The sequence below is a fragment of the Acinetobacter sp. CE-15 genome, from assembly GCF_051059255.1.
GTDB lineage: Bacteria > Pseudomonadota > Gammaproteobacteria > Pseudomonadales > Moraxellaceae > Acinetobacter > Acinetobacter guillouiae.
On the sequence record NZ_CP192737.1, the window covers coordinates 173,014 to 230,684 of the forward strand.

The following is a 57,671-nucleotide window of genomic DNA, read 5'->3' on the forward strand; positions in this document are numbered from 1 at the left end:
TTTCCAATATAGCCGCTCGTAAGGTACCTAAAGAAATACAACAACAGATGCAAACCGCATTTAAAACATGGCGGTTGGCTCAAGATTAAATTTTTTATTCAATTATGAGAGTAATTGAAAAGCCATTATTTTCTATCATATTTACTTTAAACAGCGCATCAAAACCTTCTGAACAATTAGGGACTTCTAATTTATAAAAGGTGGCTTTAACGCCTTTTTCAGCAATATTGGCTTTACCCTCACGTTGTGCATTACGCTGTAAAGTGCTGTCTAGATCCGTTTCAAAATAATATGAAATGATCTCGAAGCCAGCAGTTTTGGCAAGTTGAATATAACGGGCTCGATCGGCTTTGCTTATGTTGGTGTTATCTATCACGATTTTGGTTTTAGAGGCTATAGCTGCTTCAAACAGTATCTTTTCACGATGGCGTGTTTTTAGCATATCGAGATTGATACGTAGATGTGTATGGTAAAAATACTGTTGATAAAAAGTAGATTTACCCGAAGCTTGTACGCCTGTGAATAAAATCAGTTGCATGAAACACTACAAAAATACGCTTAATCTGCTATTAAATCATGTTCATGAACTTTGCTACAATCCATTCATTGTTGTAGAAAACCAATAAACTTAAAATGAAAAAATTAGTTCAATGTCGGTATTTATTTTCAATACTTCTACTGAGTGCTGTTTCAGCATGTCAAAGTCAATTTGTCACTACACCAAATGCACCCACTGAAGCAAGTTTGGTGGCAAATTCAGTGGCAAATGGTTTAGAAACAGAATTAGATATCGATTATGTTGTCGCATTTAAAAATTTGAAAATGGCCTATGGGCAATGTGTTGCCTTTACTGGCGAAAAAGATTTTGTCTTTACCGACAATCGACTAGAACGAGATTTAGAAATGGGAACCTTGTTTACCCGTACAGAGGGTGGGGCGTATTTATCAAAAACCTTGGTGGAATCCATTGGAAAGAATAAAACCCGTTTAACGCTATTTTTACCCGCAAGTTATAAGTCTGCTCAAGCTCGTTTTAAGTTAGATGCTAAACGCGCGCTAGGACAAGATCGATCATGTAATGTCGCTAAGCCAAGCCAAGGCTGATCTGTTCAAATCTAATTAACGCTGTTCAGTGGCTTGCTCTGTATTTGATCCAGGAATCATCATGCCTGCGAGTTTAAGCATATCTAATTGGATGGTATTCATTTGTTGTTCGATTTTCTTAAAATCAACTTTTGAAATGTCTAAATCACCGTTTAACAGTGCTGAGTTAAGCACTTGCTTATTGGCTTGTAGCACTTGTTGGCGGATACCATCAATCTCTTGGCTTTTTAAATCTAATGAAATCAATGTTGTGTTAAAGCCTTGTAGTTCACGAGTCAATGTTTTGACAGATTGTTGCAGCTCAGCTTGATTTTGTGATTGTATGGCTTGTTGTAAATTAGCTTGGGTCTGCTGTAATTTTTCAACATAATCACCAGTTTTCAGCTGTACGTTGGCAACATCACGTGCGATATAAAACATATTGCCTTGTTTTAAATCCTCAGTGCTTTTTGCTGTTGATTGATTATTATTATTTGAGTCGGATGTATTTTCACTCATTTGCGCAGTTTCAATCGCTTGAGCGCCATCTTGTTGACGTGATTGTTCAGCGGCTTGATTACAGCCTAGCAGTAACATGCCAGAAATAAAAATAACAAAAGGCAAAACCGCACCTTGTAAAAGCTTTTTCATCGTTGTCCAAAAGTAATTTAATCGGTTATGAATTCACTATAATTTGCAAAAGTGTAGAGATTGAGGATTGTTGCAAAGGGCATACAGTCTGTAACTTTAGAGATTCATTTCTACTCAAGCAAAAGCAAAAAAGAATGCATTTTTAGCACGCTATTGAAGATGGTTGAAATTTTAAATTGTGAATAAAGCTAGAGGGATTTTGATCGAAAATATAAAATTTTCGATCAAAACTGCAAAATATAAAAATTTATTTAAAGCATAGTGCTTTTAATGCTCAATCTATTTTGCTAATTCAGCTTCAATCGCAGATGTAATTCGTGGATCATCAGCAGTGATATCTGGTGCAAAACGTGCCACGATTTCACCATTTTTACCGATTAAGAATTTTTCAAAGTTCCAAAGGACTTCAGGTTTTGGGTTTGGTGTTAGGCCATAATCGACTAAGTCTTTCCACCAAGGGCCTTCACCAATACGCTCAGGGATTGCATGAATTAAGCTGTCATAAAGTGGATGCTTATCATCACCTGCAACTGAAATTTTAGCAAAAAGTGGGAAGTCGACATTGTAAGTTAAAGAGCAAAATTGCTCGATTTCATCATTTGTTCCAGGCTCTTGCGCAAGAAAGTTATTTGCCGGAAAGCCGAGGATTTCTAAACCTTGATCTTTCTTTTCAGTATATAGTTTTTCTAAACCTTCATATTGTGGAGTAAGGCCACATTTAGATGCAACGTTAACGATTAAAAGAACTTTACCTTGATATTGATTCAAGGTTGTCGCGTCACCTTTGATGGTATTGACTGGGATGTCATAAACGGAATTGCTCATAGGGGTATCCTTAAAAATCAAAAGACAGTGATTAGAAATATGTCTAATGTTTTAGCGATATTCCAAGATTTCAGCAAGTTACATTTGTATATAAGTGTAATAAAAAAAGCAGATCATGGGATCTGCTTTTAAAAACTGCATCAAATTTAATCGATTATGGTGCAGCGTTTGCTTTGGCTTGAAGTGCTTGCATTTCAGTTAACAGGCTTTGTTGTAACTCAGTACCTTTCTTTTGTAGTTCCATGATTTTTTGTGGATCTGGTGAAGTCGCTAAACCAGCTTCAGACATTTCAACGCCTAGGTTATTTGACTCTTTCATTTTGTCACGTACAGATGCAACTTCAGTACTTTTAAGTGCTAAACCATCAAGATCTTTGTTGAAACCGTCCACATAAGTTTTCATTTTATCGACAACACCTTTCAGTGCATCTTTATCACCCTTTTGTGCAGCTTGCATCACTTCTGTTTGGAAGTTCAATGCTTCTTTAGCTTTCGCTGTAGACATTGTTTGAAGTGCAGTTAAATCGCTTTTGATATCAGCAGTATTGTTGGTACTTAAAGAAACCGCAGCTGCAGCAGGTTTGCTCTCAGTTCCTGAAGCTGAATCAGCTGGTTTTTTATCACATGCAGTTAAAGCAAACGCTGAAGCACATAGTGTAGCTAGTAGTAATTTTTTCATTTATTCGAACCCTTCATTATTTAAAATTCTTATGAATTTGACGGTAATATATACAAATTCAAAAAGTTATATGCTTAATCTAGAGCATAAGATGCAAAATGCACAATTTTAAGGCAATTTTCCATAGTATTTTTGTATATAAACTTATCAATAAAGTGGAAATAGATTGTTTGAAAAATGTCCTAATCTTAAAGATTTCGCATTTGTGCTGGGGTTTGATGGGTATAACGTTTAAAAAACTCAATGAAGCTAGAAGTGTGTTGATAGCCGAGATCTAAGCTAATTTTTTTAATTGAAATGCCTTGTTGGATCAATGAAATTGCATAAATAATCTTGGCGCGATTACGCCATTCAGACAGCGAAAGTTTAAGGTGCTCTTGGCTAAGTCTAAGTGCGTGCCGTTCAGTAATTTGGAAAGTATCGAGTATTTCTTGAAGGCTTTGGGGAAAGCGTGTTGTATCCGACAAATGCTCAAGAATAGGCTTGAGTGTGGGGTGGTTGGTTTGCGGTAAATAATGCTCATAACACACACTATTTTGGATTTGATCGACCAACAGTTCTAATAAGTGTTGATAATAGGGAGATGATGGAATCCCTTGTTTCTGCTGCTCTAAAACTTCTTCAATGGTATGACGTAAAAAGGGGCGAATACTTAAAGTCTTTGTGCTTTGGGATAAGCTTTGACAAAGCTGAGGATGAATACGGATACAGATGTAATGCGTCAGTTGATCATCCACAGCTGTACAACAATGTTCGGTTTGCGGTGGAATCCACAAACCATAACTTGGTGGAGACAGATAGGTTTGTTCTGCGACATTGAGTTCTAAAGTCCCATTTAAACTCAAATTAAAATCACCCCATAAATTTGAATGGGGTGTCACTACATCATGCTTTTGGTAGAAAAATTCTTCTACAGAAATCAGCGCTGAATACATAGTTGAAAAGACTTAACTCTCACATTGGATGGCAGTGTTTTCAGCTTTGGGATTATTTAATCCACGACTCAACGTGAAGATTGAAATAAAGGCCAAAAGAATAAAACTCAGTACACTATACAATAAAATGTTGGCATTAAAATGGTCAACAACATAGCCACCGATTAAAGCACCTGTTGCAATCATCACTTGGAAGAAACCAACAAATAAGGGCATGCCTTTTTCTACGGCTTGAGGGGCGTGTAAGAACATCCAAATATTGGCAGTGGTTGGAAATGCACCAAATGCAAAACCCCAAAGCGCTGTAAGAATGAAGGCGCCTGATGGATGAATGGCAAATAGAGGAAAGCCAAAGAATACAACCGCAAAACAGATGGCAACGAATGCAAAGGTATAACGCACATTCAAATTACCGCTATAACCAGCAAAAGCATTCCCAAAAATACCTGCGATACCAAATAATAGCAGTAGCGAACTGATGGTAGCACTGTCAAAGCCTGCTGAATTTTTAAAAAACGGGGTCAGATAGCTATATGATGAAAAATGAGCTAAACCAATCAACAAAATAATAATCAAACCTTGTCTGGCTTTACTGATTCTTAGCAATGCGGGTAAGTCTTTAAAATGAATGGCAGACTCTGGTTTTAAACTTGGGATAAATTTAATCCCCAACAGTAAAACAACGAAGCCGATGGCGGAGGTAATTCCAAATGATGTTCGCCAGCCATATGCATCACTTAGCCATGTCCCAATCGGTACACCAAGAACAGTGGCTAAAGTTACCCCAGCCATGACAGTTGCTGTTGCTTTCGCAATAGGTAAATGGGTTGGTGCTAAACGGCCACTTAAGGCAATCGCAGTCGCCCAGAATCCACCAATCGCAAATCCAAGAATAAAACGGCTCAGCAATAAAATTTCAAAAGTTGATGCAATTGCAGTGATGGCATTGGCAAACACCATCGTTGCAGACAATGCCAGAAGTAAGTAACGCCGATCTAAATTTTTGACTAGAACCGGAAGGAGTGGGGCTGCTATGGCGGCCATGATCCCTGGGAGGGTGATCATCAAACCTGCTGTACCAACAGATACATGCAAATCACTGGAAATATTGTTGAGTACACCGATTGGGAGAAACTCACTGGTGACCAAAGCAAAAGCAGTAATTGCAACGGTTAATAGCGCCAACCAGCTCCCTTGGCTACTGGGGGGAATCTCAGAGGGCTGTGGTTCTGAAACTTCTGATTGCATCATATTCATGAAGATATATTCCTGCTGTAAAGCGAAAGCATATGGAGGTATTTTTTAATTCATTAACGATCGTTATAAAAATAAAATATTTGATTAATTTTGTGTTGTCAATTAATTTAATAATGTTCGTTATAAAAATATATGTGAAAGTTATGGCTGATTCTGAAAAACATGCTTTAGTCGCTGAAAAACAAGCACCTAAGCGTGGGCGTGGTCGTCCTAAATGTTTTGATGAACAACAAGCGCTACAAAAAGCCATGTTGTTGTTCTGGGAATATGGCTATGAATCCACATCGATGAGCGATTTAACCAAAGCCTTAAATCTTACTGCACCCAGTATCTACAGTAGTTTTGGTGATAAATCACAGCTGTTTCATGCCTGTTTGGAATACTACTTAAAGCATGAGGCATGTCCTTTGGAAGTTATTTTTCAACAAGCCAAAACAGCAAAAATCGCTATTGAAATTTATTTGTATGAAAACCTCAAAAAACTGGTTCAACAGAATAAACCGACAGGTTGTATGTTGGTGACCGCAACCATGAATTGTTCACAAGAACATGCACCGATTCAGCATGATCTCTTGCTGAAAAGACAACAAGTCAAAGAAAATATCTACCAACGTTTGCAACAGGGTGTCAAAGAAGGTGACTTAAACCCACACGCCAATATTCAAGCGATGACAGATTATTATTCAACGGTGATTCAAGGTTTAACCATGCAAGCCCGTGATGGGGTTAGTGCTGAACAGTTACAAAGTGTGGTGACTTTGGCAATTAAAACTTGGGAATTATTCTAAGTTTAAAAACGCATAAAATAGCATTTGTCTGAAAAGCCCTATAGATGTCTGAAATGCCATATTTAAATTTATTCCGACTTCATCGATAATCATTTTCAGATCCTATTCGACAGTCAAAATTATGTATAGCAATTCAAAACCCATGTGGTGGGCAATCAGTTTACCGATCATTGCAGTATTGATTTGGTCAATGAATATTGCAGTTACACGTTATGTTTCGGATTATATTTCACCTGTCAGTATTAGCTTTTATCGCTGGTTAGTGGCATTTATTATTTTGACTCCATTTATGTTGCCCCAAGTGTGGAAGCAACGTCATTTGGTTAAACAACATTTTATGCAATTTGTGGTGCTGAGTGCTTTTGGTATGTTCTTGTATCAAGGCTTGGCCTATAGTGCAGCGCATTACACCACAGCAACCAATATGGGCATTATCAACGCCTTTATTCCGGTATTTACCATTTTTGTTTCGATTCTTATTTTACGTGAAATTCCCAATCGCTTCGCTGTTGTCGGCAGTATCTTGTCTTTTCTCGGTTTACTGTATGTGATTGGCCGAGGGGATTTTAGCAACTTGACTCAATTGGCAGGGCACTCTGGTGATTTGATCATGGTCTTGGCCGTGTTCTTTTATGCTTTTTATGGGGTCTTTCTAAAAAAATGGCAATTGAAAGTTCCATTACTGCTGAGCCTCTATGTGCAAATTGCGTTGACCTTGGTCTACCATTTACCATTTGTGCTTTATTATGGCATTGATGCGATTAACCAAGGCAATGTTGCCAGCGTTTTATATGCGGGTATATTACCTTCTCTTGTTGCGCCTTTATTGTGGATGATGGCTGTACAATATCTAGGTCCAAATCGAACCAGCATTTTTATGAATTTAATGCCAGTATTTACTGCAATCATTGCCTACTTCTGGTTGCATGAGGCTTGGACGATGTCGCATACGATCGGTGGTATTGTCATTTTAGTGGGAATTGCATTGGCACAAAAAAAGTCACTTAGTGTCAAAAAAAGTACATTATTGAGTTAAAATTCAAAGTATTTTGGGTGAAAAATGTTCATTTGGAAACTTATTTTTTACCCTTTTAAAGTATTAAATCTGAGCAAAATTTGTTTTTGAATTAGTGATTTACCTGTTAAAAATGCAAATAGTAAAACAAATTTAAACACTTAGTTTTATTATTGAAATTCCAGTTATTTGCAATTCAGTCAAATGAACAGATCTTGCTCAGAAGAATATATTTGTATTCAAAAAAAATTTATAGGATAATATTTTCATCGTAGCGAATTAAGAATTTCTTAATTAAATTGTTCTACACTGAATTTTTCATACCCTCTGGATGTGTTTAACGCATCCTTTTTTATACTCAGCCAACCCTATATGTGGCTGAGTTTTTTTTTGCCTTTTTATTGGCAATATTTAAGTTCATGATTGATTGAATATTTTAAAGTGCTTAAGCGCGAATCACTTGCGCTGTAGATGCGTCAATGATCTTGCTTGGTTCGCGACTTAAACCAAGATCACCATTTAAATAATTCAATTCAGAACCAAAATATTGACTGGCTTGTTGTAAAGATCTTGCCGGTTCTAAACCTGCTGAATTTGCACTGGTCGACACAATAAAACCATTAAAGGCATTACATAAGGCAATGCACAAAGGGTGATTGGTTACACGAACTGCAACCTGAGCATGCTGGCCTTTAATCCATTGTGGAATTTTATCATCAGCTGGAAGTAGCCAAGTTGTTGCCCGTTCTGTTCTAGAGCGTTGTGTCCATGATTGAATGATTTGTTCACGAATAATAGGGTCAATTTCTGTTAATAGATGCTCAACTTGTGAGAGCTGTCCTGCCAATAAAATCACGCCTTTCTCTATAGGGCGTTGTTTAAGCCTTAAAATTTCTAAAAAAGCCTGTTCATTGAACGGATCGCAGCCTAAACCCCATACTGCCTCTGTTGGATAAGCCAAGACTTTACCTTGTTGAAGAATTTGTGCAGCTTCAGCAACTGAGGTTGTAATCATCTATGTTTACCTTGCCATTTCGTGGAATAAGCTACTATTGTGAACCTTAATAACTGACTCGGCAACGTAAGTACAGCCCAGATTGTTGAATACAGTGACCCAAAAGTTCTAATTCCATAAGATCGCTTGTGAGTTGTGCAATGTCTAAATTTGCGTTTTGAGCAAGCGTATCTAAGTCTTGCCCAATCCAATCCAGCAATTGATACAGCTTAAATAAATGCTCGGGAATTTCTGGCATTGGGGAACGTGATTCAGACTGTTGTGCGCAATGCCATTGGGTGGGAAGTGCTAAATCTTCAACAATCTGTTCTGGATGATCAACCAGAATGGCCCCTTCACGAATGAGCTGATGACATCCTTGATGATGCTCTCCATAAATATGCCCCGGAATTGCAAAAATCACTTTACCTTGTTCTGCGGCAGCTTGCGCCGTAATCAGTGAACCGCTTCCAAGTTGTGCTTCTGCGACAACAACACCTAAGCTCAAACCACTCACGATCCGATTTCGATAGGGAAAATTGCGCTGAATAGGCTGAGTTTCTGGCAGGTATTCAGTCAAAATCGTTCCTGAATGCTGCAAAATTTGTTCTTGTAACTGTCTATTTTGACTAGGATAAACCAGATCTAAGCCTGTACCGATCACCGCAATGGTTCGATGGTGTTTTAGTCCACCCATATGTGCAGCGGCATCAATTCCCAGTGCTAGGCCACTAGTAATAAAAAAGCCCTTTTCACTCAAATAGTAAGCAAAATCATAAGCCACTTGTTTGCCATGAGGGCTTGGCTTTCGACTACCCACGATGGCGATTTGCGGTTGACTTAGATTCTGAAATGCACCTTTACCAAATAGAATTGGCGGATGATCAGGATAAGGTAACAGCTGTTGAGGGTAGTGAGGGTCGGTATCTAAAACAATAAAATCTGTATGTTGTTGAATTTTATCGAAGCAAACTTGAAATTTGGATTGCCCAAGCGCAGTAAGAAATTCACTGGCTCTTTCAAGATGGTTTTTATGAATTTTGGCTTCAGACCAGCGGTTTAAATTTTCAGCTTGCAGCGCTTTTGTGATAGAGCCAAAGTGTATTTCTAATTTACGAAAAGCGCTGAGCGAATGTTGAACCAAATACCAAAGTCTGATGGCATCATATTGGTCATTGGATATCTGCTTCAACATATTTAAATCACATCATGAAAAACTTAGTTATCTGCAATTGCAGGCGGTTTAATTTCAGCACCCATTTTAATTGGTAAATTACTTTCCAAAATATAGGCATAGCTGAGGTGATCAAAACTCTTAAAGATCATCAGCGTACCAATTTTTTGACTTGGTAATTTCACAGACTCTTTGGTTTTTGGGTCACGGACTGTTTCACCTTGTTGGTAAATACTAAAGACTTGCCCAGGTTTAGCACCTTGTAAGCTACCACGGTCAATGGTGACTACACTATATTGCGCTGCTGTACCAATTGAACCTTGTACACGAACCACTTTACCGCCATTGGTGACTTCATTGGTGGTGGTTGGATAGAACAAACTCGGCAATTCAGCATCATAGCTTGGTAGGACATAGTCGCCCTTACGCACTTCAGCATTATAACTTTTGGTTAACTCAAGGGTGGTGACATCATTTTCACCAGCCGCCGCAGTTGCAGAAGCAACCTCAGTTAATTCCATGCCTGCATTAAACTTTTTGCCTTCAGCATTGAGGAAAGTATAAGGTTTGCCTTCACGATAGATCCCATAACGTTGACCCACGACTAAGCCATTTCCACGCGCATAAACGGTTTGTCCTGCACCCGTAATCACACGATTATCAGCAGCGCCGATGGTATAAGGGATGTTCTGTAAAGATTCAGGATTGACCACAATACTGTGTTCTAACCATGGTTGAATATCTGATAATGGAATCACTGAAATCGCATTATTTAAGGATTCAACGCGTATTTGAGGGCGTAAAGATGTTCCACCTTGATGACGACGGATAATTCCATCACAACCATCACCTTCATCTACACCAATCAATGGGCGACCATCTAAAGTACACAACAATAATTTATCGCCTGGATAAATCCAATGTGGATTTTTAACATGCTTATTGCTTGCCCAGATTTCAGGCCAGCGCCAAGGCTTGCTTAAAAATTTCCCCGCAATATCCCATAAAGTATCACCACGTTTCACCACATAGACATTGGGTGCACTGGATTTAAGTGCAGGTGGATTGGTATTTGGACTTGCGTGTGTGATTTCCATGTAAGTGAATCCAGCACTTAAACATAGTGTCACAGCAAGTAATTGTTTCTTGAACCCCTTGGCATGAAAGTTCGTTATGCCAGTTAAAACCTTTTTCATTATCATAATTCCTAAAATTATGTCTCTATATGCGTTATAATACGCATATTACACACATTTTTTTAATGAAGCATATTCTTCATTTAGTTTTAAGATCAATGGCATAGCAACAGAGGGTACAGTATGGCCTTATTACCTATTTTAAGTTTTCCTGATCCCCGTTTACGCACCATTGCAAAACCTGTCGATGTGGTAACTGATGAAATTCGCCAGTTAGCAGCAGACATGTTTGAAACCATGTATGAAGCGCCAGGTATTGGTCTGGCTGCTACACAGGTCGATCAGCATATTCAGCTTATCGTAATGGATCTGTCTGAAGACAAAGACCAACCTATGGTGTTCATTAACCCCAAAATAACACCGCTTACAGAAGAAACCTTATCTTATGAGGAAGGCTGTCTTTCTGTTCCTCAAATATACGATAAAGTTGAGCGTCCGTCACGAGTTAAAATTGAAGCAATTAACCTTGAAGGTCAAGCTTTTGAAGTCGAAGCGGATGATCTATTGGCGGTATGTATTCAACATGAAATGGATCACTTAAACGGTAAATTATTTGTGGATTACTTATCCCCTTTAAAGCGTCAACGTGCGCGTGAAAAAGTGGAAAAAGTGGTTCGTCAGCGTGAAAAGCAAAAAGTTCCAGCAAAACGTTGATCTGAGTCAGTTGAATTTTAAAAACTTTTAAAATTTTTCTGCAATACAAAGCCCAATTTTGTTTGGGCTTTGTTATACTCTGGCTCGAAAAATGTTGAGACGAACGTTTTGTTGAGAATAGGTTTACTGCTCGGTTTTACCGCAGTTTTTTTACAGATTGCTGTATTTTTACAGCCTTTGCTACCGAAGCAATATCAAATTGCGCCGGTCTGTGAAACTATTACTCAAGCTTTAGTACAAAGTCATTTCTACGAAAAGCATCAACATAGCACCCATCATCAACATCAATCTGCATCTTCTGCACATGAAGCTGCTAGTCATGAGCATCTGTTGGCCCATGCTGAGCATGCAGTGCCAGAGCAACCAAGTTCACATCACCATGATGCGGGTCACCAGTGCCAATACTGTACAGTTTATGGCAATTTGGTTTTACCTCCTGAACTTGAAATCAAAGAAATATTAGATCGCATTCAAGTGCGATTGGTTGCATTTCAAAAAGCATTTCGACATGTCTATTTTGTATTGCAACGTTTGTTTTTACTTCCCCAAGGGCGAGCCCCGCCACTTTTTGCATAAATCAAAAACTTAATTTTTAGGGTCTTCATTGACTCCAGCCTTGTTTAATTTATGATTTAAGAGAAAGAAAATGGCTCAACCTCAATTCTTTTTACAGCCTTTAGCGGCTGCGGTTTGTGTTGCTTGTTATTCTACAGCGGCATTTGCACACGACCAGGAACATGCATCTCAACTTGCTCCAATCGTGGTTACAGCACAGTTAAATAATGATGCCAATGGTTTGATTATTCATGCTGATCCAAAACAGCCGATTCAACCTGTACCTGCCACAGATGGTGCTGATTATTTGCAAAGTATTGCAGGCTTTAATTCGATTAAAAGTGGTGGAACCAATGGAGATGTCACATTCCGCGGCATGTTTGGTTCACGGATTAAAATTTTAACAGATGGTACCGAAAATTTAGGTGCATGCCCAGCACGCATGGATGCACCTACGTCGTATATTCAACCTGAAAGTTTTGACCGTATTTCGGTGGTAAAAGGACCTCAGACAGTCCAATATGCCAATACAGGTTCAGCAGCCACGGTGATTTTTGAACGTCAGAAACCAACCTTAACAGATGATAAAAATTATCAAGGTCAAGCCAGTGTTTTAGTCGGTTCTTTTGGACGTTTGGATCACAACATTGAAGCTGCTGTCGGTGACAGTAAAAAATACATGCGTATCAATGCCAATCGTTCTGAGTCAAACAGCTATGAGGATGGTGATGGTAATAAAGTGCCTTCTTCTTGGGAACGCTGGAATACCGATTTAGCCTTAGGCTGGACACCCGATGAAGATACATGGGTTGAACTGACGGGTGGTAAAGCCGATGGTGAGGCTGAATACGCAGGCCGAACCATGGATGGTTCTCAATTTGCACGTGAAAGCCTAGGCTTACGTGTTGAAAAGAAGAATTTAAGCCCTGTGATTAAAAAGCTCGAAGGGCAAGTGAACTATAGTTATAACGACCATATTATGGATAACTTTAGTTTACGTACTCCACCATTGGCAGAAATGACACATGGTGACATGAAGATGTTGATGCCAAACCCAATGGCAATGCAGGTGACACGCCGTACTTTAAATAGTCGTTTAGCCATGACCAGTGAATGGGATAAGCTCAGTTTAATTACTGGGGTGGATTCTCAGCTGAACAAACATGGTGGCAGTATGTCATCACCGACCATGCCATCCATGAATGTTGCATTTAGAGAGGATATGCGCTTCCAATCTTATGGTGCTTTCGGAGAAATGACCTATCAATTCAATGATGCTTATAAGTTGGTGACAGGTGCACGTATCGATCAAGTTAAAATTGATGCCTTAAAACTGAATGATCAACGTAAAGAAACTTTGCCAAGTGCATTTATTCGTTTAGAAAATCAATATCCTGAGCATAATGCCAAATCTTATATTGGTTTGGGTTATGTGGAGCGTGTTCCTGATTATTGGGAGCTATTCAGTACTGCACATGGTAATACTGGTATGTCTAAACCGACGTTTAATGATCTAAACACTGAAAAAACTTTACAGTTGGATCTCGGTTATCAATACCAACATGATGCATTGAGTGTATGGACATCAGCATATGCAGGGTTGATTAATGACTTTATTTTATTGAGTTATCATAATCATCCAAAAGCTGGAATGGGTGGGCATGATCACGGTTCTTCATTCAGTGCTGGGGCAAAAAATGTCGATGCAACTATCGCGGGTGCTGAAGCGGGGATCGGTTATCAATTTACTGATGCGATTCAAGCGGATTTAAGTGCAATGTATGCATGGGGCGAAAATACCGATACACATAAACCATTGCCACAAATTGCGCCTTTAGAAGGTCGTTTGAATTTACGTTATGTTCAAGATAAATATTCTTTAGGTTTATTATGGCGTGCAGTGGCGAAACAAGATCGTATTAGCTTAAATCAAGGTAATATTGTCGGTTATGACACTGGTGAAAGTAAAAGCTTTACCACCTTGGCATTGAATGCGTCATATAACATTCAAAAAGATCTAAATCTTGCTGTTGGTGTCGACAATGTCTTAGATAAAACCTATACCGAGCATTTAAACAAATTGGGTCTAGGTGCGGATGGTCAAGTCGGTACTCAACAATTTAATAATACAGGGCGTAATTATTGGGCTCGTATTAGCATGAAATTTTAATTGATTTAAAACTGAATTTTTACAGAAATATGAGGATGTTCTATGAGTAATGACAGTAATAAGTTGTCACCTGAAAAATCGTTTTGGGGATGGAAGTTGCTGATAATCGCAATTATTTTAAGCTGTATTTTTATGGGAATCTTCTATTTGGCGATTACCAACGAGCCTGACTATATGCCAAGCCAAAAACAGAATGCAGCTCAGCAACATGATATGTCTAAGATGAGTCATGAAAGTATGCAAAACATGGATCAGCCAGCTTCTGAAGCAACGCATTCTCATTGATCAATGGGTAATGTGACGCGAAGTCATGTAATGTAAAACAAGGGGGAGGCCAATTGGCTTCCCTTTTTTTTTTGTGTTTTTTTTAATGATGAAGTACGTTTGGAGAGTAGATCTTACTGATGCATACTCGCTAATTGTTTCCCCGCATTTTGATAAAGTTCGAGTGCATATTCTTGTTCTGCACGACCATTCTGTTGTAAATATTGATCCAATTTGTCGATATGCTTAGCACTACGGTAGAGCAGGGTATTTTTTGCAATTAAATAAAGCGGATACCAAGCCAAAGTACGTGGCTTGAGTCCTAGGTTTTTCATTTTACGTTTCCCAATAAAAAACTGGGTAATATCCAAGTGATTTTGATAGGCTTTTTTCTGCAAAAAAGAATTGAAGTGTTTGTAATGTCGTTCAAAAGGCTCTTTGGATAAGCTGATGGCTAAAGCTTTGCTACTTTCATCGGCCTTAGGGTGGGCATAATTCATCCATTGCAGTAGTTTCCATGCGTCAGACTCTTTGCTGACTAGCCATTTTTCATCTACTCCCATTAACCAGCCCGTATATTTCCAAAAATGCATGATGGCTTCTGATTCGGTCTTGTTTGGAAAAATGCCAATGGCTCTGACACCGAGAAGTAACACCGCACTAAATGCAATGTTGGTCATGGCTTGATCATATTGATTGATCGGTGCTCCCCAAATATCGTTATCCCAGTCTTTGGATTTATTGAGTTGATGGCGTACCAACGAATGAATAAAACGCACATAAATGGTTGAAGTAAAACCATTGTTAAAACGAGAGAAGCTATCTTGTTGATTGACATCAAGCCACCATTTGTGGGTTTCAGCTAAGCGTTTTCCAGCATATTTATGTAAAGCACCCGTCATAATTAACGGTTGATTAAAACCAGGGTATTGATAACCCGTCATTAAAGCCACATCACGTAGAATAAAAGTGCCATTTGTCCCTAAACGATGAGTAAATTTGATCGCCGTTTCAATTTTAGCTGGATCAAGCCAAGTCGGTGCTTGTTCAACCATTTTAAAAAAATCAGTTAATTCAGGGATTTCATTGGGAAGTTTATCCAAACCTTGATACAAGGCTGTTTCAAAAAGTTTTCTATTTTGTCTCGGATTGGTCATCACCCAATCCATAACTGTGTCCATCGCGATATCACCAGTCTGTAAGGCAAGATTGAGTGAAAGATATTCGTCATAATTGGGTTGTAACTGCTGGTCTGTAAAATAATAAAAAAGCTTAGACTTCATATTTGTTCGTGCCATCGTCTCAAATGAGGCAAGGCGTTGTGGCTTAATTAATGTTTGCATTTTGAGCGCGACCTGATTATTGTTTAGTCAAACTCTAATATGAATAATTATTCGCATTCAATTCGCATTTTGGAGTGAACCGCAAGATGAGAAAACAACCACAACAACAACGTGCTCGGAATGTCGTAGATAGTATCTTGGAAGCAACTCAATTATGTGTTGCTGAATATGGCTTAATCAACGTCACCATACCCAAAATTTCAGAAAAATCAGGTGTCAGTGTTGGTTCTATCTATCAGTATTTTGGCAATAAAGAAGAAATTATTCAGGAGCTTTTAAGTCGTAAAAGTGAGCAGCTGGGGCTTGCGTTGAAACAGATTGCGATTAGCCAAGAAGAATTGAGCTTAGAAGAAATCATTCCACTTAGTCTTCAATTCGGTTTTGACATGATGAAAGCCGATGGTGGCTTTTTTATTGAAGTGCTTAAACATTGGCATGGCTATAACAATTCAGAAGCAGCAAAAGTGTTAGAAAAGCATTTCTATGAAGTGGGATTGTATGTATTTAGCCGTTTTTTTAATCATTGGAGTTTTGAAGTACTTAAAAATAAATCCTTTGTGATTATCAATAGTACGCTTTTTACCATGATGCGTTATGTCAGTCATAATAATTTTCTAATTTCAGAACAGCAGCTAAAAAAAGAATTAACTTTGATGATCTTGGCTTATCTAGAGCAAGGCGCCAGCCCTAATCCGCTTTAAGATAGTCTTTAATGGTGGTAGGGATCCATAGATTGTACTCGACTTAATATAGACATACATCCAAATGCAAATACAGCTTGGTTTTATAGAACCCGATTTTATAGAGTTGGTTTTATAGAGTGAGTTTTATCGCGTTGGTTTTAGCGAGTCTAAGTATTGTTTGAGTTGCGACAGAATATTGATCTCTTTCTCAGGAATAGTTTGATGCTTCTATTCAATGATAAAACTGATCTATCTCCTTATATAGATTTTAATCGCCGTATCTCTATTAAATTGCATTTATAACAATGCTAAGGGTATACAAGAGGCCGTTTTAGTTGTTTTAGTGAATATATGATGGGGGTATTGGTTTTTTTATTGCTGTGTTTTTATGCAAAAAAGCAGATTTTTAAAGAAAAAGTGCTGTTTTAGAAGAATAAATAAGCAAGTGATAGATAAAATGAAAAATAATTAAAAAAAGGGGTTGTGTTGGTTAGGGAATGCTGTAGAATGCACATCCATCGGCGGTGATGTTAAATAAAACTTCTGATAAATCAGGCACTTGATTAAGTTGTTAAGATTTCGAATTGAGATTTTAAGATGATGTTAGGGTTGGGTTTGTTAGAAAAAATAATTAACATTATTGATTGACTTTTTAGAGATAGAGAGTAGTATAGCCGACCTAGCTTGATGCTGACGAAGCATTGAGAAGATCATTAAGAGAATATGAAGAACAACTTGTGTGGATTTTTACTGATTGATTGATCGAAATATTATCATTGATTGATTGGTTTAAATTACTCGAAGTTTATTTGAGAGAATTTGTCAGTACATTGATGAGCCAGAATTGTGACCTTAAGTCACTAATGATTTTTAACTGAAGAGTTTGATCATGGCTCAGATTGAACGCTGGCGGCAGGCTTAACACATGCAAGTCGAGCGGGGGAGATTGCTTCGGTGATTGACCTAGCGGCGGACGGGTGAGTAATACTTAGGAATCTGCCTATTAATGGGGGACAACATCTCGAAAGGGATGCTAATACCGCATACGCCCTACGGGGGAAAGCAGGGGATCACTTGTGACCTTGCGTTAATAGATGAGCCTAAGTCGGATTAGCTAGTTGGTGGGGTAAAGGCCTACCAAGGCGACGATCTGTAGCGGGTCTGAGAGGATGATCCGCCACACTGGGACTGAGACACGGCCCAGACTCCTACGGGAGGCAGCAGTGGGGAATATTGGACAATGGGGGGAACCCTGATCCAGCCATGCCGCGTGTGTGAAGAAGGCCTTATGGTTGTAAAGCACTTTAAGCGAGGAGGAGGCTCCTGTAGTTAATACCTACAGTGAGTGGACGTTACTCGCAGAATAAGCACCGGCTAACTCTGTGCCAGCAGCCGCGGTAATACAGAGGGTGCGAGCGTTAATCGGATTTACTGGGCGTAAAGCGTGCGTAGGCGGCTTTTTAAGTCGGATGTGAAATCCCCGAGCTTAACTTGGGAATTGCATTCGATACTGGGAAGCTAGAGTATGGGAGAGGATGGTAGAATTCCAGGTGTAGCGGTGAAATGCGTAGAGATCTGGAGGAATACCGATGGCGAAGGCAGCCATCTGGCCTAATACTGACGCTGAGGTACGAAAGCATGGGGAGCAAACAGGATTAGATACCCTGGTAGTCCATGCCGTAAACGATGTCTACTAGCCGTTGGGGCCTTTGAGGCTTTAGTGGCGCAGCTAACGCGATAAGTAGACCGCCTGGGGAGTACGGTCGCAAGACTAAAACTCAAATGAATTGACGGGGGCCCGCACAAGCGGTGGAGCATGTGGTTTAATTCGATGCAACGCGAAGAACCTTACCTGGTCTTGACATAGTAAGAACTTTCCAGAGATGGATTGGTGCCTTCGGGAACTTACATACAGGTGCTGCATGGCTGTCGTCAGCTCGTGTCGTGAGATGTTGGGTTAAGTCCCGCAACGAGCGCAACCCTTTTCCTTATTTGCCAGCACTTCGGGTGGGAACTTTAAGGATACTGCCAGTGACAAACTGGAGGAAGGCGGGGACGACGTCAAGTCATCATGGCCCTTACGACCAGGGCTACACACGTGCTACAATGGTCGGTACAAAGGGTTGCTACCTAGCGATAGGATGCTAATCTCAAAAAGCCGATCGTAGTCCGGATTGGAGTCTGCAACTCGACTCCATGAAGTCGGAATCGCTAGTAATCGCGGATCAGAATGCCGCGGTGAATACGTTCCCGGGCCTTGTACACACCGCCCGTCACACCATGGGAGTTTGTTGCACCAGAAGTAGGTAGTCTAACCGTAAGGAGGACGCTTACCACGGTGTGGCCGATGACTGGGGTGAAGTCGTAACAAGGTAGCCGTAGGGGAACCTGCGGCTGGATCACCTCCTTAACGAAAGATTGACGATTGGTAAGAATCCACAACAAGTTGTTCTTCATTGATGTATCTGAGGGTCTGTAGCTCAGTTGGTTAGAGCACACGCTTGATAAGCGTGGGGTCACAAGTTCAAGTCTTGTCAGACCCACCAAGTCTACTGAACACAGAAGAGCAGATATATTAAGATCTTAAGCTGGGGACTTAGCTTAGTTGGTAGAGCGCCTGCTTTGCACGCAGGAGGTCAACGGTTCGACTCCGTTAGTCTCCACCACTAATTAAAGACTAAGTGATTACAGAACTTAGTAAGCCGATAGCTTATTAAGTTCTGTGATTTATCACAGTTAACTACTTGCTGACGAGGCGGTAGTGAATCATTAACAGAATATATTTGAGTTGAAATAATTGTTTAAACTCGTTTTAGTTGATGTTAGCAAGTAATTGTTAATGTTGAATGAAATGAGCACTAGCGATAAAACTGAATCAAGCGTTTTGGTATATGAATTAAATTGAAGCTGTATGGTGATTAAATTCACAGGCAACAAATAGAAGTGATTAAGTTCACATTGTTGATCCTCCTTGTAGGGATTAACGACTGTTTGGGGTTGTATAGTCAAGTAATTAAGTGCATGTGGTGGATGCCTTGGCAGTCAGAGGCGATGAAAGACGTAATAGCCTGCGATAAGCTTCGGGGAGGCGGCAAATATCCTGTGATCCGGAGATTTCTGAATGGGGAAACCCACTTACCATAAGGTAGGTATCGCATGATGAATACATAGTCATGCGAGGCGAACGAGGGGAAGTGAAACATCTCAGTACCCTTAGGAAAAGAAATCAATTGAGATTCCCTCAGTAGCGGCGAGCGAACGGGGATCAGCCCATTAAGTTATATGTGTTTTAGCGGAAAGCTCTGGGAAGTGCTACCGTAGAGGGTGATAGTCCCGTACACGAAAGGGCACATATAATGATGACGAGTAGGGCGAGGCACGTGAAACCTTGTCTGAATATGGGGGGACCATCCTCCAAGGCTAAATACTCCTGACTGACCGATAGTGAACCAGTACCGTGAGGGAAAGGCGAAAAGAACCCCTGTGAGGGGAGTGAAATAGATCCTGAAACCGCATGCATACAAGCAGTGGGAGCCGACTTGTTCGGTGACTGCGTACCTTTTGTATAATGGGTCAGCGACTTATATTCAGTAGCAAGGTTAACCGCATAGGGGAGCCGTAGAGAAATCGAGTCTTAATAGGGCGTTTAGTTGCTGGGTATAGACCCGAAACCGGGTGATCTATCCATGAGCAGGTTGAAGGTTGGGTAACACTAACTGGAGGACCGAACCCACTGTCGTTGAAAAGCCAGGGGATGACTTGTGGATAGGGGTGAAAGGCTAATCAAACTCGGTGATAGCTGGTTCTCCCCGAAAGCTATTTAGGTAGCGCCTCGGACGAATACCATAGGGGGTAGAGCACTGTTTCGGCTAGGGGGTCATCCCGACTTACCAAACCGATGCAAACTCCGAATACCTATGAGTACTATCCGGGAGACAGACTGCGGGTGCTAACGTCCGTAGTCAAGAGGAAAACAATCCAGACCGCCAGCTAAGGCCCCCAAATTATAGTTAAGTGGGAAACGATGTGGGAAGGCATAGACAGCTAGGAGGTTGGCTTAGAAGCAGCCACCCTTTAAAGAAAGCGTAATAGCTCACTAGTCGAGTCGGCCTGCGCGGAAGATGTAACGGGGCTAAAACTATATGCCGAAGCTGCGGATGTATACTATGTATACGTGGTAGGGGAGCGTTCTGTAAGCCGATGAAGGTGTATTGAGAAGTATGCTGGAGGTATCAGAAGTGCGAATGCTGACGTGAGTAACGACAAAACGGGTGAAAAACCCGTTCGCTGAAAGACCAAGGGTTCCAGTCCAACGTTAATCGGGGCTGGGTGAGTCGACCCCTAAGGCGAGGCCGAGAGGCGTAGTCGATGGGAAATTGGTTAATATTCCAATACTTCTGTGTAATGCGATGAGAGGACGGAGAAAGTTAAGTCAGCCTGGCGTTGGTTGTCCAGGTGAAAGGCAGTAGGCATGCATCTTAGGCAAATCCGGGGTGCTCTATGCTGAGAGCTGATAGCAAGCTAGTTTACTAGCGAAGTGGCTGATACTATGCTTCCAGGAAAAGTCTCTAAGCTTCAGTTACACAGGAATCGTACCCTAAACCGACACAGGTGGTCAGGTCGAGTAGACCAAAGCGCTTGAGAGAACTCTGCTGAAGGAACTAGGCAAAATGGTACCGTAACTTCGGGAGAAGGTACGCTGCTGACGGTGATAGGACTTGCTCCTTGAGCTATTGGCAGCCACAGAAACCAGGCCCCTGCAACTGTTTATTAAAAACATAGCACTCTGCAAACACGAAAGTGGACGTATAGGGTGTGATGCCTGCCCGGTGCTGGAAGGTTAATTGATGGGGTTAGCGTAAGCGAAGCTCTTGATCGAAGCCCCAGTAAACGGCGGCCGTAACTATAACGGTCCTAAGGTAGCGAAATTCCTTGTCGGGTAAGTTCCGACCTGCACGAATGGCATAATGATGGGGGCGCTGTCTCCAGCAGAGGCTCAGTGAAATCGAAATCGCCGTGAAGATGCGGTGTACCCGCGGCTAGACGGAAAGACCCCGTGAACCTTTACTGCAGCTTGACATTGAACTTTGATCTTACTTGTGTAGGATAGGTGGGAGGCTTTGAAGTAGTGACGCCAGTTGCTATGGAGCCATCCTTGAAATACCACCCTGGTAATATTGAGGTTCTAACTCTGTCCCGTTATCCGGGACGAGGACCATGTCTGGTGGGTAGTTTGACTGGGGCGGTCTCCTCCTAAAGAGTAACGGAGGAGTACGAAGGTGCGCTCAGCGTGGTCGGAAATCACGCGTAGAGTATAAAGGCAAAAGCGCGCTTAACTGCGAGACCCACAAGTCGAGCAGGTACGAAAGTAGGTCTTAGTGATCCGGTGGTTCTGTATGGAAGGGCCATCGCTCAACGGATAAAAGGTACTCTGGGGATAACAGGCTGATACCGCCCAAGAGTTCATATCGACGGCGGTGTTTGGCACCTCGATGTCGGCTCATCTCATCCTGGGGCTGAAGCAGGTCCCAAGGGTATGGCTGTTCGCCATTTAAAGAGGTACGCGAGCTGGGTTTAGAACGTCGTGAGACAGTTCGGTCCCTATCTACCGTGGGCGTTGGAAATTTGAGAGGATCTGCTCCTAGTACGAGAGGACCAGAGTGGACGAACCTCTGGTGTACCGGTTGTGACGCCAGTCGCATCGCCGGGTAGCTATGTTCGGAAGGGATAACCGCTGAAAGCATCTAAGCGGGAAGCCTACCTCAAGATAAGATTTCCCTAGGACTTTATGTCCTCTAAAGAGCCGTTGAAGACTACGACGTTGATAGGTTGGATGTGGAAGTGCGGTGACGCATGAAGCTGACCAATACTAATTGCTCGTGAGGCTTGACTATACAACACCCAAGCAGTTGTATACGAAGCATCATTTGATTCATAAAAGATCAAACATACTTGATTTAGTTGTAAAGCTAGTTAAACTATTCAACTCAAATGTTCTGTTAAACTCATTTGGTACGAAGTAAGGCATTTAAATAAGACCCGAACAAGTCCATAACAGTTTGCTGGCGACAATAGCAAGAGTGAACCACCTGATCCCTTCCCGAACTCAGAAGTGAAACCTCTTAGCGCTGATGGTAGTGTGGGGTTACCCATGTGAGAGTAAGTCATCGCCAGCTTTTAAATCTAAAACACCCCGATCTCTAACGAGAGCGGGGTGTTTTTTTATGCGCGGTGTTTATTAGCGAAATGAAACAGATCTCGTTATATTAAGCTAATAGAAATATGCATAAGAATTAAAGTGCGTAAACAGTTGAAAATAAATAGTTTTTTGTAGGTGTAAAAAGAAAACCCCATCATCCTGATGGGGTTTTCTTCGTATTGGTGTGTTAGATTTGACTCCTGTCGAATCTCACGTCCTGTGTGTTTTCTTATTCTCAATGAGACTTCCTGTCTCTTTATGTTTGCTATGATAAGCGCAATGCCTAAGTCAGTATATTCGCTAATCACTGCGATTGTTGTAGGTTAAAGCTTACAAGATGATCCAATTAAAAATTAAGACCCAATTCGCTCAGTTACCAATATGACATGGTGAGATGGATACTTTTGTTTAAAATAAATCGATAAGTCATAACAATATTGAGGGAATCTAAAATGAAGGCTTTTCGACAGTGCTTAATCTATTTACCCCTATTGCTCAGCTGTAGCTTGTTGAGTGCATGTAATGCTCAAAATAATCAAACCACTACGGCTAATTCTTTGATTAACCAGAGCTATCAGATCCAAAAAGTAGCGACATTTGATGAACCTTGGGCAATGGCTGAGTTGGCTGATGGTCGTTTACTGATTAGCGAAAGGAAAGGGAAGTTAAAACTGTTTGATCCTTCCGCATTAAAAAGTATAGAAATTTTAGGAGTTCCCGAAGTGGCTTATGGTGGGCAAGGGGGCTTAGGCGATATTGTTCTACATCCTGATTTTGCAAACAATCATCAAATTTATTTAAGTTATGCCGAAACAGGAAAAGGGGGATATGGTGCGGTTGTGATTCGTGGTGAATTAAATCTTCAAGAGAAAAATCCCCGAATAATCAATATCAAAAGAATCTGGGAGCAAGTTCCTAAGGTTTCAGGACAAGGGCATTATGCACATCGAATGATTTTTGCAAAGGATGGTAAGCTCTGGATTAGTTCTGGTGAACGCCAGAAATTTGATCCTGCTCAAGATATGAATTCAAACTTAGGCAAAGTTTTAAGACTGAATGATGATGGTACTGTTGTTGCAGATCATCCATTTACTCAACAAGGTGAGATTGCAAAACAAGTATGGTCGTTGGGTCATCGTAATCCATTAGGTATGGCTTTTGATGCGAAGGATCAATTGTGGGTGGTTGAAATGGGGCCTAAAGGAGGAGATGAGTTAAATCTGATTAAGAAGGGCGAAAATTATGGTTATCCGATTGTTTCCAATGGTGATCATTATTCAGGAAAATCCATTCCCGATCATGCGACGCGTCCTGAATTTAAGGCACCAGAAATCAGTTGGACACCAGTAATATCACCCTCCAGTTTGGTCTTTTATCAAGATGAATTATTCCCGAAATGGAATCATAAAGCCTTGATTGGTGGGTTATCTTCAGAAGCGATTATTGTGGTTGATACTGAATCGAAGCCTGTCCGTGAGGTACAGCGTTTAAACATGCAGCAACGCATTCGAGATATCCATCCCGCCCATAATGGTTCGATTTGGGTTTTGGAAGATGGGAAAAATGCGGGGTTATTAAGGCTGTTACCTAAGTAAAAAATTAATTTAAATCAATGGATTATTAAATTATTGAAAAGATGTGGAAGCAGCTGAATTGATATCAGCTTAATTGCTATGATTGGCTATAAATTATGCTATTCTTTCGATTTAAAATAATATAAATCGAGAACAATAATGCCAGCAACTACAATTGAAGTTCGTTATCAATATTCTGTAGCACAAGAAGTGGGCTTAATCGATGCTGTTCATCATGCATTGGTGAGCGCTTTTAAAATTCCTGAATATGATCGTGATATTCGTTTATTGGTACATGAACCACATCGCTTTCAATGTCCACCGAATAAGCTTTATCCTGAAAAATTTACCCTGATTCGTATTGATTGTTTTGCTGGGCGTACACTGGATACCAAGCGAAATTTGTATCGCAGTATTGTAGAGAATCTATCTGTATTAGGGATTCCCAAAGATCATATCAAAATTTTATTAAGAGAAATTCCCGCTGAAAATTGGGGAATCCGTGGTGGTCAAGCTGCCTGTGATGTAGATTTGGGTTTCGATGTTCAAGTCTAGCTCAACCTAATATGAATCAAAGCAGATGGAATAGATTACTCTGTTGTTAATATTATTTAAATTCAATGTGTTAATTCAGCTGGTGTGCGCTTATAAGGTGAAGTATATGATGCGTGAAGCATATCTACGTATTATTAAACTGACGCAATATTGTCATTGAAATGACCTCAAAATGTCATGCTATTGGTTTCTAATAAAGCTCATTTAAATCAATAAAAAAGACCTTTATGAAAAAAATTGCTTACTCTGTTTTAGCGTTAGGCGTATTGGCTTTAACTGCATGTAATGATGATGACAATGATTTCTCATTTGAACCATCTGTTACTGTACCGACCTTGGTTTCATTTGCCAAACTTGATGTCGAAACTTATGCAGCTGGTCCAAACTCAGGTGCCTTTGTAAAGGGCGCCAATGGCATATTCCCACCTTTTAAAGGTCAGCCAGTTCAAGGCTTTTCGGGTGCTGTAAAGAACGGTGATGGCACTTATATGGTCATGGCCGACAATGGCTTTGGTACACAAGACAATTCATCTGACTTTTTACTCCGTGTTTATCAAGTAAAACCTGATTTTCGGACGAAATCGGCAGGATCTGCAAAAGTTCAAGTGATGAGCTTTATTCAGCTTCGTGATCCCAATAAATTAATACCATTTTCAATCATCAATCAAAACAGTACTGATCGTTTACTCACTGGGGCAGATTTTGATCCTGAATCGATTCAACGTACTGCGGATGGTACCTATTGGATTGGTGATGAGTTTGGACCATATTTACTGCATTTTGATAAAGATGGAATACTACTTGATGCGCCGATTGCATTACCTCATCCATTAAAAGCTGGTGTGGAATTGCGTTCTCCGCAAAATCAATTCAATAAAGCCAACATAAATTATGTAGAGCCTTTGGTTCAGCAAAGCGGTGGCTTTGAAGGAATGGCATTGTCTAAGGATGGTCAATATTTATATCCTTTGTTAGAAAAACCGTTAAAAGGCGAGACCACACAACAGTTGCTTATCTCACAATTTGATGTGAAGAAGAAAGCGTATACTGGTCGATATTATTATTTTACCTTGAATGCCAAGGCGACCAATATTGGTGACTTCCAAATGTTTGATGATAAGTCTGGCATTATCATTGAGCGTGATGCGAGTCAAAACAAGTTAGATGGTTATAAGAAGCTGATTCAAATTGAATTAGGGGATTCTGGTAAAGCGGTAAAACGTTCTGACTTAGTTGATCTTATGAATATCGCCAACCCGAATAATTTATATGGGACAGCGCGAGATGGAGATATTGGTACAGCAACAACTTTTGCTTTTCCATTTGAAACCATTGAAGATGTGATTATTGAAAATAAAAATACCTTAACTGTTTTAAATGACAATAACTTTCCAGGTTCATCAGGACGAAATGCAAAGCGTGCGGATGATAATGAAATTATTCAGATTAAATTGCCTAAAGCATTGTATTAATACGCGATAAAATGCTTAGCCTCCACGACCCGAAGCTAAATTAATCTTAGCAAGGGAAAACGCCCTCCTTTTTAAAAGGAGGGCTGGGGAGGATTAAAACTTAAACTGATCAATATTAAGTGAAATACCTGACTTTTTATTGAGGGTAAAGCACCAGTACATACCTTAAATTAGCTGAGCAGATATTATTATTTTAAAGTGCGAAGTAATCTTTAAGCTAAATGGCAGAAAGCCAGTCAATTGACTGGCTTTCTTTATACATCATTCAAGCATGAGGATTAAGCTAAACAGTCTTGTTTCGAAACTTGATCAGGGCAGCCCAATGGATTTAACGCACATTTTAAATCTTCAATTTGTTCATGGGTGACATAGCCTTTAGATTTTAGGTAATCTGCAACTCGGTCATCACGTAGACTTAAGAATGCTGCGTCATAAACACCTAAATCTACAAATAAAGCAGCCGCTTCTAAGCTATTAAAACGGTCTAGAAACACATCATTGCCATACATCAGGAAAACATGGTCGTAATCTGCATGTGCATCGATTTTTAAACGAGCTGCTAATGTTGTTGGAGAGGTTTTGATAAAAAGCAAATCTGATAATTCATCGAATTGGGTCATATCTAAGATATTTTCGCCGGTTTTTACTTTACCTAACCATGCTTTAAAGACCAGTACCGCACCGCCACGCAGTAACATGCTCCACACTTGATGACGAACTTCATCATTTAAGCATTCGCATTCATCTTCGAGACGTTGAACCAGTTTTTCTTCTTGTTGCGCTAATTTATCAAACAGACCTAAGCCTTGAGGATGATAAGCAACAGGGGTAAATACATCAAATTTTAATTCCTCAAACACTTGAAGTGCTAAAGGCACAGCTGCTTGATAAATCGTATTGAGTGCTTGTATTTGTGTGTCGTGGAGTTTGCTATGTTTAAAAAGATCTTGCCAATCAATTTCAGGCAGGATTGCATTTGCACCATATTGACGATGAAATTGTTGAGCTTGGTGTAGCCCATGTGGAACAGTTTCTGAAATATTCATGGTTAAAAATCCTATTTAAAATTGAATTCAAACGCTGTTTTTGTTTTCCTAAACATGAGCGTAGTTTTGTCTTGAAGTAATTTTTGATTTATCTGAGATGCAATAGGAATACGACTAAAGTTGTAGACAGGGTGAAAAGTAGTTTTTTATTTTTTAAAATCATAAAAATAGAAAATTGTAACTAACTATACAAGTGTATAATTACTATTTTGATGTTATTTGCCATAGAAAAGAGGGCTTTGAAGTTTTTAGTCAATAAATGGGTTCGAGTTTTGCTTTTTTTTGAATGCTTTTGCACAAAGCTTAAAAAAAATTGCTATTCCACTTAAAAAATTGCGTTACAAAACCTCTAGAACGCAATGGTCTAGAGGTTGTAAATGTTTCAAAACATTAAAGAAGAACGTGATCAATAAACTGAAAAGGGTTGAACGTAGTGGAAGATTATTTAGAAATCTTCAAGCCAGATAACCATGCACGTAGAGAAGCAGGCTTCAATGGTTTCTTCAACAACACCACGTTGAGGTCTTTAACACGCTCTGGTAATTCAGGATCAGAATCTGCAGTAATCAGTGCTGAAGGAACATTTTCCTGACGGTTTTCGACAATAAAATCTAAGCCAATTTTGCCGTGATTTAAATGCTGATCAACCAACCAGACTTGAATATTTTCTTTTTGAATAATTTCCAAAGCTTGTTCAGGTTCAGTGGCTTTAAAGACTTGATAACCCCATTTGGTCAGTAGCGTTGCCATACCCTCCAAAATCGTATCATCATTGTCCAAACATAAGATTTTATAAGCTTTGGCTTTTAATGGTACCGCTTGTACAGGTGATGAAACCACTTTAGGCGCTGCTACCATTGGCACATCAATCATAAAACACGAGCCTTTACCTAGTTCAGAATAAACATGCACAGGATAATCAAGCAAACTGGTCATACGTTGGACGATTGCCAGACCAAGCCCTAGGCCTTGTTCGCCCCATGGCGAGGTATGTCCACAACGCTCAAACTCTTGAAACAGCTTAATGCGTTGTTCTTCTGCAATCCCTGGACCGGTATCCCAGACACCGATACGAATATGATTTGGGCGATTGGAAGCACGTAACACACCAACAATCACACGTCCGCGAGCAGTATAACGCAAGGCATTGCTGACAAAGTTTTGGATGATACGACGGATCCATTGTGGGTCGGTATCAATCCAGAATTGAGCATCATGGACACGCAATTGGATATTACGTTGTGCGGCGATTGATTTAAATTGCAGTTCTAAATCACTTAATAAATCATGCAGTGGATAAGCTTGGCGTTTCGGTTGAATTGAACCACCTTCCAGTCGTGCAATATCCAAAAGGGCAGACAACATGCTTTCGGCACCATGTAAGGCACGATCAAGTTGTTGTAAGGTTTTACGATCTTCATCCGATTGTACGCTTTGTTCTAAAGCAGTACTGAATAAGCGTGCTGCATGCATCGGTTGAAGTAAATCGTGACTGGCTGCTGCAATAAAGCGGCTTTTTGACATATTGGCTTTGTCGGCTTGCTCACGTGCCAGTTGTTGTTCAGATAAGGCATTTGCAAGCTGTTGGGTACGATCAGACACGCGTGCTTCAAGTACCGCTTCATTTTCACGGAATGCAGTAATGTCTGCAAAGGTCGTAACAAAACCACCACCTTCAATGGGATTACCACGCATTTGAATCACACGGCCATCTTTACGAATCCGTTCAAACTCATGTGCGCTACCAACTTTCATCCAATGAATTCGCTTACGTACATGTTCTTCTACCGAGCCTGGACCACATTCGCCACGCTCTGCGTTATAACGAATCAAATCGGCAATTGGGCAGCCGACATAGACTAAATCTTTTGGATAATCAAACAGCTTTAAATATTGATTGTTCCACGCGACCAAACACATGTTTTCATCAACCACACTCACGCCTTGGGTCATGTGGTCAATCATGGTCATGATAAGATTTTGATTAAAGCGTTGCCATTGTGACGCTTGGTCGAGAATATTTGCCACTTGACCCAACGCCAAGCCATTATTGACCATAGCCGTGGTGAGTAATGTCCGTGCGGAGGCTGCCCCGATTGTACCTGCGAGGTATTGTTCAGTGAACCGCCACCACATCCCATTGGCACTGCTATTCTCATTGAGCACCACATTATTCATGGTACAAAATTGCTGAAAGGCATGGGTCGCTGGGCCTTCACCAGTAATCCGTTTGGCTAGTGCAATCAGATCACCGACTTTAAGTTTAGCGACATCATGGTGTAAATAATTAATATCGGTAGAGGTGTTTTGTGCAGGTAAGGGCTTGGTTTCATAATAGAAAAAGCTTTCTGCCTGTATTTGTTCAGCAATACTAGGACGATAAATGCGAGAGACCCAAATATATAAGGTAATATTTAAGCCAAGTGCCCAGATTACACCATGAGTAAGTGGGGCAAAAGATTCAAAACCAAATAAGGCTTCTGGTCTTAACCATTCAATATTTAAAGGTCCAAACATCAAAAATTGATGTGCAAACTGGCTATATTCAACAGGTAAACTACGTAAAATCGTTGGCAATAATAAAGTATATGACCAAAGGATAAAGCCTACGACCAAGCCTGCATAAACCCCTTGGCGACTTCCGCCACGCCAGTATAAACCGCCAATTAAAGCCGGCGAAAATTGTGCAACCGCACTAAAAGCCAATAACCCAAAGGTAGATAATTGGTCAATATCATTAAAGAAGTGGAAGAATAAAAATCCGAGTAACATTACCGCTAAAATACACACACGACGGGTAAATTTAAGTACCTGTGGTAAGCGTTTGTCATGACGAGAAAGAATGCCAAACTTCCATAGAGAAGGCATAATCAAGTCATTACTGAGCATGATGGACAGTGCCACAGAAGAGACTAGTAGCATACCTGTTGATGCTGAAAAACCGCCTAAAAATGCCAGTAAAGATAACCAGTCTTGGTTATAACTAATCGGTAAAGAGAGTACTGCAACATCAGGAATGGTCAGATACTTAGGTGCTGCATGCAGTGCCCAACTGGCAATTGGAATAATGGCAATAATGGTCAGAATCAAATATGCCGCAAACCACCGTCTTGCACCACGTATATGTTTTTCATCGCGTAATTCAACCACGGCCACATGGAACTGACGTGGTAAACAGATAATTGCCAATGAAGCGAGTAATGTTTGAACCCAGAAAGTGTCTGGCACACCAAACAGTTGTACTTCATGAAAAGTTTTTTGCACATCCTGTGAGATTTGTACGATATTTTGTGGATGATCAAAAATAAAGAAAAATGCCACGCAGAGCAGGGCAAATAGTTTTACAAATGATTCAAAAGCAACGGCAAGCATTAAACCGCCATGTTGTTCGGTATTGGCAATTTGTCTTGTGCCAAACATCATGGCCAAGATCGCCAATACAGCGGTAAGACCAAGCACACCATTGGTGGTGGTGGAGACCACTTGGGTATTGTGATCGAGCATGACGGAAGCGCTAAGCGCAATGGCGCGTAATTGTAGTGCTAAGTAAGGAATAATGGCGATTACAGCCAAGATGGTCACTAAGGACGCTAATGTTCCACTTTTACCATAACGTGCTGCGACAAAGTCGGCAATCGAAGAAATCGCATGATGTTGTCGAACGCGACCTAAACGGCGCCAAATGTCATAACCCAGCCAGACAAATAATAAAGGTCCTAAATAAATCGGCAGGAAAATAATCCCCTCACGTACTGCAGCACCTGTTGCTCCATAAAACGTCCAAGAGGAGCAATATACGCCCAATGTTAGACTAAAGAGAAGCATCCTGCCGCGCGTGCTTAATCGACTCGCATGCTTCTCACCAAAGAAGGCACAAACGAATAGAATGAGGATGTAAAGGGCCAGAACCCCTATAATTAACCAACTGTTCATAAGGACTACAGTATAAAAAGCTGTGCCTATAATAACGCATACATGAACTGTCTCGTTTATTTTGCTCAAAATTTAACGACCAAAGTCTAAGTTACGAGAACCCCACAATATTGTTAATTTTGACCATGTAAAAAAAGACTAAAAAAAGCAACCAGCGTTCTGGTCGCTTATCAAGGAGCATGGTTATGGATGAGAGACAGGTAGAGGCGATTCTACAAAATCCAAAATTCAAGGAAATGGTTGCTAAAAAAAGTAAATTAAGCTGGACATTAACTGCAATTATGTTGTTCGTTTATGTTGGATTTATGCTTTTAGTTGGCTATAACAAAGAATTTTTAATGAGTTCATTTAGTGGTGGCATCACCACTTGGGGAATTCCTTTAGGTCTAGGAATTATTGTTTTATCTTTCGTATTGTGTGGTGTGTACTCATACATTGCCAACAATAAATTGGATCAATTGAATGCAGATGCAATGAAAGAAGTCGAAGCAATCGCCCACGAAAAAGGACTGCACTAAGATGAAATGGAACTCTTTAAAGACTAAAGCAGCTCTTGCATCTACTGCACTGCTTTCTACTGTTGCACAAGCAGGCCCAGATTTAGGTGAAGCTCAGCAGCAAGCGACCAACTGGCATGCAATCATTATGTTTGCGATTTTTGTTGGTTTAACCTTATTTATTACCAAATGGGCTGCAAAACAAACCACCAATACTGCAGACTTCTATACCGCTGGTGGTGGTATCTCTGGTTTCCAAAATGGTTTAGCGATTGCGGGTGACTATATGTCTGCTGCATCGTTCTTGGGTATTTCTGCATTGGTGTTTAGCTCAGGCTTTGATGGCTTGCTTTATTCACTGGGTTTCATGGTTGGCTGGCCAATCGTATTGTTCTTGGTTGCTGAGCGCCTACGTAACTTAGGTAAATATAACCTGTCTGACGTGGTTTCGTTCCGTTTAGAAGAAAAACCAGTACGTACACTTGCAGCAATCAGTTCGCTTGTCGTTGTGGCTTTCTATTTGATTGCTCAAATGGTGGGTGCTGGTCAGCTGATCAAACTGTTATTTGGTTTGAACTATAACATCGCAGTTGTGATTGTTGGTCTTCTGATGATGGCTTACGTGATCTTCGGTGGCATGTTGGCGACAACTTGGGTACAGATCATTAAAGCTGTGATGTTACTTTCAGGTGCAACATTCATGGCGTTCATGGTGATGCATTCTGTCGGTTATAGCTTCTCTGAAATGTTCAGACAGTCTATTGATGTATTTGCAAAAGTACATGATGTCAGTCTTGATGATGCAACCAAAATTATGGGACCAGGCAGTTTGGCGAAAAACCCACTCGATGCTTTGTCGCTTGGTTTAGCACTCATGTTTGGTACAGCAGGTTTACCACACATTCTTATGCGTTTCTTTACGGTTAAAGATGCTAAAGAAGCACGTAAATCTGTGGTTGTTGCAACAGGCTTCATTGGTTACTTCTACTTATTAACTTTCATTATCGGTTTCGGTGCGATCCTTTTCGTATCAAACAACCCACAATTTATTGATGTTGCTAAAATGGCTGTGACTGGCAAACTAGAATTAGTTGGCGGTAACAATATGGCAGCGGTACACCTTGCAGATGCAGTGGGTGGCGATCTGTTCATGGGCTTTATTTCAGCAGTTGCATTCGCAACGATTCTTGCGGTAGTTGCAGGTTTGACACTGTCAGGTGCTTCAGCAATTTCACATGACTTGTACGCAAACGTACTGAAAAAAGGTCAAACAACCCCTGAATCTGAATTACGTATGTCGAAGATTGCAACACTTGGTCTTGCGATCTTTGCGATGATTTTAGGTATTTTGTTCGAGAAGCAAAACGTTGCCTTCATGGTAGGTTTAGCATTCTCTGTCGCGGCGTGTGCAAACTTCCCAGTATTGGTTCTTTCAATGTTCTGGAAAGGCTTAACTACACGTGGTGCTGTTGTAGGTGGTGTTGTCGGTCTAGTGACAGCAGTGACTTTAATTATCTTGTCTAAAGCAGTTTGGGTAGACACATTAAAAATCTCTGATACTCCGATCAACTCATTCAATGGTCCTGCAATCTTTGCTATGCCATTAGCATTCATCTGCTGCTGGTTGTTCTCTGTGACAGACAAATCTGCACGTGCAGAAGCAGAGCGCAAAGCATTTGATGCACAGTTTGTACGTTCACAAACAGGTATTGGTATCTCTGGTGCTTCAGATCACTAAGTGATTTGAGATCAGCTTAAAAAACACCTTCTCGAAGGTGTTTTTTTATGGGCGATGCAAAGCCAGAACTCCATCATCCCAGTTTCAGCTTTTGAGCGATATAAAGCTTGTTTTATGCTGATTGATCAGTTGAATGATCACGAAAAATTGAAAGGATTTAAGAAACCCCATGAATATGTTAATTTGAATGTTTAAAAGAACAATCAGAATCAGAAAATATGCGTTCAATGATCGAATTTTGGAAAGGTTTTAAACAATTACCGTCAGCATGGTTATTGTTGGTCCAACTGCTTATTTTAGTTTTATCTGTCTATACCAATGCCAGCAGAAGTTATCAAATTTTAACTTGGTTACTCGGTGTCTCTGCATTACTGATTATTGCCAAAGTGATTCGACAAACACCGACATTTACACTGTTGGGCTTAACTTTTGTCACGGGGGCATTTGTACTGTCCTTTCTGATGCTGATCGGTTTTCATTCTGTTACTTTGCAAATCTTTGCACATTCATTTGAAGCAGCTGCTTATTTTTGTGCAGCATATGGCCTAATCCGCTATATGTTTGCAGATCGTTATTTAACCAAAGATGAACTGTTTGCTGCGGGTGCGGTATTTACCCTGATCGCATGGGGATTTGCCTTCTTATATAGTATCTGTCAATTGGTGGTTCCACAGAGCTTTCAAAACCCAAATCATGTTGCAGACTACCAATCTTGGCTGGATTTATTGTTCATTAGTTTTAGTCTGCAATCGGCCACAGGATTGTCCGATTTGATTCCTGTTGCGCCGGCTGCGCGGGTGATTTCAATGTTGCAAATGTTCTGTGGCGTGATGTATTTTGCCCTGATCGTCTCACGGATGATTGCCCTGCAATATATTGAAAATAAACCAAAATCATGAGCTAATGATCTTGTTACATTTAGTAAATTGTTGAAAATGTTAATTTAAATTATAATGTGGCCTGAATCCAATCGCTGTTCTACAGGATTCGTCTTTTTTCACACCTGTGAATGCCTTTTTTTGACTTTAAAAAGTCTGTCCATTGAGTATAAAAACCTGGGGGAAATATGCCTTCCAAAAAAATCACTTGGTTTGACAATGTCAATCCAAATGTTTTCTTGAGCACTGTTGGAATTATTGCGCTTTTTTTAGCCGTTGTTGTCTTTGCACCAAATGCCTTTGAGCTGATTACTCAAAGGATGAACCGCTGGATCACCGATTCATTTAGTTGGTTCTATGTTTTATCTGTCGCAATATTTTTAATTGTGCTGATTTTTATTGCCTTTTCTGACATGGGTAAAATCAAGCTTGGACCTGATCATAGCCAGCCTGAGTATAGTAATGGGTCATGGTTTGCCATGCTATTTACTGCGGGTATGGGGATCGGGTTAATGTTCTTCAGTGTTGCAGAACCTGTCATGCATTATGTCAATCCACCTGCCGGTGATCCACAAACCATTGAATCTGCCCAAGAAGCAATGAGAATTACCTTTTTCCATTGGGGCTTACATGCTTGGGCTATCTATGCGGTTGTGGGTTTAACGCTGGCTTATTTTGCTTTTCGCTATAACTTGCCACTCAAAGTTCGTTCGGGTTTATTTCCGATTATTGGCCAACGAATTCATGGTCCAATCGGAGATGCGGTCGATACCTTTGCCACCATTGGTACCGTATTTGGTGTAGCTACCACGTTAGGATTTGGGGTAACGCAAATTAACTCTGGCTTAAATTATTTATTTGGCTGGGAAAGTAATATTAGCACCCAAATCTTTTTGATTATTGTGGTGAGTACGCTGGCTTCATTGTCGGTTTTCCTTGGATTAGATAAGGGAATCAAACGACTCTCTGAACTGAATCTGATTTTAGCTTTGGTATTGTTAGGCTTTGTATTCCTCGCCAGTTCCAGTATTTATATCCTACAAGCAACCATTCAAAACGCTGGACAATATATTTCGAATTTGTTTAGCATGACCTTTAATTTATATGCTTATCAATCAAATGGCTGGATTGGTGGTTGGACCATCATGTATTGGGCATGGTGGATTTCTTGGTCACCATTTGTTGGTATGTTTATTGCGCGTGTTTCAAAAGGTCGAACCATTCGAGAGTTTATTGTTGGGGTACTGCTTATTCCGACAGGCTTTACCTTGATCTGGATGGGTTTTATTGGCAATGCTGCCTTGTTCAGTATCATGGAACAAGGGCAGGTTGGGCTAATTTCTGCGGTACAAAAAGATTCATCAGTTGCATTGTTTGAATTTTTAACCCATCTGCCTTTTTCAGGTGTGTTTAGTCTTATTGCGACACTGCTGGTGGTATTGTTCTTTGTTACCTCTGCGGATTCTGGTGCATTGGTGACCGATTATCTCACTGCGAAAACAGAAAATTCGCCGATATGGCAACGCTTGTTCTGGACTGTTTTAATGGCGGTCTTGTCGATCATCCTATTAATGGTTGGTGGGCTAGGCGCACTACAATCGGCCACCATGATGAGTGCCTTACCATTCACCTTTATTATGCTGTTGTTGTGTTGGGGCTTAGTCAAAGCATTGCGCTTAGATGTCACTAAGATGCAGGCTTTACAAGTGGCAAGAATCACGCCGAGAGCTGTGCAAAACCCACGTAGTTGGCAGCAACGTTTGGGCTTAATCATGCACTATCCGCATACGTTAGCTGAAGTACAACATTATATTCAGATTGATGTGATTAAGGCTTTTGAAAGTATTCGTTTTGAGTTTAAACGCCGTGATTTAAATGTGGTGATTAAAGAAACCGAAGACGGTGTTCAACTGAGTGTGGATCATCATGATGAGTTCAATTTTATCTATAAAGTCATTGCACGCAAAATGGTTGCGCCAAGCTTTATGATGAATGAAGAACATCAGGAAACCGATGATTTTTATCAAGCAGAAATATTTTTAAGAGAAGGTGGTCAAAACTATGATGTAATGGAGTGGACGCAAGAAGACTTGATTCAAGACATCATTGATCAATATGAACGCCATCTACATTTCTTAAATGTACTGAGAAACTAAGTTGTTTATTTAAAAAACAAAGGCAATAAAAAAGGACTCGTATGAGTCCTTTTTTTGATTCAATTTCTAAGCAACTTAGAAACGGAATTTAGCGTTTAAGCCAACAGTTTGCGTATCACCAACATACGAAATTGCTTGGCCTTTATTGTTTTCGTAGTTTGCATTTACGTAGCTTGCACCAACTGCAATCGCAGGCGTGATGAAGTAGTTTACGTTTGCACCCCAAGCTGAATCAGGCGTACCTTCGTAGCTAGACGCTGCGTAAGAAGCACCAACGCTTAATTGTGGGTTCAAATAGAAATCAGTTTTGAACTGGTATGCAGTCGCATCACCATAGATGATGCCTGATTCAAACGCTAAAGACATATTTGTACCGTCAATACCGCCAACGTATTTAGCACGTGCAGTGATTGCGTCTTGGTCTTCACCAATTGTTGCAGCTTCAGCAGTCGCTTTAGCAACGCCGTTACCCATAACATTGAATGCATCTAAAGCAACTTGGTCAGCAACGTTAGTATAACCAACAGCGACTAAGAAGTTTTGAGTAGGAAGAGCACCCACTTCTAATGCAAAACGATCGCCTTGATCATTTGGCAAGCCATTTTTACCGTCAAGGATTGTGTGGCTATAAGAAGCACTTGCGTATGCAGGTACATATGGAGTTGGAACATAAAGTTCAGCTTTAGCGCCGTAGTTATGTGCAACTACACCAGCGTCTAATTCGCCATAGTTATATGCTAAAGAAACATTTGATGCTTGGTTTAAGAACGCTGCTTCAGCCAATGGACCTTTTGAAGAGTCAACATTTTTGAAGTAGTAAGTCCCTTGCAAACCACCAGTGAAATCTTTGTCATTTTCAGTTGTATCGATATACTCTGATTGACCTTGAATTTCAAATTGGTATGCTTGAGCGCCGGTCATGGCTAATAATAAAGCAGTGGCTAAACCGAGTTTTTTCATAATCTTTTCCAATAGGAGAAATTGGTGAAACAGACGGCATTGTATTGTAACAAGATATTAAGTCAATGATGTTTAAGGCCACTGTTTACAAAGTAGATACATGAAATTTACATTGTTTAAAAAACGTACATTTAAACAGCTTTACGTCAACCTGTAAAAAAACTTAATTATAACAACAGACTAAATTCAGACAAAAGTTTTATTTCATATAAAACATATATCAAATTGTTAAATTAATACATTCATTTTATTGTTTGTTTTTGTTTTTTAATCGATATTACCGATGGTTATTTTACGATCAATGTCAAGAAAATGTCATTAAATTCTGCTTATTTTTAGAATTAATTTGTGATTCTACAATCATTTCATGTGAATATTGTTGTTTTATTCTCAATTATTCATAAAAACGATAATTCATTTATATCCGATCAATTTAATAGGTTTTACAAAGTAAAAGATATTTTGAATAATGAGTCAATAAAGTTCATTCATTTTAAATGAATTTTTTTGAGATTTTGAGTTTATATGCCCAGCTTTCCCCAAGGTTGGGCTTTTTTTATTTAAAAATTCAAAGCAAATCGCATTAAACAGACAATAAAAGTATTGCACCAATATGTAGCATAATTAAGCAAAAGATGAATTGTGTTGGCATGATTCTTGCCAAAAAAAATCCCAATTTTCAAAGAAAACTGGGATTTTTCGCCAAAATCTGGAGCAAATCAATAAATTCTGCTGAGGAATATTAATAAATTGCCCTAATGAAGTGCATTATGCACCAATATATTGCACCTGTAAATATTTTCTTACATTCAATTTAAAAAATAATTCATGGGCTCATCTACACTATTTCAGATTGAGTCGATGGCTAAGTAAAGTTTATGAGTAATTACCGATTTAAATCTAAAATAAAAAGCAGTGTATTGATCATTCTGAGTAGTGTGGCATTTTCAGGTTGTGTTTCTAATGCCAATTTGCATGATCCAGCGTCATCACAAAGAACAAGTGAAATCCCGTTGTTGTTTAATTATGCGCAAACTCAAGCCGTCTTTGTGACTTATGATGGAACTCAATTTAAACGTTATGGGAATGATTTAAATAGAGCCAAGACTGCCTATATTCCAGCCTCTACTTTTAAAATGTTGAATGCCTTAATTGGTTTGCAACATGCGAAAGCGACGAATACAGAAGTATTTAAGTGGAATGGAGAAAAAAGATCTTTTCCTGCATGGGAAAAAGATATGACCTTGGCACAAGCAATGCAGGCTTCAGCCGTACCTGTATATCAGGAGTTGGCACGACGTATTGGCTTGGATTTGATGAGTAAAGAAGTCAAGCGTGTTGGTTTTGGCAATACACAAATTGGTCAACAGGTAGATAATTTCTGGCTAGTCGGCCCATTGAAAATTACCCCAGAGCAAGAAGCTAAATTTGCTTTTCAATTGGCAAACAAAACATTGCCTTTTGATGATGCTGTACAGCAACAAGTTAAAGATATGCTCTATGTCGAAAGACGGGGTGATTCCAAGCTTTATGCCAAAAGTGGATGGGGAATGGATGTGGAGCCACAAGTGGGTTGGTATACGGGATGGGTGGAACAGCCGAATGGTCAGATCACCGCTTTTGCTTTAAACATGCACATGCAGACAGGGGATGATCCTGCTGAACGCAAGCAACTGACATTAAGTATCTTGGATAAATTAGGCTTATTCTTTTATTTGAGATAAATGCAGTAGATAAAAAAATGCCCAGTTTATTGGGGGAAACTGGGCAATAAAAAAGGTAAATTTTCAAATCATGAGAATTTCTATCTAAGTCCAATTTTATGCAAATTCTATTTATATGTAAAATGTGAATTTTGAATATTACTCATCTATAAAAACGATAATATAAAGGCGTTGAACGCTGTAGATTAAACTTGATTATGTGGAGTAGTTTATGTGTATATATTCTATAATATAAACAAAATTTCTTTAGCTTTATTGCGATATAACTTCCCACAGGACCATGGTGATGGTGCATGAACTCAGATCAGAACAAATAAGCACGCGTTTGCTTATCCTCATGTCAGTCATCATTTTGTCTGTTTTGTTAATTGCTGTTCCACAAATCATCAGTAATTATCGAGAGTATAGTCGAGCAAATCGAGCTTTAGTCAATATTCAAGCCTTGCAAGTTTTTGCTGAAACATCCAATAAAATTTCACGGGAAAGAGCGCCAACAAATAAAGCAATGTCGAGCACGACAGCAAATTTTCCAGACAGAATAAAAGAATTGCAGGACTATCGTAAGGACGTAGATCAGCAGATTAATTTAACCGTCGAGACCTTAAACAAGGCGGGGTTTAGCAGTTTGGCGGATCAAGTTGATGTTCAGTTAAGACATGATTTGAACATCGCCCGCAAACAAGTCGATGCTTATTTAGCCTTACCATTAAAAGAACGTAATTCAGTGCAAATGGATCAAGTGATTCAGGGAATGTTTCGGGCATGGGATAGTTGTAGAGCCATGTTGCAGCAATTAATTAACCATTCAAAAAAGAATAATAGTGATGTGACGGATTATGCTTCAATTGTGCTGATATTGGCTGATTTACGAGATCAATCTGGACGAGTTGCGTCTAACATCATGGCACCCCTAAGCTTTTCCGAACCACTGCCTGAATATAACAAAGCACGCTCATTACAAACGCAAGAACAGGTTAAATATTTATGGCGTTTGATGGATACCATGCAAATAGAGTCTTTAAAAACGCCAGAGTATCTTTATTTATATGGTCAGGTGAAAACTCAATTTATTGACCAAGGCTTACCCATCGTAAATCGTTTGGTGCAAGAGAGTAGAAATCAGCAGCCTTATTTTTTAACGGCAAACCAACTGACAGATGCAATCGTGGATAAGTTTACCACGGTGGTAAATTTACAAAAATATTTACTAGAAACTCATGCCTTAAGTGCACGTCATCGAATGGAATCGGAGCAACGTCAATTTTTTATCACGCTATTTATTTCTCTTTTGTCATTGTCGGTCGCAGTTTTTACGATGTTATATACACGTAAAAAGTTATTTGAACCCTTGATATATGCAAGAAATATGATTTTGGAACTGTCTCAAGTACAAGAACGTGATTATTTAGGGGATGCTTCGATACAAACCAAAGAGGTGCATACCCTAACTGATGCGCTTGATAAATTAAAAGAAATGCTTAAGCAACGTGATGCTTTTGAATTTCAATTACAAAATAGCGCCAACACTGACAGTTTAACCGGTGTTTCAAATCGATTGGCTTTAGATGTTTATTTAAAAAATATTGCGACACAAACGGAGCGGTTTCAAGAGTTGACCTTGATCATGGTGGATATTGATAATTTTAAATATGTGAATGATCGCTTTGGACATATTTTAGGTGATTCGGTTATTGTTGAAATTGCTCGATGTTTAAAAGCAAATATTGCGCAATCTGATTTGATTGTACGTTTCGGTGGCGATGAATTTTTGATTTTGATTGATCGTATTCAATGGGATTGGGCGTTGCAAATTTCTGAAAGCATTTTGGCTGATGTCTCACGGTTAAATTTTAACAGTTCTATGTCTAACGAACAGCTTAATGTTTCTGTCAGTATTGGCGTGGCAACAGGGGCTGAAAGTTGGGAAGCCTTATTTAATCGGGCAGATGCATCGCTATTTAAGGCCAAAGCACAAGGTCGAAATAAAGTCGTGGGATGATCGACTGGGAATCTTGATGATGATTAACCCGTTTGAAAATGTTGATTTATCGTCAGCATTTAATGATAAAAATGCTGAATTATTTAGAAGTGACTTTACGTAACTCAGCATACAATTGATTTAAAAATCGTTGCTGTTCGGCATTGTCTTTAAAGTAGCGTTGATAAAGCACACTACAGCTTTCCACATCAACAATATTATTGAGATTAAATGACCAATCCTCTGTATTTTTAATACTAATCCCTAGATCATCACCACAACGTTGCCACTGTTTGGAGAAGCCAGAGTTTTGATTGGGAGCAAGCTGCTTAAATTCTGCGTTAAGGTTAAAGCCGCGCATTTCTGAGTTGGTGAATTTGTTGATCGCACTGATTGGCACACCGGCCCATATAATGGTTTGTCCACTCGGCAATGAGATGCCTTTCAGTTTACTTTCATTCATTAACTGACTTTGTCTACCGGTTTTAAAGCCCTGTTTTTCGTAGGTCAAAGTAGAGCCAATAGGAAGCTGTATTTTTTTAATCAGTAAGGGCTGGGTGGTGATAAAATAAGGATTGTCGGGTCTGCCATTACCACCCGCAATGTTTATACTGCAACTGCTGAGTAAACAGACACTTAGGGCTAAAAAGCATAAGTAAAGAAGCTTCATAAGGAAAATATCCTGTGCTATGCATTGATCTTGCCTTGTTTAAATTAGAAATGCAAAATTTGCTCAGCAAATCCTCAAATTAAGCCAATGATTGTTGGAATATATAAGAGAAAGGCGCGAATCTGAGTTTTATAAAAATTATATGAGCTATTTAATTTCGAGCTTAGATGATTAATCTCCCCCTAAGTCCTGTGGGATAAAGAGAGAAACTCCCCCCTTATTTAAAGGAGGGAGGGGAAGATGCAGGGAATTACTTCAACAACGGCTTTAAGAACTTCGCTGTATGTGAAACTTTAGATTTCACCACTTGTTCTGGGGTACCTTCCGCAATAATCTGACCACCCCCTGCGCCACCTTCAGGGCCTAAATCAATCACCCAGTCCGCCGTCTTAATTACATCGAGATTATGCTCAATCACCACAATGGTATTGCCCTTATTGCGTAGTTCATGAAGAATATCGAGCAGTTTGGCAATATCATGGAAATGCAAACCAGTGGTTGGTTCATCCAGTACATACAGGGTTTTACCTGTATCGCGTTTTGCCAGCTCACGTGCCAGTTTGACCCGTTGCGCTTCACCACCAGATAGCGTTGTTGCAGACTGACCTAAGCGGATATAGCCTAACCCGACTTGGTTTAAGGTTTCCAAACGACGGTGAATCACTGGGATTGCATCAAAGAAATGCATCGCATCTTCGACGGTCATTTCCAATACGTCAGAAATATTCTTGCCTTTATAACCAACTTCTAAGGTTTCACGGTTATAACGCTGACCATGACAGTTATCACAAGGCACGTACATATCGGGTAAGAAGTGCATGGCAACTTTGATCATACCATCCCCCTCACACACCTCACAGCGCCCGCCTTTGACGTTAAACGAGAAACGACCTGCAGCATAACCACGGGCTTTAGCTTCAGGGGTTTGTGCAAACAATTCACGAATCGGGGTAAACAAACCGGTATATGTCGCTGGGTTGGAACGTGGAGTACGCCCAATCGGACTTTGGTCAATGTCTACCACTTTATCAAGGAACTGTAAGCCATCAATCGAATCAAACTTTTCAGCAGTTAAGGTGGTTGCACCATTTAATTGCGTCGCTGCAAGTGGTAACAGGGTACGGTTAATTAAGGTGGATTTACCTGAACCTGAAACACCTGTCACACAAGTCATTACACCTAAAGGAATCGTCAAATCAACATTTTGTAAGTTATGCCCTGATGCGCCCATCAGTTTAATTTGTTCTTCAGGCTTAGGCGGTTTAACTCGCTCTTTGGGCACTGCAATTTTTAACTTACCAGAGAGGTATTTTCCTGTTAGAGAGTTCTCATTGGCTGCAAGTTCATCATAGGTTCCTTCGGCAATGATATGACCACCATGCACACCAGCACCCGGACCAATATCAATAATATGGTCGGCTGCACGGATTGCATCTTCATCATGCTCAACCACTAAAACGGTATTGCCCAGATCACGCAAACGAACCAGTGTTTCCAATAAACGATCATTATCGCGTTGGTGTAACCCAATGGATGGCTCATCTAAAACGTACATCACCCCCATTAGACCAGCACCAATTTGTGAGGCTAGGCGGATACGTTGTGCTTCACCACCTGAAAGTGTTTCAGCAGAGCGAGATAGGCTTAAATAATTTAAACCGACTGATACAAGGAAGTGCAAACGCTCGCGAATTTCTTTAAAAATTTTATCGGCAATTTCACCTTTGGCACCTTCAAGATTTAAATCTTGATAGTAGCTTTCAGCATCACCAATCGACATTTTGGTAATTTGGGCAATGGTTTTGTCTTTAACACGGACATGACGTGAAATTTCATTTAAACGTGAGCCGCCACAAGCATCACAAGCGGCATTGGATAAGTACTGCGCCAGATCATCACGGACATAATTAGATTCAGTTTCACGATAACGACGCTCCAAATGAGGCAAAATGCCTTCAAAAGGTTGTACCCGATTGTGTTTACGACCACGTTCATCGATATAGCTAAGATCAACTTTTTCTTTGCCTGTACCGTAAAGAAATTTCTTTTTCGTATCAGCGTCGAGTTCATTCCAAGGGGTGTCTAACGAAAAGCCAAAATGATCTGCAACTTTCTGAATCATGCTGTAATAGTATGGACGTTGTCTGTCCCAGCCACGGATTGCACCTTGGCTGATAGAAACATCTGGGCTTGGAATCAGTTTTTCAGCACTGAAATGACTACGGGTACCTAAACCGTCGCAGACAGGGCAGGCACCAAATGGGTTATTGAACGAGAACAGGCGTGGTTCTAGTTCAGCAACAGCGCGGTCGCATTCAGGGCAGGAATGTTTTGCTGAAAATACACGGTCAGGATGTTCACCACCCATCCACGATAAAATCGCCAGATCACTGCCTAAACGTAATGCTGTTTCAAAGCTTTCGGCAATTCTGTTACCTAAATCATCACGGACTTTAAAACGGTCAACCACAACTTCAATGGTGTGCTTTTTCTTTTTATCGAGTTCTGGTGGTGTATCAATATCAATCACTTCACCATCCACACGCGCGCGGACAAAACCTTGGCTCTGTAATTGCTCAAACAGGTTGCTGTATTCACCTTTACGCTCACGAACAACTGGTGCAAGGAGCATCAACGCTGTGCCTTCTTCCAGTCCTTTCACTGCATCGACCATTTCAGAAACAGTCTGTGCAACCATCGGCAAGTCGTGCTCTGGGCAGTAGGGTGTGCCAACACGTGCATACAGTAAACGTAAATAGTCGTAGATTTCAGTAATGGTTCCCACGGTTGAACGGGGGTTATGGCTGGTAGATTTCTGTTCAATCGCAATCGCAGGGCTTAAACCTTCAATTGAATCAACTTCAGGCTTTTCCATTTGTGAAAGGAACTGACGTGCATACGCAGATAAAGATTCGACATAACGGCGCTGACCCTCAGCATATAAGGTATCGAAAGCCAGAGATGATTTCCCTGAGCCTGAGAGTCCTGTGATGACCACAAACTTGTCACGTGGAATATCGAGTGACACATTTTTTAAATTATGGGTACGTGCGCCTCGAATACGGATATGACTTTGACTCATAAAAGCTTTCTCGAAATTATGCGAATTAAAGGGGTATATGATAGCGATTTAATTTTGTTCAAGCTGTAAAAAATAGTTTTTAAACGACAAATTGTGTCATGTAACTGACCATTTAAAACTGTGATGGAGTTTGAGTTTTTGAATAAAATAATAATATTCATATGTTTATGATAGTTTTCAATAATTTTTAGGGTCGCATTCAGCTAATTTAAAATCAAAGCTATAATTTATTTAAAATAAGTTATTGAAGAAAAATGAGATATGCAGTCAGCTTTTGATGCTGTGCTGATTTCTGAGTACTTATTTCGATATTGCATAGGGTAGAACGAATAAACCAGATCAGCTTTAAGATTGGTCCTGTGGTGCAATCAATAACCACTTATCTAAAAAAGAGAATTGTTAGACAAATGTTCTGTGATTAACCATTGTTTTTATTATAAAATGTGTGATATCTATCGCACTTGTGGAGGGCTCGAAAATGAATATACGAAAAATTATATCAGTTGTTTGTTTTGCATTTTCTTGCAATGTCTTGGCAGGCGAGACTTCACAAGTTTTATTTGATCAAGTGTTAAATTTAAAACCCAATCAATTGTACGAATTAGAATTAGAAGATGTACAAGCGGGGGATCAGATTTGGACAGCGGTTTATTTGGTTGGGCGACAAAATTATCCGGGACTTACTGCAAAAGTTGAGTTTGTCATGGACAATCAAGGCCTGTTAAATAAAGCCAATCCCAGTGAGCATGCTGTATATCAAACATTGATTGCAGAAAATTTGACGCAAACCAATCAATATACATTTAAACAATTCAAAGGCTTAAACACATTCATTGAAGATGCTTCAGAACAGCTGATTACAGATCCGATATTGGAAAAAACAGATAGCATTCGTATTTATAGTCAAGTGAATGACTGGATCCCTGAATACAACACTTATGAACCCACCAAAGTGAAATTTGGTATTCAAAATCCTTTGGATTTTGACATTGTTGCGGCTTATGTTTTGGTGGGCAAAGGTGAAAAGCCTGCTGAACTCAGTGAATTAAATTTTAAAAATATTCCAGCCTCTTATGTCTCACCTTTGCCTCCAGTACCAGCCGATTTTACTCAAGCTGAAGTGAATAAATCTGAGACGCACTTGAGTAGAAGTGAGCTAAAATTTATCTTTTTTATCGTGATGGCGATTGTTATGGGTTTGGTTGCGTTTATTAACCGAGGCAAATTAAAACGCGCTTTTTAAAGCTTTAACTTATAGCGCATTAAATTTCTAATATTTTAGATTTCAAATTTACACGCTTGGCGTAAACTCTTGCACTGATCATGTGTTTGAGTAATTTTAGATGTTGTCTTTATTTTTGAAATGTATTCTGGGTGCAGCAGTGGTTTTGCTGATTTCAATCCTTTCAAAAAGTAAGGCATTTTATATTGCAGGTTTAGCCCCACTTTTTCCAACATTTGCATTGATTGCACATGTGATTGTGGCGCAGGAAAAAGGTGCTGAAGCCTTAAAGCAAACAGCCTTATTCGGGCTATGGTCATTGATACCGTATTTCATTTATTTGTTCACGGTTTATTTATTGGCAACTAAGCTTTCGATGTGGTCTTGTTTAGGGATTGCAACGTTATGCTGGATTGTGGCTGCTGCGGTTTTGATTTATGCATGGCAATTGTTTCAGAATGGATCGGTTTTATGATTTATTGAATCAATAAAAAGAGTTGCAATGAATACTTTTGAGTGGATTGTAAAGTTCATGAGCCTTTGATCAAGGCTCATTTTTAGGGATGAATTTTAATAATGAGATATTTAAACAATAAACTGTTTAGGACTTTCTAGGTTCTTAATGGCATTGTAAATTTGATCTGCATGATTACACACAATCAGTTTTGCCCGATGTTGAGGCGGTAAAAAGCCTTCAATAACAGCATGGTCTAATTGCGCAATCAAATGGTCATAGAAACCATTGACGTTATATAACATCATCGGTTTTTGATGTTGATTCAATTGTCCCCATGTCGCGACTTCTAAAATTTCTTCAAAGGTACCAAAACCACCAGGCAGAGCGACAAAAGCACTCGCGCGTTCAGCCATCATAGCCTTACGTTCATGCATGTTTTGCACAATATGTAATTCTGTTAATTGGTTATGGGCAATTTCATAATCCAGCATAAATTCGGGAATAACACCCACAACATCACCGCCATGTTCAGTGACCGTATCTGCAACTTGGCCCATTAAGCCAATACTTGCACCGCCATAGACAATTCCAAAACCTTGTTCTGCGATGCCTTGGGCAAGTTGGATGGCTTTTTCTCGATAGGTGGGATTATTTCCAGGTCGGGAGCCACAATAGAGCGCGATTAAACATTGTGTGGCTTTATGTTGTTGTTGATCTAATTCGAAAGGTTTATTCATCATTACAGGCAATACACTATTCATAATTTATTTTTTCACCTTAACTTATCATGTTCTTATACATTTCTACTACTTTAAGTAAGAAATGTGACAAAAACATGTTGTGTTATCGGCGCTTTTGCAATGATTTGTATCACTTTGATTTTGTATTTAATTTTAGATAAATCAGTAAAAATCCTGATAAATGAGATGAAATTCCTATCTGGATTGCCTATAATTAACGCTTATTTATCAACAAATGAATCATCATGGGTAGTGGTTGTAGTCGCTCCGAAAATGCACAATCTTTAGACAAAATAATAGTTCAAAATACACTAAAGTTTTCTTCTCAATTCCGAAATTTACAGTTCTCACATGCTGAAAATAGCTATTGCACATTTTCAATGGAGCAAGATCAATGATACTTGAGTGGATGTCTGATCCTTCTGCATGGGTTGGTCTTGCAACTTTAGTTGTTTTAGAAATCGTTTTGGGTATTGATAACCTTGTATTTATTGCAATTTTGGCAGAAAAACTTCCGCCTGAACAACGTGATAAAGCAAGGATTATTGGGCTTTTACTAGCCCTCTGTATGCGAATGGTGTTACTGGCATCCATTGCATGGGTGGTGACATTAACCGAACCATTATTCCATCTCTTTGAGCATGCTTTTTCTGGGCGTGATCTGATCCTGCTGTTTGGTGGTGTGTTCTTATTGTTTAAAGGCACAATGGAACTACATGAACGCCTTGAAGGTGGTCAGGATCTTAAAGAAGAAAATCCTGTACATGCTGTATTTTGGATGGTCATTGTCCAAATTGTTGTTTTAGATGCAGTATTCTCCCTAGACAGTGTGATCACCGCTGTGGGAATGGTGAAAGAACTTTCAGTGATGATGATCGCTGTGGTGATTGCCGTAGCTATTATGCTGTGGGCATCAAAAGCCTTGATGGACTTTGTCAATAAGCACCCGACAGTCGTGATTCTATGTCTTGGCTTTTTGATGATGATCGGTTTTTCATTGATCGTCGAAGGTTTTGGTTATCACATTCCAAAAGGTTATTTATATGCAGCGATTGGTTTCTCGGTACTGATCGAATTTATGAACCAAACCATGCGTAAAAACCAAGAGAAAATGGTGACAACGACCGACTTACGTTTCCGTACAGCTTCTGCGGTATTGAAAATGTTAGGTGGAAAAAGTGCCGATAGTCAAAATGGTAAAGCGGATGATGTGATCGCAACACAAGCACTGGCAGATGAAATTTTTGATGATGAAAATGGTGCTTACCATAGTGTTATGGTTCAAGGGGTCTTGGGACTATCAGAACGTCCAGTAAAATCGGTCATGACACCGCGCCCTGAACTAGAATGGTTAGATTTGGATGAAGACGAAGCCAGCATTAAAGAAAATTTGATGGCAATGTCACATTCACGTTTAATTTTGGCACATGGTGAATTGGATAATATTGCGGGTATTGTTTTAACCCATAAAGTTTTAAATGATTATATCGAAACGGGTGTTTTAAATTTTGAAAAACACTTACGCGAGCCTGTGATTGTGCATGAAAATGCGCAAGTGTTGATGGTGATGGAACAACTGCGTCAGGCACCCTTACAAATGGCGATTGTATTAAATGAATATGGGTCAATTGAAGGGATTGCAACGCCGATTGATGTGCTTGAAGCAATCGCAGGCGAATTCCCTGATGAAGGTGAACTAGAAGCTGCTGCGGAAAGTCTTGAAGATGGTTCGTTGATCCTTGAAGGTTCAACTGATATTCGTCATGTTTCTTTGCTGTTAGGTCGTGATTTAGTCGATGAGTCGGAACAATACTCAACCCTTTCGGGTTATATCTTGTTTCATCTCGGGCGTTTGCCTGAAAATGGTCAAAAGCTTCAAGTCGATGGCTATGAGTTTGAAGTGGTAACGATGGATGGGCATAAGATTGAGAAGGTGCATATTATGGCATTAACAAAATCTAAAGATGCCGAGTCCTAATGGATTTGTTGTAATGAAGCCAGTCGAAAGACTGGCTTCTTTTTATTTTGTTTTTTGAAAATAATGATTTAAACCATATCGTTAAAATAATGTCCAGATGACATCATTCATATAGAAAGAATAGGTTTCGATTTCCTGCTGGGTTGGATTATTATTGAACCTATTCAAATTTTGAGTATTTTCATGTCCAATCTATCCTGTCCATGTGGTTCAGCACTTTATGCTGAATGCTGTCAGCCGCTGCATTTGGGGAAGAACAAAGCCAAGACAGCAGCACAGTTGATGCGTTCGCGTTATAGCGCTTTTGCCAAACATGAGATTGATTATATTGTTCAGACCACTGCGCTTGGACAGCAGCAAGCTTTGGATATTAAAGCGATTTCAGACTGGAGCAAAGCCAATCAATGGCTCAGTCTCGAAGTGGTGCAAGCCCAAGAAAAGCTCGATAAAAATCATGCTCAAGTTGAATTTAAAGCACATTTTCATGATGGTCAGCAGGCTCAAATACACCATGAAGTTTCCTACTTTGTCCAGCATGCTGGTGTATGGTATTTCCTAGATCCAACCACAGATCAGCCAATCACCATGAAACAACCATGTATTTGTGGATCCACCAAAAAATTTAAGCAATGTTGCGCACAATTTTTATAACTTTTAGTTCATTTTTGACTTAAAATAGCGCGCATCTTTTCCCATCAGTGGATGAAGGGCAATGTTACTGACGATTATTTATATTATAGCCATTACAGCAGAAGCCATGACTGGAGCGCTGTCCGCAGGACGACGCAGTATGGACTGGTTTGGGGTGATACTGATTGCCTGTGTCACTGCACTCGGTGGTGGTTCTGTGCGAGATGTTTTACTTGGACATTATCCACTGACTTGGGTGAAACATCCTGAATACCTTGTTCTGACATGCTGTGCTGCCTTTGTCACCATTATTATTGCCAAATGGATGAAGCACTTACATTCAATTTTCTTATTGTTGGATGCTTTAGGCTTAATTGGTTTTACCATTATTGGCTGTCAAATTGCCTTGCAAATGGGACATGGTTTTGTGGTTTCCGCCGTTGCTGGGGTGTTAACAGGGGTATCTGGTGGTATTCTACGAGATATTTTGTGTAATGATGTTCCGCTGGTCTTCCGTCGTGAACTGTATGCGTCGATTTCCTTTGTCGCGGTGATTTTCTATTGGTTCTGTATAGATTTTGGTTTATCGCTTGAAATTACCGTGGTTTCTACTTTAGTTTTTGGTTTTGCATTACGTTGTGTGGCGATTTATTTTGGTTTGGAAATGCCGAAATTTATCTATAAAGATCATGATGAACAATCGGCATCTTCTAAAGATGAGTCCTAAGAATGGATGCTTGCACAGCAGCTATTGACTGTGAATCGCTACGTTTAACTTTGAGCTTGGTATGTCATATCTGATTCAGCAAAATCTTAAACTTGAAAAATTTACTGAGCTAGATTTTGCTGTGTATTTTGAATTGGTCAAAAATATTAAAGTCATGCAAATGATTACCGAACGAGCATTAACGCTTGAGGAAGCGCATACGGAATTTGCCAAGATTTTATCTAAGAATGCCTATGATGTAGCATTGGGAAATTATAAAATTCTTGATGCTCAAACAAATGACTTTATCGGTTTAGCTAAACTCGAGTTGGATCAGCCAACAGCAACAACTGCGGAATTGGGCTATATGCTTTTACCTGAATATTGGGGGAAAGGTATTGCCAGTCAGGTTGTTACATTTTTAATTGAGCATGCAAAACAACAAGCATATTTAAAGGATCTTATGGCTATTATTGATCCCGAAAATATAGCTTCAAGAAAAATATTGATAAACAATGGTTTCCATTCTCAAGAGTTTAAAGATTTTGACGGACTAGCAGGAGAAATTCTGCTGTTCAGTCTTTAAAATTAAACAACGAGCCAAAGGTGTTTCTGCTTTTACATATTTGTTGAGTGCATTATGGATTTAGTATCACGTGTACAACGCTTACCCATAGGTAAATTTCACTATACCTTACTCTGGGTGATCGGACTGGGCTGGATGTTTGATGCCATGGATACAGGACTGATCTCCTTTATTCTCACCAAAATGGCAGAAGAATGGCAAATGACCCCTACTGAAAAAGGCTGGGTGGTCTCCATTGGCTTTGTGGGTATGGCAATTGGTGCTGTATTTTCAGGTGGTTTGGCTGATCGAATTGGTCGTAGAACAGTCTTTGCGATTACTTTGGTGACCTATAGCATTGCAACCGCGTTATGTGCTTTTGCACCGAATCTGACTTGGTTATTGCTGTTCCGTTTTATTGTCGGATTAGGGCTGGGTGGGCAACTTCCTGTGGCTGTGACTTTGGTCAGTGAATATATCCCCGCTCAAGTACGTGGTCGATTTATCGTACTTTTAGAAAGTTTCTGGGGACTTGGCTGGCTTGTTGCTGCGCTTATTTCTTATTTTGTAATTCCTGATTATGGTTGGCATATAGCATTTTTGATTGGTGGTTTACCTGCAATTTATGTTTTTATGATTCTCAAAAAAGTGCCTGAATCGGTTCCTTATTTGATTAATCGTGGACGAATTGAAGAAGCCCATGCACTGGTACAGAAACTGGAACGGCAGTGTGGGGTAGAAGTGATTGAAACCATTGAAGTCAAACCTGTTTCAGCAAAACAAACGATTTCATTTTCACAGCTTTGGTCAGGTGCTTTTGCCCGTCGTACTTTGATGCTGTGGTTGATTTGGTTTGGTATCGTCTATTCTTATTATGGCATTTTTACTTGGTTACCAAGTTTGCTGGTCAAGCAGGGCTATACCATTGTGCAGTCTTTTGAATATGTGCTCGGGATGATTTTGGCACAATTACCCGGTTATGTGGCTGCGGCTTGGTTGGTGGAAAAGCTTGGACGTAAAGTAACGCTCGCTGGTTTTATTGGTCTGTGTGCGCTTTCTGCTTACTTCTTTGGTCAAGCGACCTCAGTCAATATGATTATGTTGTGGGGATGCTTAATGTCGTTCTTTAATTTGGGTGCGTGGGGGGTGCTATATACTTATACACCTGAACAATACCCAACCAATATTCGTGCTTTTGGCTCAGGTTGGGCATCTGCAATCGGTCGTATGGGGGGAATTGTCGCACCTTTGGTGGTGACCCATATGATGGTGGCAAGTGATGGATTTAGTTCCGTCTTTATGATGTTTACGATTGTACTTTTCGCTGTTGCCGCTGTGGTTTTGGTCTTGGGTGAAGAAACCAAAGGTAAGACCTTAGAAGAGATTGGGTTATAGTGGTTTATTGAAATATATAAAAACATAGCGCTAAAAAACGATAACAAAGAAAAAGTATACAATGGCTGATATAGGGTTAATCTTGCCTCTCAGCCATTTTAATTTCTCTAACGTTAAAATTAAAAAAACCAATCATTCATAGCGATATTATCAAATAGATCAGACCAGTATTGAGGGCGGAATAATGAAAAGTAAAATAGGATTAAGCTTTTGTATTGTTTATCTTTTGCTTACCGCATTTTGTCTTTATATCGCGTTAGATCCAATGACGGATAACAAAGGAAACTTTGTTTTCTTACAATTACCGATAGGTTTTCAAGTCTCGGCATTTAATGCAATTGGCTTAGGCCCTTTATTCGATCGGCTGTCTTGGACGCAAGCGTACAGTTTTGTGGTTCCTGTTACTTTGCTGCTTCTATATGGGATCGGGTGGTTGTTGAGTTCGAGCATTCATTCTATAAAAACGCGAAATGGACCACTTCAATAAGTTTCAGCATTTATAAATTTCATTTGAAATAAAGCGCATACCCCAATTTAAAAATAGCAGTTTAAATAAAAGTTGCTCATTTCTTAAAAAATGGATAATTTTACGTCATTAGAAAGATCTAAAGACGCAATTTGTCGTTGTAGGGTACACTTGCACTTGTGTAGTCAGACCCTGCGACTTAGCATAAGAACGTAGATACAAAACATTTATTTAGAACGCACTTATTTAGGATAAAAGGTTGTTATGACAAGCCTTGCGCATCATGCGACAGAAAATCGTTCCGTAGCAGAATTTACTGAACAAGCTTACCTCAACTATGCCATGTACGTGATTATGGATCGTGCATTGCCACACATTAGTGATGGTTTAAAACCTGTACAACGCCGTATCGTTTATGCGATGAGCGAATTGGGATTAAAACCAAGCGGTAAGCCAAAAAAGTCTGCGCGTACAGTCGGTGATGTATTGGGTAAATACCATCCGCATGGTGACTCAGCCTGTTATGAGGCTATGGTGTTGATGGCACAGCCATTTAGTTACCGTTACCCATTTATTGAAGGGCAAGGGAACTGGGGTTCGCCGGATGATCCTAAATCATTCGCAGCCATGCGTTATACCGAAGCCAAACTCTCATCTTATAGTGATTTGTTGCTTTCTGAATTAGGTCAAGGGACCTGTGATTGGCAAGATAACTTTGATGGTTCAATGAAAGAGCCTGTCAATTTACCAGCGCGTGTACCAAATATTTTACTCAATGGTACCACTGGTATTGCAGTCGGAATGGCAACGGATATTCCGCCACACAATTTACGTGAAGTGGTTAAAGGTACGATTGCTTTAATCCGTAATCCAAATTTAACAGATGAAAAAATTGCAGAATATATTCCTGCACCTGACTTACCGACCAAAGCAGAAATTATTACACCACGTGATGAATTATTAAAAATTCAAATGACTGGACGTGGTAGCTATCGTACCCGTGCCGTATATACCATTGAAAAAAATGAAATTATTATCACTGAGCTGCCATATCAAGTTTCTGGCTCAAAAGTCATCACGCAAATTGCAGATCAAATGCAAGCCAAAAAACTGCCATTGGTCAGTGACTTACGTGATGAATCAGACCATAAAAACCCAACACGGTTGGTGATTGTATTACGTTCAAACCGTATCGATGCCGATGCAGTCATGAGTCATTTGTTTGCGACAACCGATTTAGAGTCGAGCTATCGTGTCAATATGAACATGATCGGTGCTGATGGTCGTCCACAAGTTAAATCAATCCGTCGCATTTTATTAGAATGGATTGAAATTCGTAAGAGTACTGTCACACGTCGTCTGCAATATCATCTGAATAAAATTGAAAAGCGCCTACATATTCTTGGTGGTTTGATCATTGCGTATTTGAACATTGATGAAGTGATCAAAATTATTCGCGAAGAAGATCAACCTAAACCCGTATTGATGATGCGTTTCAATATTGATGAAGTTCAGGCAGAAGCAATTTTAGAGCTTAAGTTACGCCATTTGGCAAAACTTGAAGAAATGGAAATGCGCCGTGAGCAAGAAGAACTTGAGGCCAGAGCAGCGGTGATTCGTGAACAACTTGCAAATCCAGAGTCATTAAAATCTTTAATTATCGAAGAACTTAAAGATGATGCGAAGAAGTTTGGTGATGATCGTCGTTCACCGATTGTGCAACGTGAAGAATCACAAGCCATTAGCGAACAAGATTTAATGCCAGCTGAAGCGGTAACAGTGATCCTTTCTGAAGCAGGCTGGGTTCGTGCAGCCAAAGGTCATGATATTGATGTTGAAAAATTAAATTTCCGTGCTGGTGATCAGTACTTGAGTTCAGCACAAGGCAAGTCCAATCAGAAAGTATATATTTTAGATGAAACTGGACGAAGTTATGCTTTGGCCATCAATAGTTTGCCATCGGCGCGTGGTTTAGGAGAACCGTTGAGTTCAAAACTTTCTCCAGCCAATGGTGTGGGCTTTATGCAAGTCCTGATTGAAGATGAAGAAAAAGAAATAGTTGCTGTAAGTTCAAAAGGTTATGGCTTTAAATCGCAAGCTAAACAATTGGATACCAATGCCAAAGCGGGTAAAACATTCCTGACTGTTGCTGAAAATGCGACAGCAATGCCAATTGAAGTCGTTGAAAATCATACTCATTTGGCTATACTCAGCTCAGCAGGACGGCTACTTTTAATTGAATTATCTGAATTGCCAACGCTGAATAAAGGTAAAGGAAATAAGTTGATACAACTTGAAACTAATGAGTCTGTTCAGTTTATGTTAACTTTGAATTTAGATGAAGTAATACAAGTGCTTGCAGGGCAGCAACAATTAAAATTAAAAGGGGAAGATTTACAGAAATATATCGGTAAACGCGCATCAAAAGGTCAGTTGTTACCGCGCGGATATCAAAAAGCAAATAAACTGTTGATTCAAAGATAAAACTAGCATCCTTGGATTGAAATACGTTATATATGCAAAGTGTTCGTGAAAATGGATGCAATATTGAGCACAAAGAAGCCAAAAAATTATGTTCAATATTGAGAAAAACAGTTTAAAACTAAGGATTACTGATTGGAGATTATGGCATTATGGAAAAAGTTTGGTTCGCTGAATATCAAAAAACTGGAATTCCAGAAACAGTAGAATTGCCACAGGAAAATAGCTCTCTTATTGATATTTTTGAGCGTAATTTCCAAAAATTTGGTTCACGTGATGCCTTTATCTTCATGGATAAAGTGATGTCATTCAGTGACCTTGAATTGGCAAGCCGTAAATTTGCGACTTATTTGCAAAGTTTAGGTTTGGCAAAAGGTTCACGTGTCGCAGTGATGATGCCTAACGTCCTTCAGTATCCCGTTGTTGCTTTAGGTGTATTCCGTGCAGGTTTGGTACTTGTGAATGTGAATCCACTTTATACAGCACGTGAATTAGAACACCAACTTAATGACTCAGGCGCTGAAGCTTTAGTCATTGTTGAAAACTTTGCGACTGTTTATCAAGCGATTATTGGCAAAACACCTGTAAAACATGTTGTTGTTGCATCCGTTGGCGATATGTTGGGTACTTTAAAAGGTACTTTGGTGAATTTTGTTCTACGTAAAGTGCGTAAACAAATTCCAGACTGGAATATTCCAGGACATATTAAGTTTAATGCAGCATTGGCAAAAGTAAGCCCAAGCAATTATAAACGTCCAACCATGACCCTCAGTGATACTGCTGTACTTCAGTACACAGGTGGTACTACGGGTGTTTCCAAAGGGGCGGAACTGACGCACCGTAACTTAGTGGCAAACTTGCTGCAATGTGATGGCATTTTCCAAAGTAAGTTTGGTCAAGGTGATGGCGCGAAAGATGATCGTATCTTCTGTGCTTTACCGCTTTATCACATCTTCGCATTCATGGTGTGTGCGATGTATGGTATGTATAAAGGTCAGGCAAATATTCTGATTCCAAATCCACGTGATTTACCTGCGGTGATTAAAGAATTACGTAAATACCAACCGGGTTTCTTCCCTGCGGTAAATACTTTGTTCAATGCGTTGGTACATAATGAAGAATTTAGACAGCTCGACTTCAGTAAGTTAAAAATGGCGATGGGTGGTGGTATGGCCGTGTTGCCGTCAACCGCTGAAGAATGGAAAAAAGTTACTGGAACCATCATTATTGAAGGTTATGGTTTATCTGAAACGTCTCCAGTTGCAACTGCAAACCCGCCTGCAACGACTGAGTTTAGCGGTACAATTGGTATTCCTTTACCACTGACTGATGTTGCGATCTTAGATGATGATGGCAATCATTTGTCACAAGGTGAGCAGGGTGAAATCTCGATTCGTGGTCCTCAAGTGATGAAAGGCTATTGGAATCGCCCAGATGAAACTGCAAAAGTCATGACAGCTGACGGTTATTTCCGTACTGGTGATATTGGGATCATGGATACCCGCGGTTATTTCAAAATTGTCGATCGTAAGAAAGACATGATTTTAGTATCAGGCTTTAACGTCTATCCTTCTGAAATTGAAGAAGTGATTGCGCAACATCCAAAAGTGCTTGAAGTGGCTGCAATTGGTGTACCTGATGAAAAATCGGGTGAAGTGCCAAAACTATTTGTAGTGAAAAAAGATCCGTCTTTAACCACTGAAGAAGTTCTTGAATATGCAAAAGAAAACTTAACTGGTTATAAACGTCCGCGTTATGTTGAATTTATGGATGATTTACCAAAATCAAATGTAGGTAAAATCCTACGTAAAGATTTACGTAAATAATTGAAAAGTTAAAGATAAAAAAGCGCCAACAAGGGCGCTTTTTTATGCTTGAGGTAAAACAATCGATCGCTTTATATAGTGATTTTATTTTTTATGCGAACGAATATACCAACCGTCAATATAGGGGCGGCTTAAGCCAACAATTGCTGTAAAGGTCAGCATGGTGCCCATTTGACGACCCAGTGCAGAAGGATGAATACTGCCATAGCTAAAATAAATATCGATTAAACAGTATACGACAATAATGGCTAACCAAAAGTATAGATTCATACGCTTTATGCCGACCGCAAAAAAGGCCACCACCAAAACAATAAGCGTCCCCAATGTGGATTGCCAATTGTAATTTGCACAAATCACGCACAAGAGAAAAGCCAAAATTGGCAATACAATTTTAAGAATACGATCAATCTCCGCTTGTTGATGGCGCTGCTTTTCTAAAACCTCAAACAATTCATTTTGATCTGGTTGCACGTTATT

Annotated in this window: 45 protein-coding genes, 2 tRNA genes and 3 rRNA genes (1 of these 50 running past the window's edge); 33 read left to right on the forward strand and 17 right to left on the reverse strand. The window is 39.9% G+C overall.

Annotated features, from left to right (window positions below; genetic code table 11):
- A protein-coding gene (locus tag ACQ7EO_RS00790; protein ID WP_270386158.1) for a hypothetical protein crosses the window boundary here: on the forward strand, positions 1–89 show its end. 211 nt of this gene lie to the left of the window's left edge; the window shows 89 of its 300 coding nt (coding positions 212–300); the start codon falls outside the window, past its left edge; its stop codon occupies positions 87–89.
- Positions 90–94: 5 nt separating this feature from the next.
- On the opposite strand, the gene ACQ7EO_RS00795 is transcribed toward ACQ7EO_RS00790, so the two are convergent.
- Positions 95–538, reverse strand: a complete 444-nt coding sequence (locus tag ACQ7EO_RS00795) for an ATP-binding protein (RefSeq protein ID WP_270386159.1) — start codon at positions 536–538, stop codon at positions 95–97.
- Positions 539–633: 95 nt separating this feature from the next.
- Between ACQ7EO_RS00795 and ACQ7EO_RS00800 the strand changes: the two genes are divergently transcribed.
- On the forward strand, positions 634–1,104 hold the full coding sequence (locus ACQ7EO_RS00800; protein ID WP_434278704.1) for a hypothetical protein: 471 nt from the start codon (positions 634–636) through the stop codon (positions 1,102–1,104).
- Between the two features lie 15 nt (positions 1,105–1,119).
- On the opposite strand, the gene ACQ7EO_RS00805 is transcribed toward ACQ7EO_RS00800, so the two are convergent.
- From ACQ7EO_RS00805 to ACQ7EO_RS00825, 5 genes are all read right to left on the reverse strand, one after another.
- Positions 1,120–1,734: a hypothetical protein gene (locus ACQ7EO_RS00805; protein WP_419330696.1), complete on the reverse strand. Its 615-nt coding sequence runs from the start codon at positions 1,732–1,734 to the stop codon at positions 1,120–1,122.
- A gap of 279 nt (positions 1,735–2,013) precedes the next feature.
- On the reverse strand, positions 2,014–2,559 hold the full coding sequence (locus ACQ7EO_RS00810; protein ID WP_419330694.1) for a glutathione peroxidase: 546 nt from the start codon (positions 2,557–2,559) through the stop codon (positions 2,014–2,016).
- A 154-nt stretch (positions 2,560–2,713) separates the two neighbouring features.
- Complete coding sequence (locus ACQ7EO_RS00815; protein WP_004823717.1) at positions 2,714–3,238, reverse strand: hypothetical protein; 525 nt, start codon at positions 3,236–3,238, stop codon at positions 2,714–2,716.
- 188 nt (positions 3,239–3,426) lie between these two features.
- The gene (locus tag ACQ7EO_RS00820) at positions 3,427–4,173 is read right to left on the reverse strand and encodes a helix-turn-helix domain-containing protein (RefSeq protein WP_004723409.1); all 747 of its coding nucleotides are present in this window, start codon (positions 4,171–4,173) and stop codon (positions 3,427–3,429) included.
- A gap of 12 nt (positions 4,174–4,185) precedes the next feature.
- Positions 4,186–5,424 (reverse strand): MFS transporter, encoded by a 1,239-nt coding sequence (locus ACQ7EO_RS00825; RefSeq protein ID WP_171077806.1) that lies wholly within the window; start codon positions 5,422–5,424, stop codon positions 4,186–4,188.
- A gap of 149 nt (positions 5,425–5,573) precedes the next feature.
- Here ACQ7EO_RS00825 and ACQ7EO_RS00830 point away from each other — a divergent pair, with 149 nt between their 5' ends.
- Positions 5,574–6,218 (forward strand): TetR/AcrR family transcriptional regulator, encoded by a 645-nt coding sequence (locus ACQ7EO_RS00830; protein WP_004823720.1) that lies wholly within the window; start codon positions 5,574–5,576, stop codon positions 6,216–6,218.
- Positions 6,219–6,360: 142 nt separating this feature from the next.
- Complete coding sequence (locus tag ACQ7EO_RS00835) at positions 6,361–7,254, forward strand: DMT family transporter (RefSeq protein ID WP_004823721.1); 894 nt, start codon at positions 6,361–6,363, stop codon at positions 7,252–7,254.
- A gap of 424 nt (positions 7,255–7,678) precedes the next feature.
- Here ACQ7EO_RS00835 and ACQ7EO_RS00840 read toward each other — a convergent pair whose 3' ends face one another.
- From ACQ7EO_RS00840 to ACQ7EO_RS00850, 3 genes are read right to left on the reverse strand one after another with little or no spacing between them, the layout of a single operon-like run.
- On the reverse strand, positions 7,679–8,248 hold the full coding sequence (locus tag ACQ7EO_RS00840; RefSeq protein ID WP_096735350.1) for an L-threonylcarbamoyladenylate synthase: 570 nt from the start codon (positions 8,246–8,248) through the stop codon (positions 7,679–7,681).
- Positions 8,249–8,294: 46 nt separating this feature from the next.
- Positions 8,295–9,422, reverse strand: a complete 1,128-nt coding sequence (dprA, locus tag ACQ7EO_RS00845) for a DNA-processing protein DprA (RefSeq protein ID WP_434278705.1) — start codon at positions 9,420–9,422, stop codon at positions 8,295–8,297.
- Between the two features lie 23 nt (positions 9,423–9,445).
- Positions 9,446–10,597, reverse strand: coding sequence for a LysM peptidoglycan-binding domain-containing protein (locus tag ACQ7EO_RS00850; protein ID WP_004823724.1), 1,152 nt, complete (start codon positions 10,595–10,597; stop codon positions 9,446–9,448).
- A gap of 123 nt (positions 10,598–10,720) precedes the next feature.
- On the opposite strand from ACQ7EO_RS00850, the gene def reads away from it, so the two are divergent.
- From def to ACQ7EO_RS00870, 4 genes are all read left to right on the forward strand, one after another.
- Entirely contained in the window at positions 10,721–11,251 is a 531-nt protein-coding gene (gene def / locus ACQ7EO_RS00855) for a peptide deformylase (RefSeq protein ID WP_004723400.1), read from the forward strand.
- A gap of 69 nt (positions 11,252–11,320) precedes the next feature.
- A complete protein-coding gene (locus tag ACQ7EO_RS00860; RefSeq protein WP_413772482.1) occupies positions 11,321–11,827 on the forward strand; it encodes a DUF2946 family protein in 507 nt (168 codons plus the stop codon).
- A gap of 70 nt (positions 11,828–11,897) precedes the next feature.
- Positions 11,898–13,976 carry a TonB-dependent copper receptor gene (locus tag ACQ7EO_RS00865; protein WP_419313305.1) on the forward strand — a complete coding sequence of 693 codons (2,079 nt, stop codon included), beginning with the start codon at positions 11,898–11,900 and terminating at the stop codon, positions 13,974–13,976.
- A 42-nt stretch (positions 13,977–14,018) separates the two neighbouring features.
- A complete protein-coding gene (locus ACQ7EO_RS00870) occupies positions 14,019–14,261 on the forward strand; it encodes a DUF4199 domain-containing protein (RefSeq protein WP_353164344.1) in 243 nt (80 codons plus the stop codon).
- Positions 14,262–14,374: 113 nt separating this feature from the next.
- Here ACQ7EO_RS00870 and ACQ7EO_RS00875 read toward each other — a convergent pair whose 3' ends face one another.
- Entirely contained in the window at positions 14,375–15,583 is a 1,209-nt protein-coding gene (locus ACQ7EO_RS00875; RefSeq protein WP_434278706.1) for an oxygenase MpaB family protein, read from the reverse strand.
- A gap of 86 nt (positions 15,584–15,669) precedes the next feature.
- On the opposite strand from ACQ7EO_RS00875, the gene ACQ7EO_RS00880 reads away from it, so the two are divergent.
- The 9 genes from ACQ7EO_RS00880 to ACQ7EO_RS00920 all read left to right on the forward strand — a co-directional run bounded on the left by ACQ7EO_RS00880 (position 15,670) and on the right by ACQ7EO_RS00920 (position 26,066).
- On the forward strand, positions 15,670–16,284 hold the full coding sequence (locus ACQ7EO_RS00880; RefSeq protein ID WP_419313299.1) for a TetR/AcrR family transcriptional regulator: 615 nt from the start codon (positions 15,670–15,672) through the stop codon (positions 16,282–16,284).
- Between the two features lie 853 nt (positions 16,285–17,137).
- Positions 17,138–18,676, forward strand: a 16S ribosomal RNA gene (locus tag ACQ7EO_RS00885).
- Positions 18,677–18,735: 59 nt separating this feature from the next.
- Positions 18,736–18,812 (forward strand) — tRNA-Ile (locus ACQ7EO_RS00890).
- 44 nt (positions 18,813–18,856) lie between these two features.
- Positions 18,857–18,932 (forward strand) — tRNA-Ala (locus ACQ7EO_RS00895).
- 337 nt (positions 18,933–19,269) lie between these two features.
- A 23S ribosomal RNA gene (locus ACQ7EO_RS00900) occupies positions 19,270–22,160 on the forward strand.
- 167 nt (positions 22,161–22,327) lie between these two features.
- Positions 22,328–22,442: ribosomal RNA gene (gene rrf / locus ACQ7EO_RS00905) — 5S ribosomal RNA — on the forward strand.
- Together the 16S, 23S and 5S rRNA genes with 2 tRNA genes alongside form the textbook arrangement of a ribosomal RNA operon.
- A 475-nt stretch (positions 22,443–22,917) precedes the next feature.
- Positions 22,918–24,060: a PQQ-dependent sugar dehydrogenase gene (locus ACQ7EO_RS00910; RefSeq protein ID WP_151803309.1), complete on the forward strand. Its 1,143-nt coding sequence runs from the start codon at positions 22,918–22,920 to the stop codon at positions 24,058–24,060.
- Positions 24,061–24,198: 138 nt separating this feature from the next.
- Positions 24,199–24,594 (forward strand): tautomerase family protein, encoded by a 396-nt coding sequence (locus tag ACQ7EO_RS00915; protein ID WP_434278707.1) that lies wholly within the window; start codon positions 24,199–24,201, stop codon positions 24,592–24,594.
- Positions 24,595–24,821: 227 nt separating this feature from the next.
- Positions 24,822–26,066: an esterase-like activity of phytase family protein gene (locus tag ACQ7EO_RS00920; RefSeq protein WP_151803310.1), complete on the forward strand. Its 1,245-nt coding sequence runs from the start codon at positions 24,822–24,824 to the stop codon at positions 26,064–26,066.
- Positions 26,067–26,344: 278 nt separating this feature from the next.
- Here ACQ7EO_RS00920 and ACQ7EO_RS00925 read toward each other — a convergent pair whose 3' ends face one another.
- Both ACQ7EO_RS00925 and ACQ7EO_RS00930 read right to left on the reverse strand, forming a co-directional pair.
- Positions 26,345–27,112 carry a hypothetical protein gene (locus ACQ7EO_RS00925; protein WP_034612732.1) on the reverse strand — a complete coding sequence of 256 codons (768 nt, stop codon included), beginning with the start codon at positions 27,110–27,112 and terminating at the stop codon, positions 26,345–26,347.
- A 441-nt stretch (positions 27,113–27,553) separates the two neighbouring features.
- Positions 27,554–31,045, reverse strand: a complete 3,492-nt coding sequence (locus ACQ7EO_RS00930) for a PAS domain-containing hybrid sensor histidine kinase/response regulator (protein WP_105713782.1) — start codon at positions 31,043–31,045, stop codon at positions 27,554–27,556.
- A gap of 185 nt (positions 31,046–31,230) precedes the next feature.
- Between ACQ7EO_RS00930 and ACQ7EO_RS00935 the strand changes: the two genes are divergently transcribed.
- The 4 genes from ACQ7EO_RS00935 (at position 31,231) to ACQ7EO_RS00950 (ending at position 36,314) form a co-directional block, all read left to right on the forward strand.
- A complete protein-coding gene (locus tag ACQ7EO_RS00935) occupies positions 31,231–31,563 on the forward strand; it encodes a DUF485 domain-containing protein (protein WP_004725226.1) in 333 nt (110 codons plus the stop codon).
- A 1-nt stretch (position 31,564) separates the two neighbouring features.
- Positions 31,565–33,280, forward strand: a complete 1,716-nt coding sequence (locus ACQ7EO_RS00940) for a cation acetate symporter (RefSeq protein ID WP_004816490.1) — start codon at positions 31,565–31,567, stop codon at positions 33,278–33,280.
- Positions 33,281–33,498: 218 nt separating this feature from the next.
- Complete coding sequence (locus ACQ7EO_RS00945; RefSeq protein ID WP_004725230.1) at positions 33,499–34,179, forward strand: ion channel; 681 nt, start codon at positions 33,499–33,501, stop codon at positions 34,177–34,179.
- Between the two features lie 167 nt (positions 34,180–34,346).
- On the forward strand, positions 34,347–36,314 hold the full coding sequence (locus tag ACQ7EO_RS00950) for a BCCT family transporter (protein WP_434278708.1): 1,968 nt from the start codon (positions 34,347–34,349) through the stop codon (positions 36,312–36,314).
- A 75-nt stretch (positions 36,315–36,389) separates the two neighbouring features.
- On the opposite strand, the gene omp33-36 is transcribed toward ACQ7EO_RS00950, so the two are convergent.
- Entirely contained in the window at positions 36,390–37,274 is an 885-nt protein-coding gene (gene omp33-36, locus ACQ7EO_RS00955; protein ID WP_034612715.1) for a porin Omp33-36, read from the reverse strand.
- A gap of 878 nt (positions 37,275–38,152) precedes the next feature.
- Between omp33-36 and ACQ7EO_RS00960 the strand changes: the two genes are divergently transcribed.
- Complete coding sequence (locus tag ACQ7EO_RS00960) at positions 38,153–38,998, forward strand: OXA-274 family carbapenem-hydrolyzing class D beta-lactamase OXA-275 (protein ID WP_004816501.1); 846 nt, start codon at positions 38,153–38,155, stop codon at positions 38,996–38,998.
- A 286-nt stretch (positions 38,999–39,284) separates the two neighbouring features.
- Positions 39,285–40,997 carry a GGDEF domain-containing protein gene (locus ACQ7EO_RS00965; RefSeq protein WP_004816502.1) on the forward strand — a complete coding sequence of 571 codons (1,713 nt, stop codon included), beginning with the start codon at positions 39,285–39,287 and terminating at the stop codon, positions 40,995–40,997.
- A 79-nt stretch (positions 40,998–41,076) separates the two neighbouring features.
- Here the strand turns inward: ACQ7EO_RS00965 and ACQ7EO_RS00970 are convergent, their stop codons facing one another.
- A complete protein-coding gene (locus ACQ7EO_RS00970; protein ID WP_419263629.1) occupies positions 41,077–41,646 on the reverse strand; it encodes a hypothetical protein in 570 nt (189 codons plus the stop codon).
- A gap of 250 nt (positions 41,647–41,896) precedes the next feature.
- Positions 41,897–44,728, reverse strand: a complete 2,832-nt coding sequence (gene uvrA, locus ACQ7EO_RS00975; protein WP_004816511.1) for an excinuclease ABC subunit UvrA — start codon at positions 44,726–44,728, stop codon at positions 41,897–41,899.
- 478 nt (positions 44,729–45,206) lie between these two features.
- Here uvrA and ACQ7EO_RS00980 point away from each other — a divergent pair, with 478 nt between their 5' ends.
- Entirely contained in the window at positions 45,207–45,971 is a 765-nt protein-coding gene (locus ACQ7EO_RS00980) for a hypothetical protein (protein ID WP_434278709.1), read from the forward strand.
- 100 nt (positions 45,972–46,071) lie between these two features.
- Positions 46,072–46,425: a GlpM family protein gene (locus ACQ7EO_RS00985; RefSeq protein ID WP_434278710.1), complete on the forward strand. Its 354-nt coding sequence runs from the start codon at positions 46,072–46,074 to the stop codon at positions 46,423–46,425.
- A 110-nt stretch (positions 46,426–46,535) separates the two neighbouring features.
- Here the strand turns inward: ACQ7EO_RS00985 and ACQ7EO_RS00990 are convergent, their stop codons facing one another.
- On the reverse strand, positions 46,536–47,168 hold the full coding sequence (locus tag ACQ7EO_RS00990; RefSeq protein WP_004816519.1) for a TIGR00730 family Rossman fold protein: 633 nt from the start codon (positions 47,166–47,168) through the stop codon (positions 46,536–46,538).
- Positions 47,169–47,541: 373 nt separating this feature from the next.
- Here ACQ7EO_RS00990 and ACQ7EO_RS00995 point away from each other — a divergent pair, with 373 nt between their 5' ends.
- The 8 genes from ACQ7EO_RS00995 (at position 47,542) to ACQ7EO_RS01030 (ending at position 57,194) form a co-directional block, all read left to right on the forward strand.
- A complete protein-coding gene (locus ACQ7EO_RS00995) occupies positions 47,542–49,125 on the forward strand; it encodes a TerC family protein (RefSeq protein WP_434278711.1) in 1,584 nt (527 codons plus the stop codon).
- A gap of 183 nt (positions 49,126–49,308) precedes the next feature.
- The gene (locus tag ACQ7EO_RS01000) at positions 49,309–49,776 is read left to right on the forward strand and encodes a YchJ family protein (protein WP_434278712.1); all 468 of its coding nucleotides are present in this window, start codon (positions 49,309–49,311) and stop codon (positions 49,774–49,776) included.
- 61 nt (positions 49,777–49,837) lie between these two features.
- Complete coding sequence (locus tag ACQ7EO_RS01005) at positions 49,838–50,482, forward strand: trimeric intracellular cation channel family protein (protein ID WP_004816523.1); 645 nt, start codon at positions 49,838–49,840, stop codon at positions 50,480–50,482.
- A gap of 61 nt (positions 50,483–50,543) precedes the next feature.
- The gene (locus ACQ7EO_RS01010; protein ID WP_434278713.1) at positions 50,544–51,047 is read left to right on the forward strand and encodes a GNAT family N-acetyltransferase; all 504 of its coding nucleotides are present in this window, start codon (positions 50,544–50,546) and stop codon (positions 51,045–51,047) included.
- Positions 51,048–51,101: 54 nt separating this feature from the next.
- Complete coding sequence (niaP, locus tag ACQ7EO_RS01015) at positions 51,102–52,421, forward strand: niacin transporter NiaP (protein WP_434278714.1); 1,320 nt, start codon at positions 51,102–51,104, stop codon at positions 52,419–52,421.
- Between the two features lie 184 nt (positions 52,422–52,605).
- On the forward strand, positions 52,606–52,908 hold the full coding sequence (locus tag ACQ7EO_RS01020) for a hypothetical protein (protein ID WP_244014341.1): 303 nt from the start codon (positions 52,606–52,608) through the stop codon (positions 52,906–52,908).
- Positions 52,909–53,151: 243 nt separating this feature from the next.
- Complete coding sequence (parC, locus tag ACQ7EO_RS01025; protein WP_434278715.1) at positions 53,152–55,371, forward strand: DNA topoisomerase IV subunit A; 2,220 nt, start codon at positions 53,152–53,154, stop codon at positions 55,369–55,371.
- A 149-nt stretch (positions 55,372–55,520) separates the two neighbouring features.
- The gene (locus tag ACQ7EO_RS01030; RefSeq protein WP_004816532.1) at positions 55,521–57,194 is read left to right on the forward strand and encodes a long-chain-fatty-acid--CoA ligase; all 1,674 of its coding nucleotides are present in this window, start codon (positions 55,521–55,523) and stop codon (positions 57,192–57,194) included.
- 84 nt (positions 57,195–57,278) lie between these two features.
- Here the strand turns inward: ACQ7EO_RS01030 and ACQ7EO_RS01035 are convergent, their stop codons facing one another.
- A complete protein-coding gene (locus ACQ7EO_RS01035; RefSeq protein ID WP_004816535.1) occupies positions 57,279–57,665 on the reverse strand; it encodes a hypothetical protein in 387 nt (128 codons plus the stop codon).
- Positions 57,666–57,671 lie beyond the last annotated feature (6 nt).

Coding starts and splice junctions, on each gene's coding strand:
- ACQ7EO_RS00805 (WP_419330696.1), bottom strand. CDS start 1,734: ATGAAAAAGCTTTTACAAGGTGCGGTTTTGCCTTTTGTTATTTTTATT.
- ACQ7EO_RS00830 (WP_004823720.1), top strand. CDS start 5,574: ATGGCTGATTCTGAAAAACATGCTTTAGTCGCTGAAAAACAAGCACCT.
- ACQ7EO_RS00820 (WP_004723409.1), bottom strand. CDS start 4,173: ATGTATTCAGCGCTGATTTCTGTAGAAGAATTTTTCTACCAAAAGCAT.
- ACQ7EO_RS01000 (WP_434278712.1), top strand. CDS start 49,309: ATGTCCAATCTATCCTGTCCATGTGGTTCAGCACTTTATGCTGAATGC.
- ACQ7EO_RS00995 (WP_434278711.1), top strand. CDS start 47,542: ATGATACTTGAGTGGATGTCTGATCCTTCTGCATGGGTTGGTCTTGCA.
- ACQ7EO_RS01005 (WP_004816523.1), top strand. CDS start 49,838: ATGTTACTGACGATTATTTATATTATAGCCATTACAGCAGAAGCCATG.
- ACQ7EO_RS00865 (WP_419313305.1), top strand. CDS start 11,898: ATGGCTCAACCTCAATTCTTTTTACAGCCTTTAGCGGCTGCGGTTTGT.
- ACQ7EO_RS00800 (WP_434278704.1), top strand. CDS start 634: ATGAAAAAATTAGTTCAATGTCGGTATTTATTTTCAATACTTCTACTG.
- ACQ7EO_RS00985 (WP_434278710.1), top strand. CDS start 46,072: ATGTTGTCTTTATTTTTGAAATGTATTCTGGGTGCAGCAGTGGTTTTG.
- ACQ7EO_RS00980 (WP_434278709.1), top strand. CDS start 45,207: ATGAATATACGAAAAATTATATCAGTTGTTTGTTTTGCATTTTCTTGC.
- uvrA (WP_004816511.1), bottom strand. CDS start 44,728: ATGAGTCAAAGTCATATCCGTATTCGAGGCGCACGTACCCATAATTTA.
- niaP (WP_434278714.1), top strand. CDS start 51,102: ATGGATTTAGTATCACGTGTACAACGCTTACCCATAGGTAAATTTCAC.
- ACQ7EO_RS00960 (WP_004816501.1), top strand. CDS start 38,153: ATGAGTAATTACCGATTTAAATCTAAAATAAAAAGCAGTGTATTGATC.
- ACQ7EO_RS00825 (WP_171077806.1), bottom strand. CDS start 5,424: ATGATGCAATCAGAAGTTTCAGAACCACAGCCCTCTGAGATTCCCCCC.
- ACQ7EO_RS00945 (WP_004725230.1), top strand. CDS start 33,499: ATGCGTTCAATGATCGAATTTTGGAAAGGTTTTAAACAATTACCGTCA.
- ACQ7EO_RS00870 (WP_353164344.1), top strand. CDS start 14,019: ATGAGTAATGACAGTAATAAGTTGTCACCTGAAAAATCGTTTTGGGGA.
- ACQ7EO_RS00930 (WP_105713782.1), bottom strand. CDS start 31,045: ATGAACAGTTGGTTAATTATAGGGGTTCTGGCCCTTTACATCCTCATT.
- ACQ7EO_RS00920 (WP_151803310.1), top strand. CDS start 24,822: ATGAAAAAAATTGCTTACTCTGTTTTAGCGTTAGGCGTATTGGCTTTA.
- ACQ7EO_RS00925 (WP_034612732.1), bottom strand. CDS start 27,112: ATGAATATTTCAGAAACTGTTCCACATGGGCTACACCAAGCTCAACAA.
- ACQ7EO_RS00915 (WP_434278707.1), top strand. CDS start 24,199: ATGCCAGCAACTACAATTGAAGTTCGTTATCAATATTCTGTAGCACAA.
- ACQ7EO_RS00835 (WP_004823721.1), top strand. CDS start 6,361: ATGTGGTGGGCAATCAGTTTACCGATCATTGCAGTATTGATTTGGTCA.
- def (WP_004723400.1), top strand. CDS start 10,721: ATGGCCTTATTACCTATTTTAAGTTTTCCTGATCCCCGTTTACGCACC.
- ACQ7EO_RS00875 (WP_434278706.1), bottom strand. CDS start 15,583: ATGCAAACATTAATTAAGCCACAACGCCTTGCCTCATTTGAGACGATG.
- ACQ7EO_RS01010 (WP_434278713.1), top strand. CDS start 50,544: ATGTCATATCTGATTCAGCAAAATCTTAAACTTGAAAAATTTACTGAG.
- ACQ7EO_RS00815 (WP_004823717.1), bottom strand. CDS start 3,238: ATGAAAAAATTACTACTAGCTACACTATGTGCTTCAGCGTTTGCTTTA.
- ACQ7EO_RS01020 (WP_244014341.1), top strand. CDS start 52,606: ATGAAAAGTAAAATAGGATTAAGCTTTTGTATTGTTTATCTTTTGCTT.
- ACQ7EO_RS00940 (WP_004816490.1), top strand. CDS start 31,565: ATGAAATGGAACTCTTTAAAGACTAAAGCAGCTCTTGCATCTACTGCA.
- parC (WP_434278715.1), top strand. CDS start 53,152: ATGACAAGCCTTGCGCATCATGCGACAGAAAATCGTTCCGTAGCAGAA.
- ACQ7EO_RS00910 (WP_151803309.1), top strand. CDS start 22,918: ATGAAGGCTTTTCGACAGTGCTTAATCTATTTACCCCTATTGCTCAGC.
- ACQ7EO_RS01030 (WP_004816532.1), top strand. CDS start 55,521: ATGGAAAAAGTTTGGTTCGCTGAATATCAAAAAACTGGAATTCCAGAA.
- ACQ7EO_RS00965 (WP_004816502.1), top strand. CDS start 39,285: ATGGTGCATGAACTCAGATCAGAACAAATAAGCACGCGTTTGCTTATC.
- ACQ7EO_RS00950 (WP_434278708.1), top strand. CDS start 34,347: ATGCCTTCCAAAAAAATCACTTGGTTTGACAATGTCAATCCAAATGTT.
- dprA (WP_434278705.1), bottom strand. CDS start 9,422: ATGTTGAAGCAGATATCCAATGACCAATATGATGCCATCAGACTTTGG.
- omp33-36 (WP_034612715.1), bottom strand. CDS start 37,274: ATGAAAAAACTCGGTTTAGCCACTGCTTTATTATTAGCCATGACCGGC.
- ACQ7EO_RS00795 (WP_270386159.1), bottom strand. CDS start 538: ATGCAACTGATTTTATTCACAGGCGTACAAGCTTCGGGTAAATCTACT.
- ACQ7EO_RS00840 (WP_096735350.1), bottom strand. CDS start 8,248: ATGATTACAACCTCAGTTGCTGAAGCTGCACAAATTCTTCAACAAGGT.
- ACQ7EO_RS00935 (WP_004725226.1), top strand. CDS start 31,231: ATGGATGAGAGACAGGTAGAGGCGATTCTACAAAATCCAAAATTCAAG.
- ACQ7EO_RS00990 (WP_004816519.1), bottom strand. CDS start 47,168: ATGAATAGTGTATTGCCTGTAATGATGAATAAACCTTTCGAATTAGAT.
- ACQ7EO_RS00970 (WP_419263629.1), bottom strand. CDS start 41,646: ATGAAGCTTCTTTACTTATGCTTTTTAGCCCTAAGTGTCTGTTTACTC.
- ACQ7EO_RS00850 (WP_004823724.1), bottom strand. CDS start 10,597: ATGAAAAAGGTTTTAACTGGCATAACGAACTTTCATGCCAAGGGGTTC.
- ACQ7EO_RS00810 (WP_419330694.1), bottom strand. CDS start 2,559: ATGAGCAATTCCGTTTATGACATCCCAGTCAATACCATCAAAGGTGAC.
- ACQ7EO_RS00880 (WP_419313299.1), top strand. CDS start 15,670: ATGAGAAAACAACCACAACAACAACGTGCTCGGAATGTCGTAGATAGT.